This is a genomic window from Mariniflexile sp. HMF6888, from assembly GCF_044335535.1.
In the GTDB taxonomy this organism is placed as follows: Bacteria; Bacteroidota; Bacteroidia; order Flavobacteriales; family Flavobacteriaceae; genus Mariniflexile.
On record NZ_JBIQVZ010000002.1, the window covers coordinates 230,685 to 288,355 of the forward strand.

50 protein-coding genes (2 of these 50 cut by a window edge) are annotated in these 57,671 nt (G+C 33.5%); 28 read left to right on the forward strand and 22 right to left on the reverse strand.

The window, feature by feature from the left end; all coding sequences use genetic code 11:
• The 3 genes in view from ACGLWY_RS06305 to ACGLWY_RS06315 are tightly spaced (at most 42 nt apart) and all read left to right on the forward strand, a layout consistent with a single transcriptional unit that may run on beyond the window.
• Window positions 1-731, forward strand: the final stretch of a protein-coding gene (locus ACGLWY_RS06305) for a polysaccharide biosynthesis protein (RefSeq protein ID WP_396618828.1). It extends 1,210 nt beyond the left edge of the window; 731 of the gene's 1,941 nt are visible here — the last part of the coding sequence; its start codon lies beyond the left edge, outside the window; it ends in the stop codon at window positions 729-731.
• Between the two features lie 42 nt (window positions 732-773).
• Entirely contained in the window at window positions 774-1,547 is a 774-nt protein-coding gene (locus tag ACGLWY_RS06310) for a polysaccharide biosynthesis/export family protein (protein WP_396618829.1), read from the forward strand.
• 6 nt (window positions 1,548-1,553) lie between these two features.
• Complete coding sequence (locus ACGLWY_RS06315) at window positions 1,554-3,944, forward strand: GumC family protein (RefSeq protein WP_396618830.1); 2,391 nt, start codon at window positions 1,554-1,556, stop codon at window positions 3,942-3,944.
• A 691-nt stretch (window positions 3,945-4,635) separates the two neighbouring features.
• Here ACGLWY_RS06315 and ACGLWY_RS06320 read toward each other — a convergent pair.
• Both ACGLWY_RS06320 and ACGLWY_RS06325 read right to left on the reverse strand, forming a co-directional pair.
• On the reverse strand, window positions 4,636-5,394 hold the full coding sequence (locus ACGLWY_RS06320) for a tyrosine-protein phosphatase (protein ID WP_396618831.1): 759 nt from the start codon (window positions 5,392-5,394) through the stop codon (window positions 4,636-4,638).
• 4 nt (window positions 5,395-5,398) lie between these two features.
• Complete coding sequence (locus ACGLWY_RS06325; protein WP_396618832.1) at window positions 5,399-5,650, reverse strand: hypothetical protein; 252 nt, start codon at window positions 5,648-5,650, stop codon at window positions 5,399-5,401.
• 199 nt (window positions 5,651-5,849) lie between these two features.
• Here ACGLWY_RS06325 and ACGLWY_RS06330 point away from each other — a divergent pair, with 199 nt between their 5' ends.
• The 9 genes from ACGLWY_RS06330 to ACGLWY_RS06370 all read left to right on the forward strand — a co-directional run bounded on the left by ACGLWY_RS06330 (window position 5,850) and on the right by ACGLWY_RS06370 (window position 15,041).
• Window positions 5,850-6,794, forward strand: coding sequence for a DNA/RNA non-specific endonuclease (locus ACGLWY_RS06330; protein WP_396618833.1), 945 nt, complete (start codon window positions 5,850-5,852; stop codon window positions 6,792-6,794).
• A 9-nt stretch (window positions 6,795-6,803) separates the two neighbouring features.
• Entirely contained in the window at window positions 6,804-7,754 is a 951-nt protein-coding gene (locus ACGLWY_RS06335) for a CHAT domain-containing protein (protein WP_396618834.1), read from the forward strand.
• A gap of 17 nt (window positions 7,755-7,771) precedes the next feature.
• The gene (locus tag ACGLWY_RS06340; RefSeq protein ID WP_396618835.1) at window positions 7,772-8,803 is read left to right on the forward strand and encodes a hypothetical protein; all 1,032 of its coding nucleotides are present in this window, start codon (window positions 7,772-7,774) and stop codon (window positions 8,801-8,803) included.
• A gap of 70 nt (window positions 8,804-8,873) precedes the next feature.
• Window positions 8,874-10,658, forward strand: coding sequence for a patatin-like phospholipase family protein (locus ACGLWY_RS06345; protein WP_396618836.1), 1,785 nt, complete (start codon window positions 8,874-8,876; stop codon window positions 10,656-10,658).
• Between the two features lie 299 nt (window positions 10,659-10,957).
• On the forward strand, window positions 10,958-11,521 hold the full coding sequence (locus ACGLWY_RS06350; protein ID WP_396618837.1) for a hypothetical protein: 564 nt from the start codon (window positions 10,958-10,960) through the stop codon (window positions 11,519-11,521).
• A 36-nt stretch (window positions 11,522-11,557) separates the two neighbouring features.
• Window positions 11,558-11,827 (forward strand): hypothetical protein, encoded by a 270-nt coding sequence (locus ACGLWY_RS06355; protein ID WP_396618838.1) that lies wholly within the window; start codon window positions 11,558-11,560, stop codon window positions 11,825-11,827.
• Window positions 11,828-12,123: 296 nt separating this feature from the next.
• Complete coding sequence (locus tag ACGLWY_RS06360; protein WP_396618839.1) at window positions 12,124-13,332, forward strand: nucleoside deaminase; 1,209 nt, start codon at window positions 12,124-12,126, stop codon at window positions 13,330-13,332.
• Between the two features lie 532 nt (window positions 13,333-13,864).
• Window positions 13,865-14,668, forward strand: coding sequence for a type II toxin-antitoxin system antitoxin SocA domain-containing protein (locus tag ACGLWY_RS06365; RefSeq protein WP_396618840.1), 804 nt, complete (start codon window positions 13,865-13,867; stop codon window positions 14,666-14,668).
• Complete coding sequence (locus ACGLWY_RS06370; protein WP_396618841.1) at window positions 14,649-15,041, forward strand: hypothetical protein; 393 nt, start codon at window positions 14,649-14,651, stop codon at window positions 15,039-15,041. Before ACGLWY_RS06365 ends, ACGLWY_RS06370 begins: the two co-directional genes overlap by 20 nt.
• 20 nt (window positions 15,042-15,061) lie before the next feature.
• On the opposite strand, the gene ACGLWY_RS06375 is transcribed toward ACGLWY_RS06370, so the two are convergent.
• The 4 genes from ACGLWY_RS06375 to ACGLWY_RS06390 all read right to left on the reverse strand — a co-directional run bounded on the left by ACGLWY_RS06375 (window position 15,062) and on the right by ACGLWY_RS06390 (window position 17,511).
• Entirely contained in the window at window positions 15,062-15,202 is a 141-nt protein-coding gene (locus tag ACGLWY_RS06375) for an RlmF-related methyltransferase (protein WP_396618842.1), read from the reverse strand.
• 91 nt (window positions 15,203-15,293) lie between these two features.
• Window positions 15,294-15,926 carry an NAD(P)H-dependent oxidoreductase gene (locus ACGLWY_RS06380; RefSeq protein WP_396618843.1) on the reverse strand — a complete coding sequence of 211 codons (633 nt, stop codon included), beginning with the start codon at window positions 15,924-15,926 and terminating at the stop codon, window positions 15,294-15,296.
• Window positions 15,927-15,962: 36 nt separating this feature from the next.
• Window positions 15,963-16,544 carry a TetR/AcrR family transcriptional regulator gene (locus ACGLWY_RS06385; RefSeq protein ID WP_396618844.1) on the reverse strand — a complete coding sequence of 194 codons (582 nt, stop codon included), beginning with the start codon at window positions 16,542-16,544 and terminating at the stop codon, window positions 15,963-15,965.
• Window positions 16,545-16,977: 433 nt separating this feature from the next.
• Window positions 16,978-17,511 carry an RNA polymerase sigma-70 factor gene (locus ACGLWY_RS06390; RefSeq protein WP_396618845.1) on the reverse strand — a complete coding sequence of 178 codons (534 nt, stop codon included), beginning with the start codon at window positions 17,509-17,511 and terminating at the stop codon, window positions 16,978-16,980.
• 167 nt (window positions 17,512-17,678) lie between these two features.
• On the opposite strand from ACGLWY_RS06390, the gene ACGLWY_RS06395 reads away from it, so the two are divergent.
• The 13 genes from ACGLWY_RS06395 (at window position 17,679) to ACGLWY_RS06455 (ending at window position 37,919) form a co-directional block, all read left to right on the forward strand.
• Window positions 17,679-18,842 (forward strand): FecR family protein, encoded by a 1,164-nt coding sequence (locus ACGLWY_RS06395; protein ID WP_396618846.1) that lies wholly within the window; start codon window positions 17,679-17,681, stop codon window positions 18,840-18,842.
• An 83-nt stretch (window positions 18,843-18,925) separates the two neighbouring features.
• Window positions 18,926-21,946, forward strand: coding sequence for a TonB-dependent receptor domain-containing protein (locus ACGLWY_RS06400; RefSeq protein WP_396618847.1), 3,021 nt, complete (start codon window positions 18,926-18,928; stop codon window positions 21,944-21,946).
• 212 nt (window positions 21,947-22,158) lie between these two features.
• Window positions 22,159-23,373 carry a proline dehydrogenase family protein gene (locus tag ACGLWY_RS06405; protein ID WP_396618848.1) on the forward strand — a complete coding sequence of 405 codons (1,215 nt, stop codon included), beginning with the start codon at window positions 22,159-22,161 and terminating at the stop codon, window positions 23,371-23,373.
• 35 nt (window positions 23,374-23,408) lie between these two features.
• A complete protein-coding gene (gene pruA / locus ACGLWY_RS06410; RefSeq protein WP_396618849.1) occupies window positions 23,409-25,043 on the forward strand; it encodes an L-glutamate gamma-semialdehyde dehydrogenase in 1,635 nt (544 codons plus the stop codon).
• An 826-nt stretch (window positions 25,044-25,869) separates the two neighbouring features.
• Window positions 25,870-26,526, forward strand: a complete 657-nt coding sequence (locus ACGLWY_RS06415; RefSeq protein ID WP_396618850.1) for a hypothetical protein — start codon at window positions 25,870-25,872, stop codon at window positions 26,524-26,526.
• 288 nt (window positions 26,527-26,814) lie between these two features.
• Window positions 26,815-27,567: a hypothetical protein gene (locus tag ACGLWY_RS06420; RefSeq protein WP_396618851.1), complete on the forward strand. Its 753-nt coding sequence runs from the start codon at window positions 26,815-26,817 to the stop codon at window positions 27,565-27,567.
• Window positions 27,568-28,527 (forward strand): hypothetical protein, encoded by a 960-nt coding sequence (locus ACGLWY_RS06425; protein ID WP_396618852.1) that lies wholly within the window; start codon window positions 27,568-27,570, stop codon window positions 28,525-28,527.
• A 50-nt stretch (window positions 28,528-28,577) separates the two neighbouring features.
• Window positions 28,578-29,570 (forward strand): Abi family protein, encoded by a 993-nt coding sequence (locus ACGLWY_RS06430; protein WP_396618853.1) that lies wholly within the window; start codon window positions 28,578-28,580, stop codon window positions 29,568-29,570.
• Window positions 29,571-30,823: 1,253 nt separating this feature from the next.
• Window positions 30,824-31,657, forward strand: coding sequence for a flagellar motor protein MotB (locus tag ACGLWY_RS06435; RefSeq protein ID WP_396618854.1), 834 nt, complete (start codon window positions 30,824-30,826; stop codon window positions 31,655-31,657).
• 332 nt (window positions 31,658-31,989) lie between these two features.
• The gene (locus ACGLWY_RS06440) at window positions 31,990-32,607 is read left to right on the forward strand and encodes a YqaA family protein (protein WP_396619265.1); all 618 of its coding nucleotides are present in this window, start codon (window positions 31,990-31,992) and stop codon (window positions 32,605-32,607) included.
• Window positions 32,608-32,673: 66 nt separating this feature from the next.
• Window positions 32,674-32,970 carry a DUF3817 domain-containing protein gene (locus ACGLWY_RS06445; protein WP_396618855.1) on the forward strand — a complete coding sequence of 99 codons (297 nt, stop codon included), beginning with the start codon at window positions 32,674-32,676 and terminating at the stop codon, window positions 32,968-32,970.
• Complete coding sequence (locus tag ACGLWY_RS06450; protein WP_396618856.1) at window positions 32,963-34,210, forward strand: mechanosensitive ion channel family protein; 1,248 nt, start codon at window positions 32,963-32,965, stop codon at window positions 34,208-34,210. Before ACGLWY_RS06445 ends, ACGLWY_RS06450 begins: the two co-directional genes overlap by 8 nt.
• A gap of 412 nt (window positions 34,211-34,622) precedes the next feature.
• A complete protein-coding gene (locus ACGLWY_RS06455; protein ID WP_396618857.1) occupies window positions 34,623-37,919 on the forward strand; it encodes a tetratricopeptide repeat protein in 3,297 nt (1,098 codons plus the stop codon).
• Window positions 37,920-37,953: 34 nt separating this feature from the next.
• Here the strand turns inward: ACGLWY_RS06455 and ACGLWY_RS06460 are convergent, their stop codons facing one another.
• From ACGLWY_RS06460 to ACGLWY_RS06510, 11 genes are all read right to left on the reverse strand, one after another.
• Entirely contained in the window at window positions 37,954-41,382 is a 3,429-nt protein-coding gene (locus ACGLWY_RS06460) for a 2-oxoacid:acceptor oxidoreductase family protein (RefSeq protein ID WP_396618858.1), read from the reverse strand.
• Between the two features lie 89 nt (window positions 41,383-41,471).
• Entirely contained in the window at window positions 41,472-42,026 is a 555-nt protein-coding gene (locus ACGLWY_RS06465) for an OsmC family protein (RefSeq protein ID WP_396618859.1), read from the reverse strand.
• Window positions 42,027-42,225: 199 nt separating this feature from the next.
• The gene (locus tag ACGLWY_RS06470) at window positions 42,226-42,771 is read right to left on the reverse strand and encodes a hypothetical protein (RefSeq protein WP_396618860.1); all 546 of its coding nucleotides are present in this window, start codon (window positions 42,769-42,771) and stop codon (window positions 42,226-42,228) included.
• A 125-nt stretch (window positions 42,772-42,896) separates the two neighbouring features.
• Entirely contained in the window at window positions 42,897-43,766 is an 870-nt protein-coding gene (locus tag ACGLWY_RS06475) for a helix-turn-helix domain-containing protein (protein WP_396618861.1), read from the reverse strand.
• 10 nt (window positions 43,767-43,776) lie between these two features.
• A complete protein-coding gene (locus ACGLWY_RS06480) occupies window positions 43,777-45,627 on the reverse strand; it encodes a sigma 54-interacting transcriptional regulator (protein WP_396618862.1) in 1,851 nt (616 codons plus the stop codon).
• Between the two features lie 658 nt (window positions 45,628-46,285).
• On the reverse strand, window positions 46,286-47,344 hold the full coding sequence (gene leuB, locus ACGLWY_RS06485; protein ID WP_396618863.1) for a 3-isopropylmalate dehydrogenase: 1,059 nt from the start codon (window positions 47,342-47,344) through the stop codon (window positions 46,286-46,288).
• 140 nt (window positions 47,345-47,484) lie between these two features.
• Complete coding sequence (locus ACGLWY_RS06490) at window positions 47,485-49,008, reverse strand: alpha-isopropylmalate synthase regulatory domain-containing protein (RefSeq protein WP_396618864.1); 1,524 nt, start codon at window positions 49,006-49,008, stop codon at window positions 47,485-47,487.
• The gene (leuD, locus tag ACGLWY_RS06495) at window positions 49,009-49,605 is read right to left on the reverse strand and encodes a 3-isopropylmalate dehydratase small subunit (RefSeq protein ID WP_117177462.1); all 597 of its coding nucleotides are present in this window, start codon (window positions 49,603-49,605) and stop codon (window positions 49,009-49,011) included.
• Window positions 49,606-49,691: 86 nt separating this feature from the next.
• Window positions 49,692-51,086 carry a 3-isopropylmalate dehydratase large subunit gene (leuC, locus tag ACGLWY_RS06500; protein WP_396618865.1) on the reverse strand — a complete coding sequence of 465 codons (1,395 nt, stop codon included), beginning with the start codon at window positions 51,084-51,086 and terminating at the stop codon, window positions 49,692-49,694.
• 230 nt (window positions 51,087-51,316) lie between these two features.
• Window positions 51,317-51,703: an acyl-CoA thioesterase gene (locus ACGLWY_RS06505; RefSeq protein ID WP_396618866.1), complete on the reverse strand. Its 387-nt coding sequence runs from the start codon at window positions 51,701-51,703 to the stop codon at window positions 51,317-51,319.
• Between the two features lie 7 nt (window positions 51,704-51,710).
• Entirely contained in the window at window positions 51,711-52,604 is an 894-nt protein-coding gene (locus ACGLWY_RS06510) for a DUF72 domain-containing protein (RefSeq protein ID WP_396618867.1), read from the reverse strand.
• Between the two features lie 121 nt (window positions 52,605-52,725).
• On the opposite strand from ACGLWY_RS06510, the gene ACGLWY_RS06515 reads away from it, so the two are divergent.
• Together ACGLWY_RS06515 and ACGLWY_RS06520 are read left to right on the forward strand one after the other, a co-directional pair.
• Window positions 52,726-53,142, forward strand: a complete 417-nt coding sequence (locus tag ACGLWY_RS06515; RefSeq protein ID WP_396618868.1) for a glyoxalase — start codon at window positions 52,726-52,728, stop codon at window positions 53,140-53,142.
• Between the two features lie 8 nt (window positions 53,143-53,150).
• The gene (locus ACGLWY_RS06520; RefSeq protein ID WP_396618869.1) at window positions 53,151-53,597 is read left to right on the forward strand and encodes a hypothetical protein; all 447 of its coding nucleotides are present in this window, start codon (window positions 53,151-53,153) and stop codon (window positions 53,595-53,597) included.
• Here the strand turns inward: ACGLWY_RS06520 and ACGLWY_RS06525 are convergent.
• The 4 genes from ACGLWY_RS06525 to ACGLWY_RS06540 all read right to left on the reverse strand — a co-directional run bounded on the left by ACGLWY_RS06525 (window position 53,590) and on the right by ACGLWY_RS06540 (window position 56,277).
• Window positions 53,590-54,267: a DUF2461 domain-containing protein gene (locus ACGLWY_RS06525; RefSeq protein ID WP_396618870.1), complete on the reverse strand. Its 678-nt coding sequence runs from the start codon at window positions 54,265-54,267 to the stop codon at window positions 53,590-53,592. The genes ACGLWY_RS06520 and ACGLWY_RS06525 overlap by 8 nt on opposite strands.
• 90 nt (window positions 54,268-54,357) lie before the next feature.
• Window positions 54,358-54,909, reverse strand: coding sequence for a hypothetical protein (locus tag ACGLWY_RS06530; protein WP_396618871.1), 552 nt, complete (start codon window positions 54,907-54,909; stop codon window positions 54,358-54,360).
• A 59-nt stretch (window positions 54,910-54,968) separates the two neighbouring features.
• Window positions 54,969-55,133 (reverse strand): DUF1328 domain-containing protein, encoded by a 165-nt coding sequence (locus ACGLWY_RS06535; protein WP_396618872.1) that lies wholly within the window; start codon window positions 55,131-55,133, stop codon window positions 54,969-54,971.
• 367 nt (window positions 55,134-55,500) lie between these two features.
• Entirely contained in the window at window positions 55,501-56,277 is a 777-nt protein-coding gene (locus tag ACGLWY_RS06540) for a tRNA pseudouridine synthase A (RefSeq protein ID WP_396618873.1), read from the reverse strand.
• Between the two features lie 120 nt (window positions 56,278-56,397).
• Between ACGLWY_RS06540 and ACGLWY_RS06545 the strand changes: the two genes are divergently transcribed.
• Window positions 56,398-56,814: a hypothetical protein gene (locus tag ACGLWY_RS06545; protein WP_396618874.1), complete on the forward strand. Its 417-nt coding sequence runs from the start codon at window positions 56,398-56,400 to the stop codon at window positions 56,812-56,814.
• Window positions 56,815-57,160: 346 nt separating this feature from the next.
• Here the strand turns inward: ACGLWY_RS06545 and hisIE are convergent, their stop codons facing one another.
• On the reverse strand, window positions 57,161-57,671 hold the 3' portion of the coding sequence (gene hisIE, locus ACGLWY_RS06550; RefSeq protein ID WP_396618875.1) for a bifunctional phosphoribosyl-AMP cyclohydrolase/phosphoribosyl-ATP diphosphatase HisIE. The gene runs 116 nt beyond the window's last position; only the last 511 of its 627 coding nucleotides appear in the window; the start codon falls outside the window, past its right edge — the gene reads right to left on this strand; its stop codon occupies window positions 57,161-57,163.

Sequence of the window (57,671 nt, forward strand, 5' to 3'; positions counted from 1 at the left end):
ATGTTAAGAAATTTGTTTTTATTTCTACAGACAAAGCTGTAAACCCAACCAGTGTTATGGGAGCTACCAAGCGTATGGCTGAAATGTATATTAGTTGTTTACAAAAAGAAAGTAAAACGAAGTTTATAACAACACGTTTTGGTAATGTATTGGGTTCTAATGGTTCTGTAATTCCTTTGTTTAAGAAGCAAATTGAGAATGGTGGTCCTTTAACCTTAACCCATAAAGAAATCACCAGGTATTTTATGACCATTCCTGAGGCTGCGCAACTGGTTTTGGAAGCAGGTACTATGGGTAAAGGAGGTGAAATATTTATTTTCGATATGGGTGAATCTGTAAAAATATATGATTTGGCCAAAAACATGATTAAACTTTCAGGATTGAATTTTCCAGAAGATATCGATATTCAAATTACAGGTTTGCGTCCAGGTGAAAAACTATATGAAGAGTTGTTGGCAAATGGCGAAAACACCTTGTCTACCTATCATAGAAAAATAATGATAAGCAAAACCAGGGAATTGGATTATGCTTCAGTAAAACATGAGATTGAAGAATTATGTATCACCAATCGTTTCCAAAGCAATAGTATTGTTATGAAAATGAAGCGTTTGATACCTGAATATAAATCCAATAATTCTGATTACGAACGTTTTGATAAAAAAGTTCAGATTTACAAGAAGGTAAAAGAAATTTTGCATGACAAAACAGACAAAACATACAGTAAAGCCTAAGTAAGCAAAAATTTTAGTATTTTCCCCAAATATTTTATTTCTATGATTGAATCCTTTTTATACAACAGGTTGGTTGTTTTATTTTGTGGTGTTTTATTGTTATTAACATCCTGTTCAACTAAGCAAGACATTGTATATTTTCAAAATGCCAAAAATTTTGAGACTATAGTAGATACCGATACTTTTAAAGCAAAACTTAAAGTTGGAGATGTGGTTAGTATTTACATATCTACTTTAGACCCAACTGTAACACAACCCTACAATATAGTTATTGCAAGTGGCAATAATAGCCGATTAATAGATTATCTAATAGATGTAGATGGTAATATTGATTATCCTGTTTTAGGAAAAGTTAAACTTGTTGGATTAACCATTGAGGAAGCTAAGGAACTTTTAAAAAGTAAATTTTCTGAAGGCCAATTGTTAAATGATCCTGTTGTTATGATCAGAGTTTTGAATTTTAGAATAACGGTTGCTGGAGAGGTCAGATCACCTGGGGTTTATCCCGTCTCGGGTGAACGTGTTTCTATATTAGAAGCTTTGGGTATGGCAGGGGACTTAACCATTAAAGGAAGAAGAGATAACGTCTTAGTTATTAGAGACTTTAATGGCACCAAAACATATACTCGTATTGATTTAACCAATAAAGAGGTTTTTAATTCGCCTGTTTATTACTTGACACAAAATGATTATGTGTATGTAGAGCCTAATCACTCTGCTATAAGTGGTGCTTCAGGTGATTCTAGAATAGGCACCATTATTAGCATCTCCTCATTTATTTTAACAACCGCACTAATTTTTGTTACAAGAAATTAATTTATTATGTCAGATTTAAATAATATTTCTAAAATGGATTCAGCAAACCAGTTTAATTTTAAAAAAGCCGCTTCCATATATGTGAAACGTTGGTTTTGGTTTGTACTAAGTATATCCATTTTTTTGGGTGTCGCTTATTTTAATTTACGCTATACCGCCCCAGAATATTTAGCTACCGCCAAAATTATGTTAGTTGATGAAGGTGAAGCATCGGGAGCAAGTGCTATATTTAAGGATTTGCCATTTTTTGCCGAAAAGGAAGATGCGAAGATTGAAGATGAAATGAGCGTGATCATGTCTAGAGCATTTTTTAATAGTACTATCAAGGATTTGCGTCTTAACATTAAACATTACTTAAAAGGAAGGATTTATGATTCTGAAATTTATAAAAATGCACCAATAACTATTAATTTTATAGCATCAGACTCCATCATAGACCGAACAAACTTTAGTTTTCACATTAAAATTTTATCTGATAAAGAATTTGAGTACCGAATAAACGAGAATGACGATCCTAAGAAAATTTCTTTTGGCGAAAAAATCCCAACCTTCCTTGGAGGTATGATTATAACCCCGCGTTTTCCTAACTTGGAGAGAAGCATTGGCACTGAAATTAGAACAGAAATCCTGCCTGTTAAATCTATTGCTGAATCTTTAAAAAATAGAATCCAGACCTATCAAGAAAATAAATCCTCACGAATAATTAATATCTCTATCCAAGATCCTATCATCGAAAGGGCAAAAGATATTATAAATACCTTAATAGTAAAATATAATGAAGCTACCATTAACCAAAAGAATATAAAGGCGACAAATACGGCCAGGTTTATTGATGAACGTATTGAATTAATTGCAAAAGATTTACTTGGTGTAGATGATAGTATCGTTCGTTTTAAAACAGGTAATAAAGTAACGGATGTTACATCGGAAGCGGGTCAATTTTTATCTTCAAGTGTTCAAAACGAGCAAGAACTGGAGTTGTCGAGGATGCAATTACGCCAGCTAAATTATATGGATTCTGCTTTAGGAGATACAGATTCTTATACACCGATTCCTTCTAACTTAGGTCTAGGAGATCCAACCATCGTTACATTATCTTCTAAATATAACGAGTTGATTGTAGAAAGAGAGCGTTTGTTAAAAAGTGCTGGGGAACGGAATTCGGTGGTTTTACAGTTAAACCAAAATTTAAGAAGTATAAAGGAAAATCTAAGCCGCAGTATTCAAAATTCCAAGAAATCATTGGGAATTCAAATCAGTAGTTTAGAGAACCAGTCCAATATACTTAATTCCAGAATATTTTCGGTTCCGGGTCAAGAAAGCAAATTAAGAGGTATTGAAAGGAAGCAAGGTATTAAAGAGTCATTATATCTTTACTTATTACAAAAAAGGGAAGAAGCTGCTATTACACTTACAGCTACTTCACCTAGTTCGAAAGTTGTTGAATTGGCCTATAGTTCTGGAAGTCCTGTAGCTCCTAACAAAAAGATGTTTTATATAGGCGCTTTATTTTTGGGATTTTTAATTCCGTTTGGTTTTATTTATGTTGGTGATTTGTTAGATACCAAAATCCATAATAAAGAAGATTTAGAAAGAGAAATTAAGAACATTACCATATTAGGGGAAATCCCAAGAGTTAAAAAGGCTTTCAAAGAGGGTAGAGGTTTATTAGTAGAAAAAAACGACCGTTCTGTTTTATCGGAATCATTTAGGATTGTGCGCACTAACTTTGACTATGTAAGACGGGGTAGAAACGTAGAGCAGTACGACAATGTCGTATTTGTTACTTCTACCATCAATGGCGAGGGAAAATCGTTTTTTAGCTTAAATATGGCCCTTACCATGGCAAACACCAACAAACGCGTATTACTAATAGGTGCAGACATTAGAAGTCCTAAATTACACAGCAGCTTAAAAAGCCAAATGAAGGCTAATGCTTCTGATATAGGGTTGACAGAGTTTTTAGTAGATAAATCTATTTTAGCGGGTGAAACCATCAATACGTATAAGGTTAATGATATTAAATTGGATATTTTACTTTCTGGAAAAGTACCACCTAATCCCGCCGAACTATTAATGACGGGAAGGGTAAAAGAGTTGTTTGATTATGCTTCTAGCCAATATGATATTGTTATTGTAGATACTGCCCCCGCCATGTTGGTTACCGACACGCTATTGCTTAGTGAATACGCAGGACATACTATTTATTTAACGCGAGCTGGTTATACCGAAAAGCAAATTTTAAACTTTACAAAAGAACTTCATGCTACTAAAAAGCTTAATGGTATGATGTTGGTTGTGAACGATGTGAATCAATCAAATTTTGGATATGGTGCCAAATATGGTTATTATGGTACTCCAGAAAAAAAGGGGCTGTTTAAGCGTTTATTTAATTGATTATCGTTGATGCGTTGAGTTGTAAATCACAATAATTAATTGACTATGTCGGGAATAAGCTTATCAAAGTCCTATTGCCGACACTTCCTTTATATAACTTCGACAGGCTCAGCTTGACAAACTGTGCTTCACAAAACCCATTTTATTTGTTTATTCGTTGATACGTTGAATCGTTTAAATGGGTGTTCTTCACTAACTATTGGCTATTTTGTCTACTGGGTTTATTAGGTCTTCGACTGCGCTCCTGACTGACATTAAGGGGTAGGTATTGTTGATGCGTTTATTTGTTCTCTACAAACTATTGACTAGTGGCTATTTTATATTGTTTATTCATTGAATCGTTAATCACTAATCATTAATTGATTATGTCAGACTGAGCTTGTCGAAGTCCTATTACCAACAAGTTCCTTTATATAGCTTCGACAGGCTCAGCTTGACAAACTGTGAATTTTATTTGTTTAATCGTTGAATCGTTTAAATGGGTGTTCTTCACTAACTATTGGCTATTTTGTCTACTGGGTTTATTAGGTCTTCGACTTTAGTTTATCTTGAGCGCAGTCGAAAGGCTCGGACTGACATTGGAGGTTGTTATTGATTATTGTTTATTTGGTTATTAACAACTTATTGGCTACCGGCTATTTACTAATGACTATTGACTATTGACTATTGACTAATGGCTATTGACTAATGACTATTTGGGGTTTTGGATTACTGAAAATGTGGTGTTTGTGTTTTTAATGACAGGTGCTATTTTTTCAACGTTTTTTTTGCCTAATACTATGTTTGATAGTTTCTCGATATGTTGTGCATTATGTGTATCTGTTCCAACAAAGTCTATAAGTTTTTTATCTATTAAATAATTAGCGGTTGTTTCTACATTTTTGCCATAATAGTTGCTTAACGACAATAGGTTAAGTTGAAAAAAGCATCCTAATTGTTTTAGTTTATTATAATAATCAAGGTTGTTGTGATAAAATGCGTAGCGTTCTGGATGTGCCAATACCGGTGTGTAGCCTTTTGTTTTAATCTTAAAAATAAGCTGTTCTAAATTTATGGGTGGCTGGAAATAGGACATTTCAATAAGTACATGATTTCCTTTTAGGGTAAAAAGATTTCCTTCTTCTAAAAGTGTTTCAAATGTGGTGTCCAGCATGTATTCGGCCGCTGGGTTTATAGTAATCCCATTTTGTAGTTTTTGAGTTAAGCTTCCTAATAGGGATTCATAAGCACTACCAATAGTTTCATCTGTGTTAGGATAAAAATCCTGTATGATGTGCGGTGTGGGGATAAATTGCTTTACGCCCAATTCTTTAAGTTTTTTAATTAAATCGATTGATTCCTTTAAGTTTTTTGCACCGTCATCTATACCGGGTAGTATGTGGTTGTGAATATCCACAAAATCTTCTAGTAGGTCTTTTAAGAAATGTTTTTTTGAAAAGAAATGGCGCATATTATTAATTTAAAACTAAATTGGACTTTAACTCAACTGGATTAGGCATGTTAATAGAATCATCAATTCCATCAAAATAAATGGAGCTGTTTTCATTGCCATGTCTGTCGGTAGTGTACATTGCTCCAAAATTAGTGCCATCGTAACCATTTCCATTAACATTAAATGGATAATGAATAAGTAAATCAGTATTTAAATCTTGAGAGACTATATATAAAGGATTTGAGATGATAAGTAATTGCAATATTCTTTCCATATTTATTTTAAAATAATTATTGATACAAATCTACGTAAATATCTATTTGTTAGAATCGCATGGATTAATTCATTGCGTATATTTTTATCGGTTTACCTTATGGCATGGAAGCAGCTATCTATATATTAATTAGTTGATTTTTAATTTATTCTAAAATATTTTTATTATATTTAATTCTCCCTTTGAAGAATATAAATTTTTGATTAGACTATCAATGAGTTATATGCGTACATTTATGGGAGGTTCAGATGTTCCAATTCCTAAAATATCTACAAAGGAAGTTGAGAAATTTGAGATGAATGATTTAAATCGTTCTCAATATTTCTTGGAATATGTGAATTACAGTGTCCTTCACAATCCTTTTCGAAAGTTTCCTTATTTCACTGCGAGTAATATTCATGGTAACCTTTTTCAAAAAATAACCAGAAAAGAATTATTTGCAGGGAAAGGTGACAGATGGAAGAAAGATCCACGTATTCCCGAGAAAGAACAATGGGGTCACGAATTATATAGTGCCGTAAAAAGTGATTTTGATAAAGGCCATCTAACAAAACGAGAGGATGTGCAATGGGGAACAGATCGTAATAAGGCAATAGCTGCGGCAGAATCCACTTTCTTTTATACTAATGCCATGCCACAGGTGGATAAACTAAACCGAGGGATTTGGAGACTTATTGAAGATTATATCCTGCACCATCAAACCATTACACACCAAATTAAAATCAACCTATTTACTGGTCCTGTTTTTTTTGAAGACGATCCATATTTTGTCACACAGGTTAATGGCAATACCATACAAATTCCATATTTATTCTGGAAAGTGATCTACTACCAAAGCAATGGAACATTACACAGAACGGGGTTTTTAACGAGCCAAAAAAATATATTGGAGAAACGTCGTATTGTAAAGCCCACTGTTCGTGCGGATATGGAGGAAGAAGCTAATCTGTTTATGACATTCAAAGATGCAGAAACTTATCAAGTCCGAGTTGACTTTATTGAAAACATCTCTGGACTGACGTTTCATGAAGCTGTCGAAAATTTTGTAGAAAACACTCCTGAAGAACTCATTGTTTCTGGTGTTAATGTGCGTTCAGATAAGATCTTGGATATTAAAAATGCAACAATTAATATAACCCTTTAATTTAAAGCTTTGATAAAGATATTATTCATAAAGGTAAATCCCATCGGTACGACAAATCTATTTCTTGATACGGAAGAAAATAGCATTGAAGAATCGCGTAAATTATCTGCTAATCGTGACTATTTTGAGATAAAATCCAAAGGCGCTGTAACGAAGGATATGTTGCATAGCTATCTGGAAAATTATAAACCAAATATTTTGCATATCTCTGGTCATGGTAGCGATGAAGGTGTGCTTTATTTCCATGATGAAGAAAACCATAAGAAGGAATTATCTATTCATATGTTTAGTGAGTTTATACAAAATTATAAACCAAATCTCAAGTGCGTATTCATGAATGCCTGTTTCAGTTTGAATGAAACCGATAATTTTGTGGTGACAGATAATCAAGCAGTCATTGGAATGAATAGTGAGGTACCTAATGATACAGCATTATCTTTTTCGAGAGCATTTTATACGTCTTTTTTTGAGGGCAAGTCTATAAGCAATTCATTTCAAACGGCGGTGGATGTTGTTGGAATTGATGGATTCGGCGAAGAAAGTATTCCTGTTTTAATTGGTAATACCAATCTTCAATTAAATTATGAGCATCATGAAATGCAAATTGTAGAAATAGTACCTGCTGAAAACTTTACTTTAGTTAGAACGAAACATCAAAGACGGAAGCGGGATTATCACATCTTAATAGGTGTTACTATCTTTATTTCCATATCACTATCTATATGGGCATTACTTGATATTCAGGATAAGGCTTATGCGCTTATAAGTTTTGCGCCACTTGGTTTGCTCAAATGGTTTAAAGATAAGTTAGACAGGATTGAAGATTCTTTAACCTTATTGGAACTGTTGGAAACTGAAATAAAAAAATTCATGCTAAGACTTCAAACACCTCCAATCCCAGCATCAGCAAATGACACAGCTAAAAATCTAAACCAACAATTTTGGGACATTGTTAAATAATAGATAATACGAATACTATGGATGAATTCAGTAAAAAATTTAAGGAATACGAATCAAAAAGTAGAAAAACAAATAGAAATGGTATTATTATAGTCATTGTTGGATTACTTGTTTTCACAGGTTTATTCGTTTATAATGTTTATACCAAGAAGGAGACGCAGAAGGATACAGAGATCCTGCTTGACTATAATAACAAGCTAATAAAAGATTCAGAAATAAAAGATTCCATTGAGTATGTTCACAAAATAAAACGGGAGGACTCTCTAAAACAAGTGCTACAACAAGTTCAAACTAAAATAAATGAAATTAAGAGCGAAACAGGAATTAACAAAAATGTTATAAAAAAAATAGATTTACTACAAGAGAAGGTGAACACAATCAAATCCATCGCAAGGGATACCATTATAGTACGTTACTATAAACGCAAAGCAGATGGGAACTCCGTCGTAAAAGCCATTAAAAGTATAGATGAGCCTAACTTCTATTTACATTATCGTGATGTACCAAATGATGATGGCACAAGAAAAGTGAACGCCTTATACTATGGTGGGAATGTAAATAAAGATTATGTGGATTTATTACGCAAAAAACTTATTGAAAATAAAGTAGAGATCAAATACTTAAAACCATTTTTGAGTGCAAGAGGCTTTGAATGGAAGCAAGATGCTATGGAAATTGGTTTTGAAAAATCGACATCTACTACCAATGAAAACGCAAAACTTTATATAAGAATATATTGTTTTAAACCGAATGAAAAAATCAAATATGCCATTAGGAACAAATTGGAGGCTAAAGGTTTTCAGGTTAAACTATATCCCGACTGGACAGAGAAACCTTCCTTTTTCTCAAATCAGTCCACTGTTTTATACTATCAAGCATCAAATAAAAACAAAGCTATTTTCATTGCCAAAATACTCACGGATCTTGCTAAAAAAATGCCGAATTCAAAAGGAGCTGTGACCGAATTTGAGGTAAAGATGGGTGATGGTTATGGTGTGGAAGAAAATGAAAGAAAGGAACTTTTCATCATACACTATAACGGAAGCTAATCTATACACGCTTTTAAGTTGAAGCATGCTACTAAACACTCTTTTTTGGATACAATCTAAATATCGACCCATGAGCAAAAAATCAAACTCCAACACATTTCATTTAGGCCTAACGATGGCCGGTGCGGTTTCAGCCGGTGCTTATACTGCTGGTTTTATGGACTATATGTTAGAGGCACTTTCCGCATGGGAAGATGCTAAAAAGCAAAATGAAACAAATCCCAAGAGTCCTATTCCCAATCACAACGTTATTATTGATGCCATAGGAGGAGCTTCGGCAGGAGGGATGGTGAGTATGATTACAACCTTGGCGCTTTGTTCGGGTAAAATAGACCCCGTAAGAGATGTTTCAAACACAAAAACCGGTAATATTCTTTATGATAGTTGGGTGTTCCTTGATGATGATGACAGCCTATATGATGGCAGTGGGAAGGGAAAAACGACCTTTGAGAAGATGCTTTCTAATGACGATCTCCATGATAACAAATCGGCACCGTCATTATTAAATTCAAAACCAATAGATACGATTGCCGAACAGGTTTTTAAGTTGCTTCCCGAAGATGCCTCTGTTAATAATCTTCCCAATTACATATCTCAAGACCTTAGGCTGTTACTGACGGTCACCAGCTTGCGTCCTTTGGATTATAAAGTGAAGTTCAGCAAAATTATATCAAAGTTTCTTGATTCAACGCCTGGACATCGTATTAGCAATCATGATATTGTGGCGCATTTCAAATTAAAATATGATGAGATAGCAGATAGAAACAAGTTTTTACCATTTTGCCCATTTATCAAAAATCCAGTGAATGCCTCTGGTGAAGCATTAAAATCAAATCGCGATTTTTTAATCAAAGTCACAAAAGCGACTGGTGCTTTTCCTATAGGACTCGCACCACGTTATTTTGATGTGGAATTCCCTATGACATACGTTCGTAATAGTTTAAAAGAGCGGAAGGCTTTTAATGCTCAAATGGATATTGAATTGAAGCTAGATACAGAAGGGGATTTTCAATTTACTGCAGTAGATGGTGGTGTCATTAATAACGAGCCTTTTGATGAAGTTTTAAGATGTCTAGTGGCAAATCATGGCCCTGAAGATCCTGTTAATCCAAAATATGGGACACTCTTAATCGATCCTTTTCCGAACTTCGAAAATGAGATACTGTATGACACGCCTAATTATCAAAAAAACACGATTATGGATGTTATTGGTGGTTTAATCCCAACGATTCTTAACCAAGCACGTAACAAGCATCATGATACCTATGGGGTAGGATTATTTAAGCTTATGGCATTTCCTAGAAAATTAAAGTTAGGGAAACTTGAAGAGGTCGATCATCCCCCTTTGGCTACCGGTGGGATTGGCGGTTTTGGTGGTTTTATAGATATAGCGTTCAGGAAGCATGACTTTTTTCTTGGACGTAAAAACGCAAAGAATTTTTTGAGAGGGATCATGTTCATGGAATATGATGAAAAGGATCCAAATAATTTATTTTATAATGTTAGTAAAGAAGCGGTTAAAAAGTTTAGAAAAATAGTTGAACAAGATGATGGTACAAAAAAAGTATTCATGCCCATTATCCCGGATGTGACTAAATTGGATCCTAACGATGATGCCAATCCTTCAAGTTATGAGGTTCCAGATTTTCCTAAATTAGATAAGAAAGCATTCGAGACATTAGAGAAGCCAATAAGAAATCGCGTGAAAGCCATTTTAAAGGCTGAATTGAATGATAAGTTATCAGGTTGGTTGTGGGGTTTAACCAAAGGTCTTGTTATCAATAAGCTTTCAAAAAAAATAACAAAGTGGGTCATTGCAACTATTGAAAAAGACTTTACAAAACGCGGTATGTGAGGATTATTTACTATTGATTAATGACTATTGATTAATGGCTGCAGCCTATTAGGTCTTGAATCTTGGCTTTTGGATCTTTTCTCATGTACTAAAAAACTTTTGGTAAAAAGAATAGGTGAGTGGATTATACATATTTTTTGATTCTTTTTTTAGGAAAAATCATACTTTATTTTTATATTTACTAGCGTGCTTTTTTAATACAATCCGCTCTTAAATTTTTAACGGCACATATAATTGAATTAGAATTCCTGCTTAATTGAAATTTCTAGTTCTAATGTTATTAATTTAATTCAAACTTCATGAAAAAAATAATTTTTAGTCTTTTTATTCTTTCAGCAACATCTAGTTGTGTTTCAATACCACCAGAAATTACAAAGGTTCATTTAAAGGAATTAGAAATAATAGAATCACTTAAAATTTCACATTTAGCTATGGTAGATGCTTATGTAGATCAGAAAATTTTAGTGTTTGAAGCTTTCTTTTTTAATGAGTATGGCCTTGTGTATCGTACTAATTGGATGGCGTCTTTTAAAGAATTAAATGGTAGGGATTATAATCAGGAAAATGATTTCCCCAAGCTGTACAATGATTTAGTAGCTGAATACCAAGAGCAGATTTTGCCTATTGAAAAAATCAGATTTGATTTAAAAACATCAATCATCTTAGAATACAAGAATGCCATTGACTTACATAGAACCACAGGGAATTGGATTGATAACCTCAAGAAATTAAATGATTCCCAACGTAAAACAATAGATACCATGCTAAGCTCAATAAAGCCCGGTTTGTCATTGGATGCCATTGATGATGCCCTTGAAAATATTAAGAACACATTGAAAACCAAATTAGAAAACTTTAATTGATATTCTTAACAAATACAAATACATAACTTTTATAAAATGGCTAAAAAATCGAATGTAGGTAAACTTGCAAGTGACAAAACCAAAAAGGCATTTGCAGATGAGATATCAAGTTTAACCATATTGACATCTGAAGAAGTACAAGCTTTATTTCCTAAAAAAGCTGACAGAGTGGAACTTGAAGAATTATTAAAAATAATCAACCTTGATATTGATGATAAAGAAAAAAAGATCAAGCTTATTGAAAATATTGAAAAAGTGGGTGGCGCTATCATCAAGATAGGCAAAAAAATTATATCGGCTGTATAATCATTTTAATAAAAAGGATTTATCATCAGGTTAAGTGTGGAATAATCCACTGATTTTTAATAATCTAACCAACAAAAATATCTTAACCATTAGTACCAGCAAATTATTTTTTAATTATTAAGATTTAATGTAATCTACTTCTCATATTTTTTTGTATATTTAAACTCTCCCTATTTATAAGTTAAGTTAGCACAAGTAGTAGTATTAATTGTATCCATCAAAATGTACCCCTTATTTTATATCAAAAATAAGATGCATAAACTGATGGCAAAAACTAACCTAATCAACACTAAATTATGAAAAAAATCATTTGTCTAATGGTCGTATTAAGCGTCATTATGTCTTGTAAAAAGGCGGTCGAAAAAAAAGCTGATATTTATTTGGCTGAGGGACCTTCATCAACTACAACCTGTTATAACACGTATTCCGTGACGGATAGTGTCCAGGTTGAAAGGGATAAAATTTTTAGTCTGTTATCTTTGGCTGTTGTGTATAAAAATTGGCAAACACCAAATGCAAATCCGGTAAGAGGCTATAATATCGGATCGGTTTTGGTGGCGCCTTCCGGTCAGGTTGTAAAATGGGCCCGAAACTGTGTGGATACCACAGGAAATGGCACCCAACATGGGGAAGTCCGCTTAATGACCAGTTATTTAAATACCACGGAATATTTCTCATTGGCAGATGAAAGCGACAATCCGTATGTGCTATATACCTCTTTGGAACCCTGTGCCATGTGCAGTGGTATGATGACCCTACAAAGCCTAAGTCGTACCGTTTACACTCAAACAGACCCCGATTTCGGGAAAGCCATCCAGCGATTGGAATTTGATGCTTCATCCTGTGGGGGCTGTCCACCATATCCCCGTGCTGTTATTAGTGACGCTTCTCCATCACCATATCGAAAAACCTTGGATTCGGCCTATGTCGCCTATTTAAACCAAGGAGGCACACGCAGTATCACTAAATTTTTAACCACGCCACAGGCACAGACTATTTATTCTAATGCCGTCAATGCCATGTTAAATTACCAAGTTGTCTATCCCCAAAATCAAATCGCCCTAACAAATGCCATTGATTATTACAACAACGTTGTGTCAGACACGTATGTTCCTTTAAGTGATAATGATGATGTATTGACTACCGTTTTTAGAATAAATGGAAGTGGTATCAACCTAGGACTTACTAACGCCTATCAAACTTATGGTGCCAATTTATATATTGTGAGCAACTCTAAAGCTTTAACGACCTTGTCGGATATTGATGGGGATGCATTTTTCACCATTGTTAATACAGCAAATCCCTCTGAATATGCCATCATCGATTCGGGTGGTAACATCACCCAAGGAGGTGCTTTGGTGAATGTTATGTACCAAAATGGGGTGTCTTGTACACTCACTCAGACAAAAATTGAAAATGACGTCTATTACTATACTATAGATGTCATACTCACACATGCTAACGATTGCCAATGGAATGGTACGGCATGTGTTCCTACTAAATAAAAGTATTTTTTAGGATTCTGTTTAATAGCTTTTTTTCCTTTCCAACAGGCCTCTGTTCCCCAGAGGCCATAGGAGAGGTGTATGGTGGTTGGAAATTGTGTTTAAAACACGGTGTTTGCGAATCTCCTTTTAGTCGATTTGGGTAAAAGCAGGACGGAGCGTTTAGAAATAGTCCTGTGGACTATTTTAGCGAATGAGCCAGCTGGCGCTTTGGCAAACTACAGTTTCTTGAAAAAAATTATTCCTAAAGTTTCCTTTACGATGTTAATGACATCGAGATACGAGATGCATGAACTCCTTTAAAAACAATAGAAATCTTGTGAATAAACACTCGTTTTACGAAATCGAGGTACGAGATTCATGAATTCCAATTTATTAAAATAGAAAATAATGAATAAATGACGATAGGAGTGTAGTGAAATGAGTTTGAATGATTATTGTATATTAAGATAAAATGTTAGAAAATCAATCATTTCTTTGTTTTCTTTTAAAACATTTTATATGTTTACATAACTAAAACCATTTAAAATCAATGAAAACGGGACTGTCTAATAAAGAATTAGGTAATAGAATAATGATGATAAGGAAGGAAAAAGATCTTTCACAAGAAGAATTGGCTTCAGTAATTGGTATCTCAAGATCTTCTTTGGCTCAAATTGAATTGGGAAACAGAAAAATTTCAATTATAGAACTAATGAATTTCTCTCTCAACTTAGGACTTTCGATTGATAAAATATTGGCTAAAGATTTTGAACTCAAGAAAGAGGATGTTAATTTGAGTAAAGAAGTTAAAGTGAATGTTGAAGAGAGAATATCTATTCCAGATTTAATGGTAGATAAATTTAGGAATATCTTATTGTATATTCTTGAAAGGTGTGCAGGTAAGGCTAACGTTGGAGAAACAGTTCTTTATAAGCTTTTATACTTTTCAGATTTCAATTATTATGAAGTGTATGAGAGTCATTTAACAGGTGCTGTATATCGAAAATTACCGTATGGTCCTGTTCCGAATAATATAGATTCTGTTATTGATGAAATGATAAAAATTGGAGAAATAAAAAGAATTAAAACAGAATTTCATGGCTATCATCAGACTCGCTATTTACCATTAACAAAGCCTGATTTAACTGAATTAAAAGCAAGTGAAATTGATGTTATAGACAGAGTGATTAACCAGCTTTCTGATTATTATGCTAGTGCGATTAGTGATTATTCACACAAGGATATTCCATGGTTAGCAACAGAAGAAGGAGATGTGATTGACTATGAATTAGCCTTTTACAGAGAAAAGCCTTATTCGGTCAGAAATTATGATAATGAGGGAGATGGAGTTTGATGAATTAAAAGAATTTAAAAAAGATTTAAAAAAACTCTCTAAACGATATAAATCATTAAGTGATGATTTAAAAATTATAAGAAAGGTATTAAAAGTAAACCCTGAGGCAAGACCTCCTTTTAGTTTTAATATTGATGGATTGGGAATTACAGATTGCATAATTAAAGTAAAAAAAATGGCATGCAAAAGCTTAAAAGGTAAAGGAGTTAATACTGGATTAAGACTTGTATATGCCCATTTTGAGAAAAGAATAGAGAATATAGATGGTGTTGAAACTGAGTTAGATGAAAAAATAATTTTTGTTGAGTTATATCATAAAAATGATAAAGCCAATGAAGATAAAGAACGAATTTTAAAATATTTTAATAAATAGATTAAAATTTAAAAATATGGTTATTGATAAATTACCTGCAAAAAAAACTTGTTGAGTTTAGCATCTGCACCGCTATGTAATTGTTCTGAAAGCACATCCCACACATGCCACAGATAATCCAAGCGTCCGGGAATAGGAGGGATGAGATAGCCAGTTGGCAACTGATGTCCACAAGTTTAAAATCGGCCAACAAGATGGCTTTATTTAAGGCATACACCGCACTGGAATCACTAAAATCAATGATTGCTTTTTTTAGTCTATTACAGTTACTAAATCTTCCATAGGTTTTCTAACCTTTACAAGATTTACTAACCAATCTTTATCTTCTTTTCTGTAACCTAATGGCAATAGAACAGCACTACGCAATCCTTTTTCGCGTAAACCTAAAATGGCATCGACAGCAGCAGGGTCAAAACCTTCCAAAGGCGTAGCATCTACACCTTCAAAAGCCGCAGCACTTATGGCTTGCGAGAAAGCGATATAAGCCTGTTTTGTCGCATGGTTAAAGTTTTCCTCGGCATCTTTCTGCGGATAGGAATTTAATAGCATTTGACGGTAATTTTCCCAACCTTCGTTTTTAAATCCGCGAATGTCATTTGTTAAATCGAAAATGTAATTAATTCTATCTGCTGTATAGGTATCCCAAGCCGCAAAAACGAGTAGGTGTGAACAGTCTGTTATAACGGATTGGTTCCAAGCTACAGGTTTGATTTTTTCTTTAATAGCTTGGTTTTTAATGACTATAATCTCAAAAGGTTGTAAGCCACTTGATGTTGGTGCTAAGCGTGCAGCCTCTAAAATGCGACCTATTTTATCTTCTGGGACAGTTTCACCATTCATTGCTTTTGCAGCATATCTCCAATTTAATTTATCTAATAATTCCATGTTTTTAATTTTTGTTTTTATTGTTTATTTATTTATTTAAAAAACTTTAATACTGCTCCAAGCAGATTGATAAGCTTCTTCTATTTGGGTTTTGTCTAACTTGAATGCCCCCCGTTTTTGCATAATCATTAAAAATGATAACGGATTTATAGCATAGGCATATAATAAGTAATCTGAAATCGGTCTTATAATGCCTTCTTTTTTACCACGAGCCCAAAGGTCGAGTAGGGGCTGTAAATGCTTTATGCCTTCTTGTCTGCTCGGTTCATCAATCATAGGCGTATTATCACATTGGGCTAAAAACATGGCATTCTCGCAATCTTTAAGTTTAAAATCTGCGATACGTTTCCAAATGATTTCAAAGCCTTCTTTAACCGGCATCGTTTCGTTATAAGTAGCAAAGGCGTATGTAGTGTATTTAGCTTTAACTTCTATATAGGTTTTGTTTACCAAATCTTGTTTGTTTTCAAAATATAGGTAAATAGTAGCTGGAGAAACGTTAGCCATTTTTGCAATTTGACTCATGGGAGTTGCGTGGAAACCATTGTTGTTTACCAACTCAATTGTAGCCTTTATAAGTGCGTTACGTTTGTCTATGCTTTTTTGAAGTTTAGCCATATCGTTTTAAATTATGGCACAAAGATAATAAAAAAATGAATGTTCATTCTTTTTTAACATAATTTTAGAAAGACAGTATGAATGTCCTTGAATTTTAGTTGGTGGTAACTAATGATGGAACACTTTGTTGTGCAACAATGCTAGGGGAGTTGAGAGAGCAAAGTGTCACGTTTTATATTTGATAAAGTGGAGTTTGAAAATCTCCTTCGTCGATTTGGTTAAAAGCAAGGCGGAGCGTTTAGAAATAGTCCTGTGGACTATTTTAGCGAATGAGCCAGCTGGCGCTTTGGCAAACTACAATTTCTTGAAAAAATTTATTATAAAAGTTTCTTTATAATGTTAATGAAACCTCTTGTGGTTCTCGAACTCCTATGGTTGGTAAATATCAGATGCAAACATGGTGAAAGTAAGAATAATTTCCGTCAACATTAAATTATAAAAGAAATACAGATACATTTTCCCTTAAAAAAAACAGGGCTTTAGACATCTGATTTTCAACGGTTTTTATGGAAATCCCCAATTCCAAGGCTATTTCCTTATACTTTTTTTTCTCCAACTTGTTTTTAATGAATATTTCCTTGCAACGTGGGGGGAGTTGGTCAATCAATTTATTCAGTTTTTCCAACTTGTAATCATAGGGGTCATTTTCCAAGGTGGCTTCCGAAATAGTGTCCCATCTTATTTTATCCAAGGTGTCATATTGAATTTTTTCCTTTCTAATATGTTGAAGAAATTGATTATGGCAGGTTTTAAAAAGGTAATTTTTAAGGGATGTGCTGATAAGTATTGTTTTTCTTTTTTCCCATAAACTTACCATGGCATCCTGAACAATGTCCTCAGCTAGCAATCGATCGCCAGATAAATTAAAAACATAGTTACACAGCCAATCATAGTATTCAGAAAACAAATAACTATAAGCTTCTGCCTTACCTTTTTGTAGTTTTATTATAAGTTTTTGTTCATTCATTATGGCTTGGATGTGACCCAAAACTATAAAAAAAAACCAGACCTAGCATTATTTATAAAGAATAAAGAATAAAATAATCAACTTTTTTGGAAATTTTCAAAGAAAAACAAAAAGAACATAGGGGTTTTTTGAAATAAACGCATCTTTAAGTTAAAAAGTATATATAAATGCAAAAGTATATTTTATTGATTGATAAATTTTTGAACAGAACCATTTCATCTAAAGAAAGAAAGGTTTTGAAAAAATGGATTTTGGAAAATGACGACAACATGAAGTTCTTCAAGAACCGTATCAAGGAATTTAGTCAGAATACAAAACAGGATTTTGATGCAGACATGGCTTATCAAAGATTTTTGAATATCCTTAAATCCAAAGAGAAAACCCCAAAATTATTTCATACAGTGTTAAGATATGCTGCTGTATTTGTTGTGCTCTTGGCAATTGGTTTTTTAACTAAAAACCTACTTAGTATGTCCAATATCAAACCTTCAGAGAAATTGATTGGGAATGACATAATCAAAGGAAGCAACATTGTTGTAAAATTGGCCGATGGAAGTACTAAAGTCTTAAAATCTGAAGGCGATGAAAAAATAGCGGATGCCAAAGGAAATATTATAGCAAACAAAGGAGATAATTTGCTCAGTTTTGATAATAAAACAGATTTGGTTGGTTCCAAGACTATGTTTAATGAAATTTATATACCCTATGGACAAACATTTAAGTTGAAATTGTCTGATGGAACGATGGTTTGGCTTAATGCAGGCTCTAAATTACGTTTCCCACAAAAATTCACCGATTCCGATAAAAACAGAATGGTTTATTTAGAAGGAGAAGCATTTTTTGAAGTTACTAAAAATAAGGACAAACCTTTTATTGTAAATACCAATGAGGTGAATGTTGAAGTACTGGGTACAAAATTCAATATTTCTTCCTATGAAACAGATAGCTTTATAGCCACTACTTTAGTTGAAGGCTCTGTTTCTGTTTATGAAACCGGCACCCCAGAAAATGCCTTGTTGCTGAAACCAAGTTTTCAGGCCAGTTATGATAAATTTGGGAATCATTTTAGCAAAAAAAAGGTCAATACTGATATTTATACCGCTTGGATGCAGAATAGATTGGTTATTGACAATTTAAAGTTTTCAGAAATATTGGTTTGGCTTGAAAGAAAATATCATGTGGAATTTGTGAACAAAACAACGCATTTGAACAATAAAATCTATAAAGGGGAATTTGACAATGAGGATATAGAAACAATACTTAAAACAATTGCTTTGAGTACGCCTTTTAAATATGAGATAAACCAAGATGTAATAACCATTACAGAATAAAAAGATAAGGGGAGTGTTCCAGCACTCCCCTTAGTTATAGACCATTAATAAATAAATATTAACAATCAAACACACGCAAAATTATGAAAAAAAGAGATGGATGCAATGTCTTTGTTCAAAGACGTAGTAGAAAATTGAATTTAAAAATGAAATTAAGCCTTGTTTTAACTTTTTTTATCTTGCTCCAGTTGTCGGCAAGTCCTGTCATGTCACAAAAGAAGATCCAGCTAGATTACATAGGGGTCCCTTTAAAACAGATTCTTAATGAAATAAAATTTCAGACAGGATATAGTTTTTTTTATAATGTCAATGAAATAGATGATACCCAAAAAATTTCGTTTAGTGCAAAAGAAGAAAGCATAAACCAAGTGCTAGTAAGATTGGGGATGAAAGCAAATTTTGATTTTAAAATAGCTAATAAACAGATTGTTTTAACAAAAAAAATAATTGCTTCAGCATTTAAGATTCAAGAAAAAGAAATAAAAGGGACGGTAAAGGACAAAAATGGAGAGCCACTTCCAGGTGCTAACATTGTGGTAAAAGGAACCAGTACTGGTGCTCAGACCGATTTTGATGGAGTCTTTTCTATTGTGATGCCAAATAATCTAACCATACTTGAGGTCTCTTATATAGGTTTTAAATCCGTTGAGGTTGATATTACTGGAAAAAGTATTGTTGACATAGTCCTTGAAGAAGCCGCATCACAGTTAGATGATGTGGTTCTTGTAGGAAGCAGGGGAAAACCAAGAACCTCTTTTGATTCGCCAGTGCCTGTAGATAACATAAAAACCACAGAACTTACACAAACGGGAAAAGGTGTTTTGGACCAACAATTAATGTTCAAGGTGCCTTCATACAATTCTACCCAACAACCCATATCTGATGCGGCTGCACATTTTAGTCCAGCTGACCTTAGAGGTTTGTTTCCAAGTAGGACCCTTGTTTTGGTAAATGGTAAAAGAAAGAACGCCAGTGCCTTGGTATACAGCTACGTAACACCAGGCCGGGGAGAGGTTGGTGTTGATATGAAGTCTATTCCCACTGCTGCTCTCGAACGCGTTGAAATACTTAGAGATGGAGCCGCCGCTCAGTATGGTTCAGACGCCGTAGCTGGAGTCATAAATTTAGTACTTAAAAAATCTTTGGATCCTTTTGTTAATACCAGTTATAGTATAACCAGTGAAGGAGATGGCGAACAATATCAAATTGAATCTGGTTTTGGTGTCAATATTGCTGATAGAGGATATGCCAATTTTACATTAAATTATTTTGATCAAAAACGTACACAACGTGCGGGAACAATAACCAGTGTTGATGATGAAGCCAATTACTGGGGAATTACTGAGACGTCCGATTTTAACACAAGCGATTTGACCTCTTTTTTAGATAGAAACCCAAGTGCAGGGTTTCAGGTAGGCCTACCTAATATGACTATTACCAATTTCTCATATAACATGGGCTATACACTGGATGAAGAAACGCAGACTGAAGTGTATTCGTTTGGTACATTGGCTAACAGAAGTGGTTCCGCGCCACAGTTTGCAAGGGTACCATACTGGGTGCCAGGTTTCGAGCTAATTTATCCAGGACAGGACTTTTTCTTAGCAGAAATGTCTCCGCAAATTAAGGACAATACCTTGGCATTAGGAATAAAAACGGTTTTTAATGAATGGAATTTTGATCTTAGCTCAACTATGGGGAAAAACAGAATTGATTATTATATAACAAACTCTTTTAATCAATCTTATGGAGCTAGCAGCCCATCAGATTTTTATAATGGAGCACATCAATTTAGCCATGTTGTAAATAATTTGGATATTGAAAGAACATTTAAAGGAGGAGGAGAAAGTTCAATATCTGTTGCTTTTGGAGCAGAACATAGAACAGAACGCTTTGTTACCGAAGCAGGTGAATTGGCTTCTTATGATGATGGAACTCCTGATGTTGCCGACAGAACAGGGTCTGAATCTTTTGGAGGTTTTAGACCAGAAAGTGCATCAGACGATTACCGAAGCAATTTAGGTATATATACAGATATAACAGCAGATCTTTCAGAATCTTTCTTGATTGGTGGAGCATTACGTTATGAAAATTATAGTGATTTTGGATCTAACGTCAGTTGGAAGTTAAATACAAGATGGAAGACTAATGATGATAAACTTTCCATAAGAGCATCTTTAAGTAGTGGTTTTAGAGCACCATCATTACATCAATTGTTCTATACTGCCATTACAACAACATTGACTCAAAACGGAATTCAACAAAACGGAACCCTCAATAATTCAGATCCAGCGCTTAGAGCCTTAGGCATTCCAAGATTAAACCCAGAAACATCTTTTAATATTGGAGCGGGGATTTCATATAGAATAAGTAAAAATATTGGAATAACAGCAGATGTCTATCAAATTGATGTAGATGATAGAATTGTGCTTTCTGGTCAAGTTACACCAACAGGAGATCCTTCAAGTCCAATAGACCAAACATTGGCATCTGTAAATGTAGGGTCGGCAGGGTTTTTCTTAAATGCAATAAACACCCGAACCAAGGGTATCGATATTGTATTTAGCTATGATAATATTACACTTGGAAAGGGACTATTAACGGGAAGCATTGCTGCTAACTTCAATAAGACAGAAGTTGTAGACACCAATTTCCCTAATTTCATCAAGAACAATAATTTAGAGGATGCTATTTTTTCAAGAGAAGATGTATCAAGAGTTGAAACATGGAGACCAAGACAAAAAATAGTGGCTTCTGTAAACTACAAAATCAATAGGTTTTCTACTAACTTATCGTTTATGAATTATGGAGAGGTAACCTACAGACACTCAAGCAATCCAGCAGACGACGCTACTTATAGCGGTAAAACTTTAACCGATTTGAGCTTTACCTACGGAATTACAGATAAGATAGACTTCACTCTAGGAGCCAATAACTTATTCAATGTATATCCAGACACCTTCGCCGATGCTTACAAGACAAATGGAGGCGTACCAAACGATAGAAATTTGGACTTTGTGGGACGTTTCAAATACCCATGGCAAACCACTCAATTTGGTTTGGATGGTACTAGATTATTTACAAAACTTGCGTTTAAATTCTAAAGTATTATGTGTTAATTTCAGTGAACCCAATTCCAGTCAGTATGTTGCTGGATTGGGTTTATCTTTAATAAGCTAGCATTTTCAAAATCAATCCTGTGTAGTTTAAGTAGCCGAAACTCTATGTCAGAAACATATTCTAGCCATGGATGGTTTCGTTATTCTGGCTCACATAAAACAGAGATGAATAATCAAATTTTAAATTTATATCGGGCATGAGGCACAAACTAAACTTTGAGGATACAAAAATTGCATTTTCCTTAAAATCAAACAAAGAGGTGAAATGGGCTAATGTATTATTTACTATAATAGGCAATAGACAGTTAACGGCTGTAGCAAGGCCCATTACAATGTTTTTATTGTTTATAAGGTTCCCAATAATTCCAATTCTTAAAAGAACCGTATTTAAGCAATTCTGTGGAGGCGAATCCATATTGGAATGCAAGCCAGTGATAACAAATATGTTCAATAAAAAAAAGGTGTGTTCAATTCTTGACTATTCAATAGAAGGTAAGGAAAGTGAAGAACAGTTTAATTTCACTTTGAATATAATCCTAAAGACGTTTGATTTTGCGAAAAGTCTTGAAGCAACTCCCTTTTTGGTATTTAAAGGCACTGGCTTGGGACGGTTTGGAATTTTTGAAAAAGTTTCCAAAAAAGAAGCGCTAAATGCAAGGGAAAGAGAAGAATGGGAAAACATTGAGGCCCGTTTTGACAAGATCTGCAAACAATGCTCACAGACCCCTAATATTAAGGTAATGATAGATGCAGAGGAATCATGGATACAGCCTGCCATAGATGGGCTTGCTGAGAAAATGATGTCCAAATACAACAAAAATAGGGTTGTGGTTTTCAATACGGTACAATTATATAGATGGGATAGATTGGAGTATTTGAAAATGCTTAACCAAAAGGCAAATAAGGAAAACCATCTTGTTGGTATAAAATTAGTTCGTGGTGCTTATATGGAAAAGGAAAGAGAGCGAGCGGCAAAAAAACATTACCAAAGTCCTATTTGCAATAACAAGCAGGCAACAGATGAAAATTTTAATAAAGGCGTGTATTATTGCTTGCAAAATCTAAACGTGTTCGAACTGTTTTTAGGAACTCATAATGAATTGAGTTCTCAACTATTAGTAGATTTGATGAACAAAGCAGAGATACGCCATAATGATAATAGAATTTGGTTTGGCCAACTTTACGGTATGGGCGACCACTTAAGTTTTAATTTGGCAGATATGGGTTATAATACAGCTAAGTACCTTCCCTTTGGTCCAGTTAAAGAAGTTATTCCTTACTTGCTTAGAAGAGCAGAAGAAAACACTTCGGTAGGCGCTCAAACCTCAAGAGAACTTTATTTGATAAAAAAGGAAATAGCAAGAAGAAATAAATCAACAAATAATTATATGGCCGATAGAATCCTAAGTTAAACCTTGGATATGCCAATTACAAAAAAATAAGAATAATGGGAAACGGATTTTTTAAAGTTCCAAAAGCACATAATGAACCTGTTAAAGCATACAAAACAGGGTCTATAGAAAGAGAACTGGTTCTAAAACAGTATAAGGATTATAATACCTCCTATGTAGATATACCAATGTACATAGGAGGTAAAGAAATAAGAACAGGAAACACAGTGGATATTTCTCCACCACATGACCACCAACATATAATTGGGAAGTACCATATTTCTGAAAAAGAACATGTTGCTAAAGCCATTGAAAGTGCACTGGAAGCCAGAAAGGAATGGGCAAATTTAGAGTGGGAACAACGGGCAGCAATCTTTCTAAAAGCAGCAGATTTGATTGCTGGTCCATATAGATATAAAATTAATGCGGCCACAATGCTTGCGCAATCTAAGAATATACACCAAGCAGAAATAGATGCCGCTTGCGAACTTATAGATTTTCTTCGGTTTAATGTTGCTTTTATGGCTCAGATATATAAGGACCAACCTAAATCCACAGAGGGCGTTTGGAATCGTGTAGAGTACCGTCCATTGGAAGGGTTCATTTATGCCATAACACCTTTCAATTTTACCGCTATTGCAGGAAACTTACCGGCAAGTGCTGCTATGATGGGCAATGTTGTGGTTTGGAAACCTAGTGATAGTCAAGTATTCTCAGCTAAAGTCATTGTAGATATATTTAAGGAAGCAGGGTTGCCCGACGGTGTAATAAATGTAGTGTATGGCGATCCGGTAATGATTTCAAATACAGTACTAAGTAGTCCTGATTTTTCAGGGATTCATTTTACAGGATCAACACGTGTTTTTAAAGCATTATGGAAACAAATAGGGAATAACATCAATATATACAAAACGTATCCAAAAATTGTTGGAGAAACGGGTGGTAAAGACTTTATTTTGGCGCATGCTTCGGCAGAACCGAAACAAGTGGCGACAGCTATTGTTAGAGGAGCGTTTGAATTTCAAGGGCAGAAATGCAGTGCCGCATCCAGGGTTTATTTGCCTAAATCTAAATCGGGCCAAATATTGGAATATGTCAAATCCGATCTGGTCACCTTTAAAAAACCAGGATCTCCGTATGATATGGATAATTTTATCACGGCGGTGATTCATGAAGGATCTTTCGATAAGCTGGTTACCTATATTGAACAAGCCAAGAAAGACGAAAAGGCTGAAATTATTGCAGGAGGAGGTTATGACAAATCCACGGGATATTTTATTGAGCCCACCGTAATCCTAACTACAGACCCAAAATATACAACTATGGAAACTGAATTGTTCGGTCCTATAGTAACAATTTATGTTTATGAAGACAAAGATTGGAAAGAAACCTTAAAATTAATTGACACAACTTCAGAATATGCATTAACGGGAGCCGTGCTTTCAACGGACAGATATGCCATTAATGAGGCAACAAGAGCCTTACAAAACTGTGCAGGAAACTTTTATATTAATGATAAACCTACGGGTGCAGTAGTTGGTCAGCAGCCTTTTGGAGGCGCAAGAGCGTCTGGTACCAATGATAAGGCTGGATCTGCTCAAAATTTATTAAGATGGGTTTCTCCAAGGTTAATAAAAGAGACATTTGTGACGCCAGAAGATTATCGATATCCTTTTTTGGCAAGTGATTGAAGTAAGGCTTGTAGGTAATCTGCTAAATAACCCGCTACCATAAGTTTGCGGGTTTGTTGGTTAATCTTAACACCAAATAGTCTAAAATTTAGCGGAACGAACCGCAATTGTTTCCAAAAGTTTATATAGATTATGAAGCTTCTTGAGAAATGCTTTTTTGCATTCATGAGCTCATCTAAAAAAATATAAACCTTGCGAATACTCGCGTATTTAAAAATTGATGAAGGATTGTACAGAATATTAAAATTATACGATAAGCAAAACGATAAAGTGTAATGACCCAAGTACTAAAGTTTATTTAGTGTACAGAGCTTACTGGGATATTTTACATAGTATAGAATTATAGCTTACGAATGTTTAACAAACTGCTAGCTGTTACATAATTATTCATGCATGTTATTTTGATAAATTTGAATTCATGAATCTTATAAATTCGATTTGTCTATCAATATAAGTCTAAAGACGTTATATCTGCAATTATGTCAAATATCGCCCAAAAGCGCTATTTCGCTAATTGTTATTAAATGTACTATAATGTTCTGCGTTATGTAACTTGAGCTTTGGTTAAAAGCGAAAGTTGTTACTACAGTTTCTTGAAAAAATTTATTCCCAAAAGTTTCTTTACGATGTTAATGGAACACTTTTTATGCGACGACGTAGGAGGGAAGCATAATGTGTGTGAAATGGATAAGAAATTGATATTTTAATGACATAGCGACACCTTTTTCTTGTATTATTTGAATTTCTGTCAGTGATTTTATTAAAATTTTAAAAAATCATCAGTTGGTCTAACTTTTGACCCCAAAGAAATCAAATAAATAGATTTATGTGTACTGTGATTGTTGTTGGAACTGCTCATTACGTAGATGGAGCATGTACATCTGAAAAATTACATGAAATTATCATGGAAATCAATCCTGAGGTAGTTTTTTGTGAGGCTTCACCTGAAAAATTACCTAAATATTTAAAGAGGACTGATGTTAACACACCAGAAATGAACGTCATTAATAGATTAACCCAAGAAAAAAAATCTATTGAAATAGTTCCAGTTGATGTTAATGAAGACCCTTTCGACCAACGTCTTGAGGAAATGTTTGAATTAATTAAACGAGAAATGGAAGAATATTTAGGTGCAACTCGAATGCTTCACAATGAGACATATTTAAAAGGGTTCCCATTTTTAAACAGTATGGACTGCGACAAAATATGTAAAGACAAAAATTCGATGGAGAAGTATTTCATAAATATAAATAAGATGAAATATAAAGGGTTGTCAAATTTTTACTCACAGTGGTTAAAATGGAATGACCTACGCGAGAACCAATGGATTAATGTTATATATAACTACTTTAAAATAAATAAACCTAAAAAGGCAGTGTTTCTTGTAGGCGCAGGTCACAGATATCGATTAATAGATAAGATTAAGAATACTCATAACAATAACGAGGATAGTTTGGATTGGGATTTTTATCATTTCAAGTGAAACTAACGTCATGTAGGAGGGAAGTGTAATTTGTATGAAATAGAAATAAACCCTCATTTTTTTTTCCTTAAAAAATGTTATTTCCATAAAATTAAAACAATATAAATATCAAAAAATTATATTAAAAGAAATAAATAATATCTTTAATCAATTGTTAATCAATATTTTTTTTTAAAAATACTTTTATTTTAAAGTTAATAAGTATTAAAAAATAGTTAATAACTTTTAAAAGTGTTAAATTAAAACCTTATTACTTTTTTATTATTTTTGCTATATAAAATATTTATTATGCCAAAAATAATTGAATACCCAAAAGGAAATTTTAAGAACTCATTAGATTTAGCGGAAGCTGTATCTTCACTAGGAGGTAGTTGTGATAGGGAATCATGTGCACATAAAATGGGATTGAAAATGTCAGGTGCATTTGGAACTAAAATTGGAACAACTGCAAAGTACGAACTAATTACAACGGAAAAGGGAAAGCTTCAAATAACAGAACTTTATAAACTCATTAAGAATGCGTATAATGATGTTGAGCGTAAGAAATTTGAAACTGAAGCTTTCTTAAAACCAGAAGTCTTTAATAAATTATATGATAGATTTAAGGGCTCTGAACTACCTGTTGGAATGCTTTCAAAATTACTAATTAGGGAGTATGACGTAGAAGAAAAACAGGCTGTACCTGTATCTAAATATTTTATAGATGGTTTACAATATTTAAATTTATTAGATGGTAATAATAATTTATTAGATTATAACAAAAGCCTAGAGGTAGAAGATGATTACGCTGAAATAGAAGATGAAAACGATTTACCAATTAAATCAAATTATTCAAGTCCTTATTTACCTGAAAAACCAACTGCTCAGATATTGCATATTGAAAATAAAAATAATACAACAAATAGGGTTGAAGCAGAAACTACGGACTTTATAGTTCATATTATGGGTCCAGGAATTGATTCCCAAATAGTTATTAAAGAAGAAGAAGATTTATTAATAGTAGATGCTATGCTAAAAAAGGTAAAAAAGAAATTACAGTAAATGCAACTAGTATCGCCATCATTCAAAGTTTGTGAAGAGATTTTAGATTATCTCAATTTATTTGCAAAAACAAATGATATAACAGAGAATAAGATTATTGACGCAATAGATAAAACGCCTTTCTATGTGAAGAAAGCATTGTATTTTCTAATTTATGTCGAAGTAATTGAAGTTAATGGTAAATATTTAAGTTTAAGAAATATTTACAAAGACCATTTAATTAAAGGAGGAATGATTGAGGGGGTAATAAAAATTTCCATAACTAATAATACAGTTTTTAGAGACTACAATAGAATTTTAAATAATGGTAAAAATCAAAAGCAAAGTGCAACATATGTTATAAGTACTTTGAAGTTAGATATTGATACTTCTAAATTTATTTCTGTTATGAACTCTTGGACTAAATATTTAGAAAAAGAGGAAAGAGGCTCGACTAAAATAAAAACTGAATCAGAGAAAACGAGTTTTATGTGGGTTGATGATAAAGGAAATTTGATGTACGATGAAAAGAAACACACGGATTTTATCATAGACCAAGTAAAAAAAGATAACAAAAGTTTAGGAGAAGGCCTTGTTTTTGTTGACCCAGAAAGGATTGAACAACTTCAGAAGATTGGAAAAGAAAAGTTTGATTTATCAAAGTTAATCCGAAAATGTGAGGAATTAAATATATCATATTCTACAAAATCTTATTTTTCTGTTGGAATGCTCACAAGAGCTATTACTGACCATATTCCGCCTATATTTAATAAAAATTCTTTTTCTGAAGTAGCTGGTGGATATGGAACAAAGAGTTTTAAAGATTCTATGATTCATTTAGATAAATCTTCAAGAAAAATTGCTGATTCTTTTTTGCATACGCATATTAGACGTAAGGAAACTTTACCAACAAAAACACAAGTTAACTTTAGTAGTGATTTAGATGTTTTGTTAGGAGAAATAATTAGGATATTGAATTAGAGAAATAATATTGGCTTTGTTAGCCTTTTAAAACTTTAAAATATTAATAAATGGCTAAACAAGAAGTCTTTAGTAAACCTGCTAGAAATGCAGATTATTTGTTAAACCAATTAAAAGAAAGAGGTTTAGTTGTAAATGAAGAAGATGAATTAATATCAAAACAATTAATAAGGTCTATTGGTTATTATAGGCTATCAGGATATTTTGGTCCATTGCAAAATGAGAAAGATGTGTTTAAAGAAGGGACTACCTTTAACGATATTTTACGATTGTATAAATTCGACACAAAACTGAAAGCAATCATATTTCAATTATTGGAAAAATTTGAAATTGAATTAAGAACATCGATTACCGATACATTATCTTTATCATTAAATTCAGACTGGTATGTAAATCCTGTTTTATTTAAAGATGACACCATTGAAATTGAAGTTTTGGATTGCATAATTGATGAGCAAAATACAGCTCAAAAATCTTATTTAAGGGTAGATAAAAAATTATACGATATTTTATTAAATGAGATAAATAATTCTGTTGTTAAGCAAAAAGATTCTGCATTTATCAAAGCCTTTTATGAAAAACATCATGAAAGTTGTCCGGTTCCATCTTGGATGATGATGGAAAGTATTTCTTTCGGAAAACTTTCTAGATTATTTTGGTTATTAAATCATTCTGATGAAAAAAGAGCCATTGCAAAAAGGTTAGGAGCACTAACTCCAGACCATTTAAGCTCATGGCTACATAGCTTTGTTATTTTACGAAATGCTTGTGCACATCATGGTCGTGTCTGGAATAGGAAGGTTAAGGATGTTAAGATACCTACTAGACCCTCAAAAAAATTTATTACTAATACAGATATTGCTAATTTAAGAATGCTATATGGAGTATTGAGTTGTTTGATGCAAATATTTGAAAAAACTGATAAAGAAGAACAAATTCGATTTAAAACTATTTTATTTAAGCTGGTAGAAGAACATGATATAGATTTTGGAGCTATGGGATTCCCTGAAGGTTGGGAGAACGATAATATATGGAAAATATAAAGTCTATAAAACAAGAAGTCCACCAGATGCGCGATTTCGATTAAGAAAAATAAGCGTGGTGGACATTGTTACTGCAAATATACAAATATTGTTCTAAATAATAAAATATTTTTTGACAAAGCTTAGTTGTCATGAAAATATTATGTAAAATAGAATCTCGATGTTTAACTCGGCCTCATAAAATTTTGGTCAAAACAATAGGAGAAATAAGCGTCCATATTTTAGGGGTTTAGTAATACAGTTTCTTAAGAGTTTCAAATATAAATGGGATTTCAAAGCAATGTAAACCAGTTTCAATGTTTCCTAAAATATAGTGAATGAGCCGTTAATTGTTTCCAAAATTATATGCAGCCTTGAATTTTTGTTTCTTTTGTTTCAAGACAAAAGAAAATGAAAGAAGAAAAAAAAAGATTAATAGAGGTTCAAAATATAACAAGTGTATAGAAATTTATTTTTACTCACATATTTAATTATTTGCTAAAACTTCAAATGTGTTCGTGAATCTCGTAAAAACTCGATTTCTTAAATTTTATACTCTTGTGGCAAGCTTACGAGAATCGTCTAAAATTTTTTATTGCGTACATTTTATCGAATACGCGATTTTTAATAAGTGTAAAAAGGTTAGCTTTTATTTTGGCGTTGGCAAGCGTTGGAAGTTATTCGCGCATTTTATTGGAAGTTATTCGCGCATTTTAATTGTTTTAATAAGGAGCTCATGAATACTACGCATTACGCATTTGTGTGTAAATATAAATTATGAAGCTCCTTGAGAAATGCTTTTTTGCATTCATGAGCTCATCTAAAAAAATATTAACCTTGCGAATACTCGCGTATTTAAAAAATTATTGATGATTGTACAGAATATTAAAATTATACGAAAAGCAAAACGATAAAGTGTAATGACCCAAGTATTGAAGCTTTCTTTTAAAACTAAAAACTTTCTGGGATATTTTATATAATAGAGAATTTATAACTACACAATAAAAAAAACAACTACGAAGCCACAATTAGCTTGACATAACTACTATCGATATAAGTCTAAAGACGTTATATCTGTAATTATGTCAAATATCGCCCAAAAGCGCTATTTCGCTAATTGTTATAATGTGTACTATAATTGATATTATGTAAAATAGAATATTTTAGAAACCACTCTATTTCAGTTAATTAAAAAACAATTTTGTTTTTTTTGCTATCAAATAATCTATATCCTCTTTTTGTTCGTAACTATAACTAAACAATAAAATTATATTATGAGAAAAATTTCGTTTGTATTGCTAGCAGTTATTTTAATGACTGCCTGTGTGTCTAAAAAAAAGTATGTGGCTTTAGAGCACGAAAATGGTCAAATTAAAAGTGAACTAACCAAAACACAGTTTGAAAAAGAAGAATTAGAAACAAAGTTCGCTAAAATTGAAGAACGTGTTGAGGCATATAATGCCAAAATAAACACCCTAACAGAAGAAAACGACGTAAAAATGGAAGCTGTTGGTGATGTTGCCGTTATATCGAACGATACCAAAAAGCAAATGCGTAACACCTTAAAAAATGTGGATCAAAATAAATTAAGACAAGCCACTACCCTTAAAGATTCTATGAATTTGGCTGTGTCGTATAACCTGCAAAAATCATTGGATAACAGTACGTTAAACGAAGACGAGGATATCGCTATTGATATTGACGAAACCGTGGTTATGATTTCTATTTCAGATAAAATGTTATTTGATACTGCAAGCTACCGCATAAGCAGCAAAGCGAACAACATTTTACAGAAATTAGCAAACGTTATTAACTCAGAACCTAGTATTGAAGTAATGGTTGAAGGTCATACGGACGCCAGATCAATTCACACGCCAAAAATTGCAGATAACTGGGATCTAAGCGTACTACGTGCTACATCGGTAGTTAGAGCACTTCAAAACAAATACAATGTGGCTCCAGAGAAACTAATAGCTTCTGGTAGAAGTAGCTACTTACCTGTTGCTGGTAACGATACCAAAGAAGACAGATCAAAAAATAGAAGAACACGAATTGTTATTTTACCAAACATCAATAAATTCTTTGCCCTTATGGCATCTAATGAATAATAAATCCCTCTCAATTAATTAATATTAATCCATTGAAAAGGCTGCTTATAATTTATAAGCGGTCTTTTTTTATTGCCTATTGCTTAATGCCTAATGGCTAGTGACTACATTGTTTAAAAGCCTATAGAGAACCTTTGTGTCAAGCTGAGCTTGTCGAAGCTATTTTCAAACAGTCTATTTTCTTTACTCTGTATTCTGTTTTCTATTAACGAAGCAGTCTTGAATCTAGAATCGCACACTAATGTTATAAAAATATTAAAATTGGGTAATTAACAGACAAAACATATTATTTGAAGTATATTTGTACTCCTAAAAAAGGAAGCTTATTACTTATGAAACCCAAGTCTAAATCCAAAACAGAAAAAACGCGTTGGCAGCTATTACATCAGTATTATAGCTACACGGGGTTTTATGATTTTGTTTGGCAAGCTGTAAAAAAGTCATTACCGTTTATTTTACTTATTGTTGCTGCCATATATGTAGTGAACCATTATTATGATATCAATGCCGCCTTGGTACATCTTACCGAAACACTACCGGCTTATGGTGTGATGGCGTTCTTTTTTATATCGGAAACCTTATTGGGTTTGGTGCCCCCGGAAATATTCATTGCTTGGGCCGGCAAAATGGATGCGCCATGGCTATACCTAACTGGTTTGGCGTTTCTATCATATTTTGGAGGGTTGCTATCCTATTACATCGGGCACATCATTACCAGAATACCTAGTGTGCATACCTATTTGGAGGTTAAAATGGCAAAGCAGTTAAAGAATTCCAGAAAATGGGGTGGTTTTTTAATTATTGTAGGTGCCCTATTGCCTCTACCCTTTTCTATTTCCTGTATGGCAGCAGGTATCATCGAGTTTCCGTTCAAAAATGTGGTGGCTTACGGATCGTTGCGTTTACTCCGCTTTTTAATTTATGGACTTGTTATTTTTAGTGCCTTTTAAAAAAGTCTTAAAGACACATACTTTTTAAGTATTGTACCGTATTTTTGCATACAAATTAAGTTTCCTATGTTTTCATTCTTAAATATTTTCAGAATTACCGCACTATTAGAAGGTATTTCCTATATTTTATTATTGTTTATAGCAACGCCTATAAAATACATTTTGGAAGATCCTCAATATGTAAAACTGTTGGGCATGCCACATGGTCTCTTATTTATTGGATACGTTATTATGGCTTTTATGCTTAAAAAAGAGCTTAACTGGGACCGTAAACCGTTTGGTGAAATATTATTGGCGGCAATCATTCCCTTTGGTACTTTTTATATCGATAAAAAGTATTTAAAGCCTCTAAAGGATGGATAAAATAAAACATTTTATATACGATTATCTGCTAAGCATTGGCTCCACGGAGGCTGCAGCAAAATACCTAAACATGCTTGGGTTGGCCTTGGCATTGTTAATCATTATCTTCATTATTGATTTTATTATTAGAAAGCTTATAATTGGTGTTTTTTCTCAATTTGCCTCAAAATCCAAAACAAACTTTGACGATTTATTGGTGAAAAACAAAGTGCCGAGAAACATTGCCCACATTATACCGTTATTGGTTGCTTTGGAGTTTATTTCAGATGTATTTTATGATTTTGCTGATTTTGAAATAGTTGTTGAACGGGGTTTAAAAGTATTTGCCATTGTTTTGTCTTTATGGATTGTACGCAGCATACTAAATACGTTTAAGGACTTTTTTAAAACCTTACCAAATTTAAAAGACAAACCCATAGATAGTTACATACAGGTATTCATGATTTTTGCCTGGATTATTGGTATCTGTTCAGCGATTGCCATTTTAACCCGTACGCCTTTTATAAACTTTATAACAGGATTGGGCGCTGCATCGGCAATTATCATCTTAATTTTTAAAGATACTATCTTAGGCTTTGTAGCCAGCATCCAAGTGTCTATAAACGATATGGTGCGTATTGGTGATTGGATTACCTTTGAAAAATATGGTGCCGATGGTGATGTGATTGAAATAAATTTAGCGACCGTAAAGGTTCAGAATTTCGATAAAACCATTACCACCATTCCAACCTACGCCCTAATCTCCGATTCATTTAAGAATTGGCGTGGTATGACCAATTCTGAAGGCAGGCGTATTAAACGTGCTATATTCATTAAACAAAGTGGCGTCAAGTATTTAACGGATGAAGACGTACAGGGTCTTATGAGCATCCAACTTATCAGCACCTATTTAGAAACTAGACAGTCTGATATTAAATCGTACAATGTGTCCAACCAAATAAATAAAGACCTTTTAGTAAACGGTAGAAACCTGACTAATTTGGGGGTCTTTAGAAAATATGTCGATTCATATTTAAAGCACCATTCGGCCATTAATAAAGACATGATGATTATGGCACGCCAGTTAGCCCCTACTTCACAAGGTATTCCTTTAGAGGTTTATGCCTTTAGTAGTGATAAACGTTGGGAAAACTACGAGTATATCATGTCCGATATTTTTGATCACCTGATCGCTGCACTTCCCTATTTTGATTTAGAAGTCTTTGAATTGCCTAGTAGTGGTGGTTTTGGATCTGTTTAAAAACGATACAGGTATTCCTTGGTCTTTAGCTTGCTCTTAAGGAAAGCTACCCTGGCAATAACCAGCTCCGAACAAGCGGCCTTCTGTCTGGTTAAAGCCTATCTCATCAAATATGCTTCCCAACAAAAGGTCATGCCCCACTCTCTTTAGTTATAACCCAACATCAAATAGTGAGTAATCAATGGATTGAACTTGAAATCTTGTGTTTTTACCATACCGATATTGAGTATTATGTCAGATTTTGTTATTCTTTTTTATATAGCAATTATTAATTCTCATTTTCTCAAATTTAAGTTTTAAATTTATGGTATCGAAACCAAACCAAAGAAAAATGAGATACAGGTTATGTATATTGTTTTTAATAAATTTCTATTCTATTTTTTTATTTAGTCAATCCTCTAGACTAGATAGTTTGTCGCATACATTTTTAAATACTAAGGCTCCTGATTCCATTCGTTTTGAATCTGGTCTGGATGCCTTTATGGTTCTATTTAGGCAAAATTTAGATTCTGCTAGGATTTTTGGAAATCAGGTGCTTAAGTTTTCGCAAGAAAGAAAAAATAAGAGCTGGGAAGCAACAGTACTTCGGTTTATTGGAAATTCCCATGCAGCTCAAGGCAACTTTCAAGAAGCGTTAAAATTATTTTATAAAAGCCATGATATTTTAAAGGAGTTATCCAATAAAAAAGAAATGGCCATAACTTATAATAATATAGGAACGACGTATAATGAATTGGGTGATTTTATTAAAGCCTTAGACAACCTATTAAAAGGCCTAAAACTATCTGAAGAATTAAATGACACTGTAAACTTAGCAAGGGTTACAAATAATTTAGGAAACGTTTTCACTCGCCAAAAAAACCATGATAAAGCTTTAGAATATTACACATATAGTTTGGAGTTAAAAAAGAAAATTGGAGATAAACGCGCTTTGGCAAATGCATATAACAATGTTGGGTTGGCCTATAGCAGTATGGGAAAGTATGATGCTGCTGTTGAAAATTATTCTAAAAGTGAAAATATTGGTTTGGAGTTAAATGACATGCGGTTGGTTACCAGGGTATATACGAATATGGGGGAACTTTATTCTAAACAAGCCAATTACCAAGAAGCTCTTAATTATTTAAATAAAAGCATAAAAATAAAAAATGATATTGGGGATAGAGAAGGCTTATTAACGGCTTATTTACAAAGAGGTACTGGGGTATATTTAAATACAAATAACTGTTTTTTGGCTAAAAATGATTGTGAGAAAACATTAAATCTCGCTAGGGAAATGAATGTTTTGATAGCTGAAAAAGAATCATGTGAATGTCTAAGTATCGTTTGGGAAAAACTAGGTGATTATAATAAATCATTAAGTTATTTTAAACAATCCATTATAGCAAAAGATTCTTTATTTAATAATGAAAAAACAAAAGAGATTACGCGCCAGGAAATGGAATACCAATTTGAACGGCAACAATTAGCAGATAGTATCGCGTTTAACAATGAAAAGACCGAACAAGAATTACAATATGCAGAAAATTTGAGTAAGCAGCGAAATAAAGTCAATCTTGTTATTTTTAGCACAATTGGTTTGTTGATTATTGGAACTGTTTATTGGCGCTCAAGGCAAAAGAGCATTAAGTTGAAACAAGAACGCGAGATCATAAATAAACTGAAACAGGTTGATCAACTTAAAGATCAATTTCTAGCCAATACATCACATGAATTGCGTACACCTCTTAATGGTATTATTGGTTTGTCTGAATCCCTCAAAGATGGTGTGGTTGGAAAATTACCACCAAAAGCTATTGATAATTTGGACATGATAGTAAATAGTGGCAAGCGTTTATATAATTTGATTAACGACATTCTTGATTTTTCGAAATTAAAAAATAAAGATTTAGTATTGTCTTTTCAACCCGTTGATATTTATTCTGTTACAAATTTGGTTCTAAGAATTTCAGAATCATTGTCTAAAGGAAAACCACTTAAATTAATCAATGCTATTCCTAAAGATATACCCTTAGTTCATGCAGACGAAAACAGACTTCAACAAATACTTTATAATCTTATTGGTAATGCCATTAAGTTTACCGAGCAAGGCGAAGTGGTAGTTAATGCAGAAGCGTTAAACAATATGCTCTCAATTTCGGTGTCAGATACAGGCATAGGGATTCCTAAAGAAAAATTCGCTGATATATTTAAATCTTTTGAACAAGTGGATGGCACTACAGAAAGAGTATATGGAGGGACTGGATTAGGCCTTTCTGTGACTAAGCAATTGGTTGAACTTCATGGAGGAACCATTCACGTAGATTCTGAAGTGGGTAAAGGTTCGGTATTCACATTTATGTTGCCTATAAGCGATATAAAACGAAAGGATATGTCTAATTTGAGTGATGCTAATTCAGAAGAATTTATTCAAAATATTAAAACCGAAGTTAATGATAATGAAGCTACTATCCCTCAATCCCAGAATTCAAATATAACAGTTTTGGTAGTAGATGATGAACCTATTAATAGGCGTGTGCTTGAAAATCATTTAAAAGTAGCTGGTTATAAAGTAGTTGAAGCAAATAATGGAAACGAGGCACTTAAACTTGTTAAACAAAGAGCGTTTGATTTAATACTACTAGATATTATGATGCCCAACATGTCTGGTTATGAAGTATGTGAAGTTATTAGAAAGACATACTCCCCTAGCGAGCTTCCTATTGTATTATTAACAGCAAAAAATAGGGTTAGCGATTTGGTTGCTGGTTTTAATGTAGGTGCCAATGACTATTTAACCAAGCCTTTCTCTAAAAATGAATTGTTAAGTAGAATTAAAACCCATCTTAACCTTAAAGGCATACATAAAGCAACAAGCCGATTTGTGCCTTCAGAATTTTTAAAATCAGTTGGAAGGGAGACCATCACCGATGTTGTTTTAGGTGATTATATCGAAAAAGAAGTAACCGTTTTGTTTTCTGATGTTAGGGATTATACAAACTTATCTGAATCAATGACGCCCGAGCAGAATTTTAAATTTGTAAATGCCTATGTAGGTAGAATGGGGCCAATAATACAAAAAAACAAAGGCTTTGTTAATCAATATTTGGGAGATGGTATTATGGCACTATTCCCTGTAAACGCGAGTTTTGCGCTTCAAGCCTGTATTGACATGCAAAAAGAAATTATGGCTTACAATTCAAGACGGATTTTAGAAGGTCACATTCCCATATCGGTTGGTATGGGATTGCATACGGGTGGATTGGTTATGGGAATTATTGGAGACGTGCATAGAAACGATACGGCTATAATTGCTGATACAGTAAATACAGCATCCCGTATGGAAGGGGTTACAAAATATTATGGTGCAAAAATTATTATAAGTGAAGATAGTTTAAACAATATAAAAAATAAGGAAAACTTTAATTTTAGATATTTAGGAAAAGTTAAAGTGAAGGGTAAAAACAATGTCATCGGTATTTACGAATGCTTTGATGGCGATGAAGAAGAAATCATTGTATTGAAGCAGAAAACAATGAAAAAATTTGACAAAGGACTAAAACTTTTTTCTAATAAAGAATTTCCAAAGGCATTGGCCGCTTTTGATAGTGTTTTATCTATAAATCCACAAGATAAAGTAGCCGGTTTTTTTCTTACCAAATCGGCTGAATATACTATTTCTGGAGCGCCTTATGATTGGGATATGGTAAACATTATGGAAGAAAAATAGTGTTTATTTGAATCCATAAAGTGTTGTTTTATTATTAATAATCGATATTCAACAATGAATATTTTTTAAAGCGTCTATTAACTTGAGCTTGTAAATCACTAAAAAAGTCAATAGGCTCACTTTTATTACTATCAATAATTTTATTAAATCGATTTTGCATTTGCATATACGCTCTAATCTCAATACTTGGTGCTTTAGAGTCTAATTGAAATGTATTTTGTTTATTTTTTTCTTTTCTGGGGTCATTTCTATACAGTAACCATTGTCCAGAATTAACAGCTGCTTTATGGTATTGTTTTGGATTTTCCATATCAATGCCATGAGATTCACTATGGCAGTATGCTATAATTATGGATGGACCATCAAAACTTTCAGCTTCATTAAAGGCTTTTAAGGTTTGTGCTTGGTTAGCACCAATGGCAACTGAGGCAACATAAACATTGTCATAAGTCATTGCTAATAATCCTAAATCCTTTTTTTGTTTTTGTTTGCCAGTAAATTCAAATTTTGCTTGTGCTCCAAAAGGTGTTGCTTTAGAGGCTTGTGCACCGGTATTTTCATAAACCTCGTTGTCTAAAACCAGAATATTTACATTCTTTCCTGAGGCTAAAACATGGTCAATGCCACCGTAACCAATATCGTAAGCCCAACCATCACCACCAACGATCCATATACTTTTTTTAATCAACGCATCACAGACTGTCAATAGCTGATTTGCTTCAAAAGAATTGATTGTTTTTAATTCTTGTTTCAATGTTTCAATTCTAACTCGCTGTTGGTTAATTTCTTTTTCGGTTGATTGGTTTGCGTTAAGAATATCGTAAACCAAATCAAAATTCAATTTTGGCAATAGTTTTTGTAATAAATTTTTAGCTTGATTTTCTTGTTGCTCCAAAGATAATTTGAAGCCTAAACCAAATTCAGCATTGTCTTCAAATAAGGAATTAGACCATGCAGGACCTTGCCCATTTTTATTTTTGCCCCAAGGGGTTGTTGGTAAAGCGCCACCAATAATAGAACTGGTTCCAGTGGCATTTGCTATTAATAATCGATCCCCAAATAATTGTGACAATAGTTTCAAGTAAGGTGCTTCACCACAGCCTTTAACGCCCATAGGGTATTTGAATAAAGGCTCTTGTAGTTGTTGCTGACTGACTTTATCCACATCAATTTTGTTTCTATCAAATTCTGGAATGGTTTCGAAATACTTCCAGTTTATTTTTTGTTCATCCATGCCTACTTTTTTCTTAACCATTTTCAAAGCTTTAATAGAACAAGCATCAACACAGTTATTGCAACCATTGCATTGTTCTGGGTTTATTTGAATGGTGTAATTAAGCAAATCAACCTCCCAATCCTCCTCATTAGATTTTAATGATTTAAATTGTTTTGGAGCATCATTTAAATAATGATCATCATAAACTTTTATCCTTAAAGCTCCTTGTGGACAGGCCATACTACAGGCGCCACATTGTGAACAGATATTTGTATCCCAATCTGGTAAATAATCAGTTTGTTCAATGGTATTAAATAATGACGTATTTGTTGGGTATGTCCCATCGGCGGGTAACAAGCTTACAGGAATATGAGTGTCTTTATTATTTAATAGCCTACCCAAAAGTGTTTTTGAAAAATCGTCGTCCTCAGTAAATGGAGTTACACGATCCATGAGTATTGAAGTATCAACTTTATATATGTAATCTTTGATAGGTGCCGTAAAATCCAAATGAATGTCTTGATTTTGTATGGCTAAAAAGCATGCTTGTTGTATTGAAATATGATCATCCTGCAGTAATTTTAAAGTATCTATTTCACGGGAATTGATGATGAATAGGTCTATATTTTTTTCAATAATCTCATTTTGTTTTTTTTGGGATATTGATTCCCAGAATTTTTTAGTTGAATTAGCTGTATTCACTAAAATGGTACCTCCTTTTTTTATGGTATGCAATACATTGTCTTTTTCTAGAAAGTTTAGATTTTCACAAGCAATAAAATCAGCATTTTCAATAAGGTATGGTGCTTTAATTGGTTTTGAAGCTATGCGAATATGGGACACGCTTCTGGAATTTGATTTTTTATAATCACACTCCGTATAACCTTGGACGAGTATATTTTCTTGATTTCCAATTATTTGAAGAGTATTATTAAGATTCTGTGTAATGCTTTTATGCTTGTTTTCATAGAAAATTGCTTGCTGCATATCACAAATCGGAATTAATTTTTCTACCTCTAAACTTAAATTTGTAACATCGTCTTTTATACCAATAGTGAAATTATTTTTTGGGTATTCTTGTTTTAAATTTTCAAAAATGGCATGCACCATGTGGGGTGTAAATTCTTTGGATGATAAACCATAACGGCCACCGATTATTCTTGGAAGCGAATGAATGCCTCTGTTTTGAAAAGCTTCTGAAATTGATTTGACGACATCTAAATAGAGCGGTTCGCCTGTAGAGCCGGGTTCTTTTGTGCGATCTAAAACGGCAATGCTTTTACAAGCAGTGGGTATGGCTTTTAATAGGTGTTTGGAGCTGAAAGGTCTAAATAAGCGTACTTTGACAAGTCCGTATCTTTCGCCTTTTTTGTTTAAATAGGTTATCGTTTCTTCAATGGTTTCGGTTGAAGAAGCCATGGAAATAATAATATGTTCTGCGTCTTGATGTCCAAAATAATCAAACAAGTGATACGGCCTTCCGGTGAATGATGCAAACGTATTCATGGTTTGTTGAACAGAATCTGGACAATTATTATAATAAGGATTTATTTTTTCTCTACTCTGAAAAAATACATCAGGACCTTGAGAAGTTCCTCGTATAACAGGGTTGTTGGGGTTTAAAGCTCGTTCTTTATGTGTTTTTATGTCCGTCGTATTCATCATAAATTTGATAATATCATCTTCAATGGTTTCGATTTTTGAGATTTCATGTGAAGTTCTAAAACCATCAAAAAAATGAATAAAAGGCAGTTTGGATCGTAAGGAGGCTACTTGGGAAATTAGGGCAAAGTCTTGTGCCTCTTGTACAGATGCGCTTGCTAGCATAGCGTAACCAGATTGACGAACCGCCATAACATCACTATGGTCACCAAAAACAGATAGAGCATGTGTTGCAATGCTTCTAGTGGCGACATGAATCACATTCGGAGTGAGCTCTCCAGCGATTTTATACATATTTGGTAACATTAATAATAAACCTTGAGAAGCTGTAAATGTTGTTGCTAATGATCCCGTTTGTAATGCTCCATGCATGGCACCTGCTACACCTGCTTCACTTTGCATTTGAAAAACAGTTGGCACATTTCCAAAGCAATTTTCTTTCTTTTCAGCACGCCATTGTTCAACCAATTCACTCATTTCTGAAGCAGGCGTAATAGGATAAATAGGCATCACCTCATTGGTTTTATAAGCTATTTGAGCTACTGCTTGATTGGCATTAACAATTTTGAATTCTGAAGTTTTCATTTGTAGTAATATGGAATGAAAATTGGTTTAATAGGAAAAAATGGCTGCTTGAAAATTCTGAAAGCAGCCATTTTTCTGCACTTTTGATGTTATTGTTTGATAATCTCTAACTTAACAGGTGTTGGGTTGGTTATGATATCGAATACTGGAGAGAATTTTGCTAGGTTTGCTAATTGCTCTGCGGTAGCATCCGATTTAACTTTCAATTGAACAGTTATGCCATCAAAACCTGTTCTTACTTCTGGATCCAATCCTAAAAATCCGTGTAAATCTGCAGTCCCTTTAATAGTAGATTCAGCACCTTCAATATCAATACCGTTTGCTGCAGCATGATAAACCATGGCTCCTGTTAAACAAGAACTTAATGCGTGTAATACAACTTCTGGTGGTGTTGCAGCCTCATCTTGTCCAAGTAATACTTGTGGGTGGCTACATTCCATGGTGAAAGTTTTTTCACGTGTAGTGTCTTCTTGACCAGCTCCATAAAAGCTTTTTATGCTAGACACACAATGTCCACCATCAATCCAGTTGTTTTTTGCTCTGAATTCGAATTTTGCCAATTCAGGTTGTTGTTGAATGTGACCTATAGTTTCTACTAATTGGTCTACGTTTACTCCGTTTTTTACATTTCCTGTTGTAATCATTTTTTCTAATTTTTAAATTGTTAAACATTATTGTTCGGTTGGGTTAATGCCAATGGCGTGCCATAATTATTAATGAATTGAAAATCAGTTAATTAAATATATTTTAATCACAATAGATTGTCACGATAATTCATTTATTAACGAAATATCGTTATGTTATTAATGAGATTTCGTTAATTTTTGATCAGTGATTGAAGTTTTATATTGATTTAAAGTTTTTGTTAAACCTTAAAATCTTTTTTTCCTTTCCATTACTGATTTGTACTCTATAAAATTGATTGTCAATACCATTCTTATGGTTATAGCTTAGATGGTAAGTGGTTTTAGAAAATGACCAACCATAATAAGTTTTGGATATTTTCATTCTCAACTCAAAAGGGATTTTAATGTTTTTATAAGTTTCTTGAGTAGATAACAAGCTTCCATCACTTTCATAGTTAGCAGTAATGTTGACTTGTTTGTTTTTAAAAGTCACGGAATACGTCGCTTTTTCAGAATCGTCAAAAATTGAATTACTTTTCGGATTATAATTTGCTAATTGTTCTCTCCATTGCTTAACTATAGCGGAAGATTGATTGGATGGTAGTTCATTTAAATAAAATGAGTTGGATCTAACAGAAGTTGTGTTGCCTTTACTAGTGTCTTTAGCTTCTATTGTGCTACGCTCCAAAAGAGCAAGGTCATTTTGTTGGGCAGTTCCTATTAAAGAAAAAATGCCTACCATTGATAAAATTAAAATTCTCATAATTCTTGTGTTTTTAATTATTATGAGTCAAAAGTAGCTCACCATTAGAATTTCAAATTGTCTATAAAGTCCAATTTTGTTTCTAAAAAGTTCAAAAGGGAAAAAGAAATAAAAAGTTTAAACACTTATAGATTATAGTGCAGTTTTCTATATTGATTTGGCGGAAGCTTATACATGCTTTTAAACCTTTTATTAAAATGGGAAGCGTTTTTAAAACCGCTTTCAAAACAAATGTCGTTGATGTTTAATTCAGGGTTTTCTAGTAAGGTTTTTGCGTATTCCAACCTTTTATTGTTTAACCATTTTCTTGGAGTGTCTTTATAGAAGTTTTGAAAATCTCTTTTAAAGGAAGACAGACTCTTTCCATATAAACGTGCATATTCATCTAATTTTAAATCTGAATGGAAGTTTTTCATCATTATGTCATTAAGGGATGTTCCCTCGGTACTGAGTAATGAATTGAAAAACTGAACTAAGTCGTTATTGATAGGATTCAAAGTAATATTGAACAAAAGTTCGTTAAACTTCATTTCAACCAATTCTTTAGGAATGTTATTACCTTGATTCAGATAGTTAAATACAGATAAAAACAATGTATTTAAAGTATCACCAACATCTATCTTGAAAATTTGACTATTAGACATTCCAGAACCTTTAGAGCGTAAAAGATCTTTATGTTTTTTAACAAAACGCCTAATGAAATTGTCAGTGATAAAAAACAGCATAACACAATAATCTACCTCAAAGTATTGCTTGGTATTGTAAACACCTTTATTGATAAAAAGCGCTTCACCTTTTTTAATAGTGTAGGTTTTATCCAAAGAAGTCCAATCCTTTTGACCACTAATTACATAGGTAATAAATGGAGTTTCTGTCCATAGTTTAAATTTCTCAACTTCTATCGGGCATTTATATTCCACTAACAAATAATCATTGCCAACTAGTTTGTTATATCGAGGATGTTTTCTAAAATGTTTGTAAACGTCAATAGCCATTTTGATAATTTTATATAGGCCTTTCTATATCCAATGCTTTTATTCTTGAGGCCAGAGTTGTAGGAGGTAGTTGTAATAAATTGGCGGCTCCATTAGCACCAGAAATTTTCCACTTGGTTTGCTTTAAAGCTTTAAGAATATTTTCTTTTTCTAAATTTAATAATTCTTTTGAAGTAAGAATTTTTTCTGCTACGGTTTTTTCAGTAATGAATTCGGACAATGAATTGTTAGGTATGATGGCTTGCCAATTAATGTTTCCGTTTTTGGATACAATAACGGCGCGTTCTATTAAATTTTGAAGCTCACGAACGTTTCCAGGCCAACCATAAGAAGAAAGCAGTTTTTTATCATCATCTGATAAATCTACAACTGGCTTATTTAGTTTTTTTGAAAACCGTTTAAGCATGTCTTGAGCAATTATGCAAATGTCATTGCCTCTTTCCCTAAGTGCAGGAACTTCAATAGGAAATACGTTTAAGCGATAATATAAGTCTTCCCTAAATTTCCCTTCTTTTGAACATTCCAAGAGATTTCTATGGGTTGCAGCAATGATACGGACATCTACTTTAATGGTTTCCGAACTGCCCACTGGATCAAATTCGCCTTCTTGAATAACTCGTAATAGTTTCGGTTGAAGTTCTAAAGGCATTTCTCCAATTTCATCTAAAAAAATGGTGCCTTTATCAGCCAATAAAAATCGTCCTTTTCTACTGACGGTAGCACCCGTAAAAGCTCCTTTTTCATGACCAAATAATTCACTTTCAATTAAATTGGCAGGGATGGCACCACAATTTATACGGATTAGGGGTTTATCACTTCTTTTGCTTTCCTGGTGAATGGCCCTAGCTACCAATTCTTTTCCGGTTCCAGTTTCACCATGTATTAAAACAGTGGCATCTGTTTTCGCAACTTGCTGAATTAAATCTAAAGCTTTTTTCATGGTTTTATGTTCTGCAATAATGCCATAATTGCTTGTAAGTTCTTTAATTTCCTCTTCCAGATATTCAGTTTGTTTGGTCAATAAATTTATGGTGTCTTCAGCAATTAACCGGTCTTCAATATTTCTTAATATAAGGGTGTAAAATGTTTCTTCATGGCTACCATATTTATTTATGGTTCCTTCATTTAAGGTTTTGGCATCATTCGATCCAATGACTTTAACAATATTTGGTAAATATTGGTTGACCGATTTTTTGTCATCTCCCAATTCCGATTTCACTAATGACTCTATTAAATTACCACTATCTTCATCAAAAAAGAATAGTATATTACGCTGTAAAACGTCATCATTTTCAAATAATTTATTAGCAGAAGGATTTGTAAGAATGATTTTGAAATTACTATCGAACATGATAATGGCATCCATGGCACCATTAATAAGTCCGCTCATTTTACTATTTACTATTTCTATTTCCTTTTTGGAAGAAGCCAATGCCTCTTGAATCATATCTAACTCGCGGTGCCGCTTAATCATAACCGTAAGGATGCTATTAGCAAAACCTCTGTCATGAGTCATCAATTCTAAAAAATGTGTTCTATCCAATTTTAAAACGGTCGTTTTTTCTATAGCCGTTATGGAAGCAGAGCGTGTTTCATTGTCAATCAGGGCATATTCACCAAAACAGTCACCGGATTTTAATGTGTCATAGATATGATTGTTTTCATGGACTTTAACTGAACCATTGATTATGGCATACATGGAATCGCCCACATCACCTTTCTTAAATAGGGTTTCATTCTTAATAAAAGTTTCTTCTTCCGCGTTATCATACAACCGTTTAAGTGATTGTTGGGATAATTCTGAAAAAAACGGGATTTCAGATAAAAAATTAATTAGGTTTTCTGATACTGTTTTAGACATAGGATTACGTAATGCAATGCAAAAGCCTTGGTTTTATAAATTCATTAATTATTGGTCTCAAAAACAGTCAAAACAATGCATTATAGTGCATCTCCTTTCAAGTTTTTAAAACTTATTATACGCCACGAACACACGAATAAATATGGTTGTATTCGTGTGGAAACGGACTTTCAGTCTGTAATCAAACCTATGGATTTCAAATCCATAGAGTGGTTTAGTGCAAAAAATTATTATTATAATAGGTTCCTAACTATAAATTTAAATAAGATTATTTATATAACTAAGGTTAAGTAACATTAATTACAAAATAAATTAAAAACAGCATTATTTTTGACTATAAAAATTCTAAATCGGTTCAAACGATCATTCACAATGAGGACTTTTAAATTAAAACCAAAAGGGATAGCCTTTAAATGGTTCTGCTGTATTTTCGGGAACCTAAAAATTCTTATATTATTTCTTGCTTTTATTAAATTATAGCTTGAGCAACAGTTACCGGCTTGTATAATGGAGCTTGTCCTAATAACGATATCTGGTCTTCGTCATACTGGATCTGTTTAAAAGGATATAGGTATTTTGTAAGATTGGAGTGCGGAAGTCAAGAAAAAAGCGTGAATTCTTAGAATTCACGCTTTTTAATTGGTTATAAGTATAAATATTAAATGTTAGCAGCGATCCAGTCGCCTACTTCTTTAGTTCCAAATGATTTACCGCCCTCAGCTAAATCTTCAGTCACCATACCTTCAGCTAATGCTTTATTTACGGCATCTCTAATTGCTTTACCTTCTTCTGGTAAATTAAAAGCTGTTTCAAACATCATAGCAGCCGATAAAATAGTTGCCATAGGGTTGGCTATATTTTTTCCTGTAGCTTGTGGGTATGATCCGTGAATGGGTTCAAATAAAGATACTTCTGCCCCCATAGATGCCGATGGCATTAATCCCATAGAACCTGAAATCACCGAAGCTTCATCAGTTAGGATGTCTCCAAATAAGTTTTCGGTAATCAATACATCATAGCTATTTGGCCATTGTACCAAACGCATGGCTACGGCATCAACAAACTCATAAGAAACCGTTACTTCTGGATAGTCTTTTTCCATAGCTTGTACTGTTTCTCTCCATAAGCGTGATGTTTCCAAAACATTGGCTTTATCTACACAACATAGTTTTTTAGAACGTGTCATGGCCAATTCAAAACCTTTTTTAGCCAAGCGTTGTACTTCTGCTCTAGTGTACACACAGTTATCAAAAGCGGTTTCGCCACCATCTCTTCTACCCTTTTCACCAAAGTAGATCCCACCAGTTAACTCACGTAAAAATACCAAGTCGGTACCCTCAATACGTTCTCTTTTTAAAGGTGATTTATCAATTAAAGAAGGAAAGGTGAATGTGGGGCGCACATTGGCGAACAAGCCTAATTTTTTACGCATTTTAAGCAAACCTTGTTCTGGACGAACAGGTGCCGATGGATCGTTATCATATTTTGGATGCCCAATAGCCCCAAATAAAACCGCATCAGCGTTAGCACATACTTCGTGTGTTGAGTCTGGATAAGGTTCTCCAACCGCATCAATAGCCGCAGCCCCCGTTAAGGCAGGTTTCCATATTATTTCGTGTCCAAATTTCTTAGCAACAGCATCGCTTACTTTTACTGCTTGATCAATCACTTCAGGCCCTATACCATCACCTGCTAAAAGTGCTATATTAAATTTCATTTTTTATTTGTTTTAATCTTTTAATTTAATTTTTTTTGTGCGTTTCCCTAGGGTCGGGCTTTTCTCTTCAAATGTGAAGCATTCCCGATTTCAAATCCCTAACCCTAAACCGAACTATCATTTAATTCCGGTCTGCCGTCTTAATTAATAATAATATTCAACATTTTTTCGGTGGCTTTAATAGCAGAAACCGTTTGATCGGAGTCTAAGCCACGTGTTTTAAATTCTTTTTCCGGACTTTTCCAGGTGATAATAGTTTCACATAGCGCATCTGAATGGCTTCCCGGAGGTATTCTAACAGCATAATCTATCAAATCCGGTAACACCATTCTTTTGCTGATATAAATGCTCCTTAGGGCATTCATAAAGGCATCAAATTGTCCGTCACCTTGTGCATTTTCCTCAAAAGTCTCTCCATTTATAGTTAAGGAGACCGTTGTTGACGGTTTTAATCCTTTGGCATGCGTAAGTACATAGGAGTTGACTTTTACTTTTTCTTCATAGGAATAACTATCCAACACATCAGAAATAATATAAGGTAAGTCTTCTTTGGTTACGACTTCTTTTTTATCGCCCAGTTCAATAATACGTTGGGTTACTTTCTTTAAGTCTTCATCGTTAAGTTGAAGTCCTAATTCCTGTAAGTTCTTTTGGATATTGGCTTTACCAGACGCTTTTCCTAAAGCGTATTTTCTGGTTCTACCAAAGCGCTCCGGCATTAAATCGCTAAAGTATAGGTTCTTTTTATTGTCACCATCGGCATGTATACCAGCTGTTTGGGTAAAGACGTTGGCTCCAATAATGGGTTTGTTTGTAGGAATCATAATCCCCGAAAAGTTTTCAACCAATTTACTTATAGTATATAGGAATTTTTCGTTTATATCAATTTTGATATGGGGCATAAAATCGTTAATAACCGCTACGGTACTTGCCATAGGTGCGTTTCCTGCACGTTCGCCCATGCCATTTACGGTTAAATGCAGTCCATCGGCACCAGCTTTTAAAGCTGCCATAACATTGGCAACACCTAAATCGTAATCGTTATGTGCATGGAAATCGAAATGTGAATTAGGGTACGTATCCTTGATTTCTTTAATAAATTCAAAAGACTCTGCTGGAGTTAAAACCCCTAAAGTGTCCGGAAGCATGATGCGCTCAATAGGTTGTGTTGCTAAAAATGCTAAAAACTCAAAAACATAGTCTTTGGAATTGCGCATCCCGTTGCTCCAATCTTCTAAATATATATTGGTTTTTATGCCTTTTTCTTTTGCTAAAGAAATGGTTTCCGATATTTCTTCAAAGTGCTGATTAGGAGTCTTTTTTAACTGGTAAGTTAAATGGTTCAATGAACCTTTAGTAAGTAAGTTTTGAACCTTCGCTCCTGCATCAATCATCCAGTTGATAGAGATGCCTTTATCAACAAAAGTCAAGACTTCAACCTTATCTAAATAATTGTTTTCCTTGGCCCAATTGGTAACACTTTTTACTGCCTGAAACTCACCTTCTGAGACTCTTGCAGAAGCAATTTCAATGCGGTCTACCTTTAATTCTTCCAGTAAGAGCTTGGCAATGGTTAATTTTTCTGAAGCAGAAAACGACACACCCGAGGTTTGTTCACCGTCGCGTAGTGTCGTATCCATTATTTCAATTCGTTTTGGAATCATTTACAGTAGTAAGCCGTTTGCAAACGTTTCTATGTCTCCTTTGATGTTTTGTAAGTAATCGATATCATCAAAACCATTCAACATGTTTTCTTTTTTATAGCTATTGATATCAAAAGATTCTTGTGCTCCTGTTGAAAGAATGGTAATGGTTTGATTGGGTAGATTTACTTCAATCTCTGTATTTGGATCGTCGTAAATAGCGTTGAAAATTTGCTCTGAAAATTCAGGGCTCACTTGAACAGGTAACACACCTACGTTTAAACAGTTATTTCTGAAGATATCTGCAAAGAAACTTGATACAACACAACGGAAACCGTAATCGTAAACCGCCCAAGCAGCATGCTCTCTAGAAGAACCTGAACCAAAGTTTTTACCTCCTACTAATATTTTACCTGAATAAATAGGGTTGTTTAAAACGAAACTTTCTTTTGGTGAATTGTCGTTATTATATCTCCAATCACGGAATAAGTTATCGCCAAAACCTTCACGTTTTGTTGCTTTTAAGAAACGAGCAGGTATGATTTGATCGGTGTCCACATTTTCCAATGGTAATGGAACCGCTGTACTTGTTAATATATTGAATTTATCGTATGCCATCTTTTTTAATTGCTTTAGGCTTTAAGCTTTAGGCTTTAAGCCGATAATAATTATAGTTTTTTGCTTACAGCTTATTGCTTTTTTTATTAAAGTAAATCTCTTGGGTCTGTAACAACGCCTGTAACCGCTGCTGCTGCTGCTACTAAAGGACTCGCTAACAAAGTTCTTGAACCTGGTCCTTGACGCCCCTCAAAGTTTCTGTTTGAGGTACTTACGGCGTATTTCCCAGCAGGTACTTTATCGTCGTTCATGGCTAAACATGCAGAACAACCAGGTTGTCTTAATACAAATCCAGCTTCCGTAAGGGTGTCTAAAATACCTTCTTCTTTAATTAAAGCTTCCACTTCGTGCGATCCAGGTACCAACCAAGCGGTAACATGGTCTGCTTTTTTCTTTCCTTTTACAATAGATGCAAAGGCTCTAAAGTCTTCAATCCTACCATTGGTACAACTTCCTAAAAACACATAGTCGATTTTTTTACCAATCATAGCATCGTTTTCGTGGTAGCCCATATATTCCAAAGACTTTTTATAAGTTGCAACACCACCTTCTACAGCTTCTGCATTTGGAATGTTTTTAGAGATACCCATACCCATACCCGGATTGGTTCCGTAGGTAATCATTGGCTCAATATCACTTGCTAAAAACGTTAATTCTTTATCAAACGTTGCATCAGCATCAGTTTTTAAGGTTTTCCAATGTGCTACGGCAGTATCCCAAGCATCACCTTTAAGTGATAATGGCTTATCTTTTAAGTAATTGAATGTTGTTTCATCTGGTGCAATCATACCACCACGTGCACCCATCTCGATAGATAAGTTACAAACCGTCATACGGCCTTCCATAGTCATGTTTTCAAACACATCACCTGCATATTCTACAAAATAGCCCGTAGCTCCAGAAGTGGTTAATCTGGATATGATATACAAAGCAACATCTTTAGGCGTCACCCCTTTTCCTAATTGCCCATTAACATTAATACGCATTTTTTTAGGTTTTGGCTGCATGATACATTGTGTAGAAAGCACCATTTCAACTTCCGAAGTACCAATACCAAAGGCAATAGCACCAAAAGCACCGTGAGTAGATGTATGCGAATCACCACAAACAATAGTGGCTCCTGGGAATGTAATACCATTTTCCGGTCCTACTACATGCACAATACCATTTTTTTGATGACCAAGACCCCAATGGCTAATGCCATATTCATTTGAGTTATCTTCTAAAGCTTTTAACTGGTTAGCAGATAATGGATCTTCAACAGGTAAATGTTGGTTTATTGTCGGTGTGTTATGGTCGGCAGTTGCAAAGGTACGCTCTGGATACAATACTTTTAAACCGCGACTCTTTAATCCAAGAAATGCTACAGGACTTGTAACTTCGTGAATAAAATGACGGTCTATAAAGAATACATCAGGGCCGCCTTCAATTTTCCTTACAACATGTGAATCCCATACTTTATCAAACAATGTTTTGCTCATATTATATTTAATTAAATTTAAATCTTCGTGAATTTCCACCAATAACTATCATTGGCAAAAAGGCTTGCAAAGTTAGAAAAAACTACCATTTTTATTGGACTTATCACAAAATTTAAGACGTTCAACTATTTATTTTTATAGTATTATTAATGGAACTTAAAAAAATCGATGATATTTTAATGGAATAGTATTATTGGTTGCAAATTTTAAAGCATGTTTTTAAATAAAAATCACTTCAATCTGTTTTCCACATATTCTATTTGTGTTTTTCCATGAGGTTTCGCTTTACCATCGGAACCCACATTAACCATTACAATATTAGAAATGGTTATAATGGTCTCTCTAGTCATTTTATTTCTAACTTCACAACTCAAGGTTAGCGATGCTTTTCCGAATTTCACGACATCAATGCCTATTTCTATAATATCGCCTTGCTTAGCCGATGCTTTAAAATCTATTTCACTAATGTACTTGGTTACCACTTTGGGGTTTTCAAGTTGTATAATGGTATATAAAGCGGCTTCTTCGTCTATCCATTCTAATAATCTGCCTCCAAATAAGGTTCCATTGGCATTTAAATCTTCTGGTTTTACCCATTTTCTAGTGTGAAATCTCATGTTTTTTTTAAAGTAATGTTTGTTGTGTATTAGTGTTTTCATTAGGAACAACTAAATGATATCCTAATGCCTTATTCAGTTTTTTTATAAAATAGGCTGAAAGTAATGGCGATTCCTTTTCTATGTTTTGATGAATGAAAAAGTCTATTTCTTTGACGCCTTGTTGTTTCCAATCTTTCAATCGTGCAATCCAATCATCTAAACGGTTATAATCGCTTGCATGGTTTGCCCCAACATAGCGTACAAAAGCTGTTGCATTGGTTAAACGCATGTGCATAATATCGCGTCTTCCAGCGGAATCAACAATAATGTTTGAAATGTTGTTAGTTTCTAAAAGCTGATATAACTCGCTTGCTATCGAAGCATCGTTGTACCAATTGGTATGTCTAAATTCCATAGCTAATGGTATTTCTTTAGGCCATTCTTCAACAAAATTAATAACGCGATCAAAGTCTTTTGGTGAAAAATTATCATTCATCTGTAAAAAGACGGTTCTTAATTTTTCTTTTAAATTGGAAGCGTTGTACAAATAATGCTCAACCACTTCTTTGGTTTCCTGTAAGCGTTTCCAATGGCTTATTTCTTGGTTTAGCTTCGGAAAAAACTTAAATCCATCGGGCGTTTTAGTATGCCAAGAAGCAAATTGTTCCGCAGGGAAAATTCTATAAAATGTCGCATTTAACTCTATGGCGTTAAACTGACTGGAATAATACACCAATTCGTCTTTGGTGCCTCTTGGGTAAAATCCTTTTAAGTCGGCCTTATTCCATTTGGCACAGCCCACATAAATTTCGGGGATGTTATCGTCCTTAAACTTATTTAAAACACGTTGGGTATCTGGATGATCTGGCGGTAATGAAAAATCTATGTTTTGGGGGTTATCTACGCTTCCAAACTTCATGTCATTTTTTTGGTTTAAAGATAAAAATTTCTTTGTTGTTAATAACCCCGTTAACAACTATAAATACTCCAAAACATTTCAAGTTTTAATATTCGATATTTTTAATGAAAACTCTTCAACCATGAACACACGACAATTCAACTTAAAAAGCATTCGCCCTGAAATTCTTAGTTCAACAATTAATGATAACATGAGTAATGACGAGCGTTTTCAAAATTTAGTACTGCGCCCAATAATAAAGTTGCAAAATGATTTGTTAAATGAAGTTTTTAAAAACTATATTGCTAAGCATAAAATGGTGTTTTACAGTTACCCTTTAGAGAAGCGTTTATTATACATTGAAAACGCTGTAAATAAAGATATAAAATTCCGTAACTCACTAAAAGGCATTGTAATAGGTTTGTTTACTGTAGAAGAATATTTAATATACATCCAAAATTCTTCGGCTTTAAATAAGCGTATGATGCAAATTGTAAAAGAACGATTAATTAGTAATGTGCAACTTTTTGAGCAGTCAGAAGTGCTAAAAGCAGTGTAAGATATTTAATGACAACAAAACAGAAACTATTGCAAATTTGTAATGAACGTGTAGATAAACGTATTAATGATTACAAGGAGGAAGTTAATTTAATAAAAGAATCTATAGCTAGTAACGACAAAGGAAGTTCTGAAGACGACGATTCTGGTCATGGTAAATTATTGAATGATTTAGAAAAAAACATGGCTTATCTTAATGACGCCAAAAAAACCAAGGAGTATTTAAGTACTATAAAAACGAATGTAGAGAGCAAAGACGCTATGTTGGGCAGTATTGTAAAAACAAATGTGATGGATTTTTACATTTCTACCAGCATCGGCAAAATTGAACTTGACGATGCTGTTTTTTATGCTATTTCGGTAAACTCGCCTATTGGGCAGCTGTTAATAAACAAACCTGTAAACACGAGCTTTGAGTTTAACCAAAATAAATATGTTATTACGGAAATTATATAAGAGACACACCGTTTAAATCGGTCGTTAACACATCACTCATATAATTAAAATAGGGACGAATGGCTTTAAAGGATTGGTTTACATCATCAATGAAACCATCACTTAGCACTTGGGAATCGGTATATTTTTTAATAAAGATATACTGTTTCTTTTTTATTAAGTCGATGGCTTTGTGGTCTTTACTAAACCCTTTTGGTGCCGATTTCACCTCGTCGCCCACAAAAGTTCCCCAAATATTACTAAATGATTTATTGTTTAAAATGGATCGCATTTCGGTATCGTCCATTTCGAACTCTTTACGAATACGCAATAAATCGGCCGGAGCAGGTTCCCAAAAGCCTGTAGCAATAAAGCTTTCATTATTCGGTTGAATATGTAAATAATAGCCGCCTCTTAATTTGGGCTTTGTTCTATGGAATGACCCACCAAAATGTGTTTTGTAAGGTGATTTGTCTTTTGAAAAACGCACATCGCGATAAATACGAAACATTTTAAGTTTATCAACGTCATCATGTTCATTTAAACTTTTTAAAACCGCATTATAAAAAGTTTTAACATCCTTTTCTATTTTTTTGAATTCAGGCTTATGTTCGTTAAACCAATCTCTATCATTGTTTTTCTCTAATGCTTTAAAGAAGTCTAAGGTTTCTTTTGAAATTTTCGGATTCATAATATTTCATTAATTCTATAAAATCCCAAAATACAAAAAAGTCCTGTTATAGCAGGACTTTTAAGATATCTTTAATGAATATTTTTTTGATTATTTCTCTACCAAAATAAATTCTTGACTTGTTACGGTTTTGGTCTTTTTATCATAATATTCAATGGTAAAACTTCCATCGTCATTAAAATATCCAATACCCATATCGTTTCCGTTTTGAAATAAATAGTGATTTTCTCTGTTGAATTTAATAAGTTGACCATAGTTATTTGGTGTTTCATGGTCTTTTTCCAATACAGAAAAACCAGTGTCTACTTTCTTGAAACCATATCGTTTCCCATTAAATTCGTAATACCTAATTTCAGTTTTAGCGTCATAGGAATTGCCCCTATCGTTATCAATTTCAATAGTTTTCTTAACTTTTACAGGACTTTTTACAACATCCTTATCTCGTTTGTTTTTATCCTTTTCGGCGAATTCAATATCTTGCTCTTCCCTAGTTGTTACTTTAATTTTTTTCTCAACTACTTCTGTTCCATTATCCGTTTTTACAGTTTTTGTTGTAGATTCCTCAGAAACATTTTTAGGCGCTTCTTGGGCCCAAATATTACCGACAAACAAGAACAGACAAGCATATATTATGTTTTTCATTTTTTTAAGTTTTTAATTGTTAATGAATTTTTAGTATTGAAAAGTATGTATCAAGGTTTCTAACTCTTTTTAAAACCACCTTTTATTAATGATAATACGACAAGTACAATAAATAGAAAGAATAATATTCTAGCGATACCAGCGGATGCTCCTGCTATACCAGAAAAACCTAACACACCAGCAATTAAAGCTATAATAATAAAGGTGATTGTCCAACGTAACATAATTTCAAGTTTTAATGATTCATATTAATTTTTGAAGATTTAACTTCTATTAATACAAAGGTGCTATTTAACAGCGCTTTATGTGTTACATGTTTTTTATTATAATTTGTATAATTCACATGAATACCACATTAAGTATTTGATAATCAACAACACAAACCATGGACTTCAAGTCCATAGTTTTGTTTGCAGACTAATCTGCAAGGTTCGTTTGCGAAATTAATTAGTGAGATTTTACCGCAAATTCGCAGATTGCCTAAAATGTTAAAAATTTGCGAATCTGCGGTAAAAATTTTTAGAACCTAAAAGGGAAGTGCGCTTAAGTGCATAGCATAGTTTTAACTGTTTCTGTTACCAATAATGCTAATTAAGAGAATTCTATCTTATTAAGAATTAAGCCAGAAGCTGGGGCAATATATTCCATTTTAATAAAGCAGTCTTGCTCTAAACTTTTTGAAATGGTTTCCAAACTTAGTTTGCCTTTGCCCAAATCTATAAGTGCTCCCATCATGAGTCTTATTTGATTACGCATAAAGCCTTTTCCTCGAACGCGTAGTATATATGTTTTTTCGGGGAAGTAATTAGCTGTATAAATGGTATTTTCAACCAGTTCACATGTTATGATTTCTCGATTATAAACACCATGATCTGTAGGTTTGAAGCAATACGACTTAAAATAATGGTCGCCTTCAAAAAGTTTAGCACCTTGCTTCATTAAATCTATATCTAGATCATCAAGAATGGTTGTCATAATGGGTGCACAAAACGGATGGCATTTTTCACCATAAGTAAATAAGTATAGATACTCCTTAATTTTTGAATGGTTGATGATATTGAATTTAGCATCAACTTCCCGAATACTTATGGCCCGAATATCTTGTGGTAAATTATAGTTAAAAAGATCTAAAAACGCATCTTGGTCTTCTAGAGGTGTTTCTAAAAACAATTCAAAAGCCGCACATTCTGCCGAAACCATAGCATCTGTTCTTCCTGAACTCAAACTTTTAAAAGGTTTTCCTTCCAATACAAAATTTAGCGTTCTATCTACCATTAAATGCAAGGTTTTTACATGGGGTTGTTTTTGCCAACCATGAAAACGGTATCCTAAATATTGAATGGTAATGACGTAAAAATACTTCTTCATTGTTTTTTCTAAAGATGAGTTCGATTGGGGAAAGTAAGTTTTTTATTAATTCTGACAAAAATTTAATAACTTGTATAACTTTTTTTATTAAATAAATTTATTAACTAAAAACCAATCAATATGACAAATTTAAAAGAAAAACCACCTGTTTGGTTTTGGATTGTGAGTGTTATTGCACTGTTATGGAACGCTATGGGCGTAAAAGAGTATTTGGGTCAAGCTTATCAAACTGAAAGTTGGCGCGCTGCACTTACCGATGAACAATTTGAAATGATTTCCAGTTTTCCTTCTTGGTTAACCGCTGCATTTGCTATTGCAGTTTTTGCAGGGGCCTTAGGTTCTTTAGGACTTTTGCTAAGAAAAAAATGGGCTTACATGCTATTGGTAGTATCGTTAATTGCGGTAATTGCACAAATGGGATATATTTTAATTCAAGGCCATTTTGATGGTATTGGTATGACCATTAGCATTATTGCATTCGCTATTTTCTTGGTTTGGTTTTCAAAAAAATCGATTTCAAAAGTGTGGATTTCTTAGAGACTGTTTAAATTTTGTTTTTGGAATGTTTTATAGGGTATTTTTTCGTCAGATGAAGGTATTTTGAGGTTCATAGCCATAGCCTACGAACCAAAAAATAGCTGAAATATGGTGGAAAAAGGCACATAAAAGAACCAAAGGATAAAACTTAAACAGTCTCTTAAATGAAATTTTATAAATAAAAAACGGCTGTCTAAAAAGTCCTTTAAATTTAATTTGTCAGGTTGAGCACTTCGACAAGCTCAGCACAGGCTTTGTCGAAACCGATATTGATTACCAGTAATTAAACTATTTCGACAAGCTCAATATGACATAGAACTAGACTTTTTATACAGCCTCTTTTTGTTTATTTATGCCTACCTTTTAATTCAGCTTCAATATCTTTTAAAGTAAAGCCTTTGGCTTGTAACAACATTAAATAATGAAACAGTAAATCTGCCGATTCGTAAAGGAATAATTCATCATTGTTGTCCATGGCTTCAATAACAGTTTCAACAGCTTCCTCACCTACTTTCTGAGCTACTTTGTTGATCCCTTTAGAAAACAAACTCGCCACATACGATTTGCTAGTATCTTTATTAGCAACACGCTCAGTAATAATATCTTCTAAAGTTGAAAAGAAACCATAATTGGATTTATTTTCTTCACCCCAACAATTGCCTGTACCCTTATGGCAAGTGGGTCCAACAGGGTGAACCTGAATTAAAAGAGTGTCGTTATCACAATCGTTTTTAATATCAACCAAGTTTAAAAAATGACCACTTTCTTCTCCTTTTGTCCAAAGACGTTGCTTGCTTCTGCTAAAAAAAGTGACTTGTTTTGTTTCTAAGGTTTTTTGATAAGCTTCCTCATTCATA

What these genes read in the sequence shown, in the direction of transcription:
- ACGLWY_RS06355 (WP_396618838.1), top strand. Translation starts at nt 11,558, where the DNA reads ATGGCTAAAAAATCGAATGTAGGTAAACTTGCAAGTGACAAAACCAAA.
- ACGLWY_RS06490 (WP_396618864.1), bottom strand. Translation starts at nt 49,008, where the DNA reads ATGATTCCAAAACGAATTGAAATAATGGATACGACACTACGCGACGGT.
- ACGLWY_RS06430 (WP_396618853.1), top strand. Translation starts at nt 28,578, where the DNA reads ATGGCTAAACAAGAAGTCTTTAGTAAACCTGCTAGAAATGCAGATTAT.
- ACGLWY_RS06420 (WP_396618851.1), top strand. Translation starts at nt 26,815, where the DNA reads ATGCCAAAAATAATTGAATACCCAAAAGGAAATTTTAAGAACTCATTA.
- ACGLWY_RS06415 (WP_396618850.1), top strand. Translation starts at nt 25,870, where the DNA reads ATGTGTACTGTGATTGTTGTTGGAACTGCTCATTACGTAGATGGAGCA.
- ACGLWY_RS06310 (WP_396618829.1), top strand. Translation starts at nt 774, where the DNA reads ATGATTGAATCCTTTTTATACAACAGGTTGGTTGTTTTATTTTGTGGT.
- ACGLWY_RS06530 (WP_396618871.1), bottom strand. Translation starts at nt 54,909, where the DNA reads ATGAAAAACATAATATATGCTTGTCTGTTCTTGTTTGTCGGTAATATT.
- ACGLWY_RS06465 (WP_396618859.1), bottom strand. Translation starts at nt 42,026, where the DNA reads ATGATTACAACAGGAAATGTAAAAAACGGAGTAAACGTAGACCAATTA.
- leuD (WP_117177462.1), bottom strand. Translation starts at nt 49,605, where the DNA reads ATGGCATACGATAAATTCAATATATTAACAAGTACAGCGGTTCCATTA.
- ACGLWY_RS06315 (WP_396618830.1), top strand. Translation starts at nt 1,554, where the DNA reads ATGTCAGATTTAAATAATATTTCTAAAATGGATTCAGCAAACCAGTTT.
- ACGLWY_RS06340 (WP_396618835.1), top strand. Translation starts at nt 7,772, where the DNA reads ATGGATGAATTCAGTAAAAAATTTAAGGAATACGAATCAAAAAGTAGA.
- ACGLWY_RS06545 (WP_396618874.1), top strand. Translation starts at nt 56,398, where the DNA reads ATGACAAATTTAAAAGAAAAACCACCTGTTTGGTTTTGGATTGTGAGT.
- ACGLWY_RS06445 (WP_396618855.1), top strand. Translation starts at nt 32,674, where the DNA reads ATGTTTTCATTCTTAAATATTTTCAGAATTACCGCACTATTAGAAGGT.
- ACGLWY_RS06510 (WP_396618867.1), bottom strand. Translation starts at nt 52,604, where the DNA reads ATGAAGTTTGGAAGCGTAGATAACCCCCAAAACATAGATTTTTCATTA.
- ACGLWY_RS06480 (WP_396618862.1), bottom strand. Translation starts at nt 45,627, where the DNA reads ATGTCTAAAACAGTATCAGAAAACCTAATTAATTTTTTATCTGAAATC.
- ACGLWY_RS06525 (WP_396618870.1), bottom strand. Translation starts at nt 54,267, where the DNA reads ATGAATCCGAAAATTTCAAAAGAAACCTTAGACTTCTTTAAAGCATTA.
- ACGLWY_RS06320 (WP_396618831.1), bottom strand. Translation starts at nt 5,394, where the DNA reads ATGCGCCATTTCTTTTCAAAAAAACATTTCTTAAAAGACCTACTAGAA.
- ACGLWY_RS06380 (WP_396618843.1), bottom strand. Translation starts at nt 15,926, where the DNA reads ATGGAATTATTAGATAAATTAAATTGGAGATATGCTGCAAAAGCAATG.
- ACGLWY_RS06435 (WP_396618854.1), top strand. Translation starts at nt 30,824, where the DNA reads ATGAGAAAAATTTCGTTTGTATTGCTAGCAGTTATTTTAATGACTGCC.
- ACGLWY_RS06505 (WP_396618866.1), bottom strand. Translation starts at nt 51,703, where the DNA reads ATGAGATTTCACACTAGAAAATGGGTAAAACCAGAAGATTTAAATGCC.
- leuC (WP_396618865.1), bottom strand. Translation starts at nt 51,086, where the DNA reads ATGAGCAAAACATTGTTTGATAAAGTATGGGATTCACATGTTGTAAGG.
- ACGLWY_RS06450 (WP_396618856.1), top strand. Translation starts at nt 32,963, where the DNA reads ATGGATAAAATAAAACATTTTATATACGATTATCTGCTAAGCATTGGC.
- ACGLWY_RS06325 (WP_396618832.1), bottom strand. Translation starts at nt 5,650, where the DNA reads ATGGAAAGAATATTGCAATTACTTATCATCTCAAATCCTTTATATATA.
- ACGLWY_RS06440 (WP_396619265.1), top strand. Translation starts at nt 31,990, where the DNA reads ATGAAACCCAAGTCTAAATCCAAAACAGAAAAAACGCGTTGGCAGCTA.
- ACGLWY_RS06475 (WP_396618861.1), bottom strand. Translation starts at nt 43,766, where the DNA reads ATGGCTATTGACGTTTACAAACATTTTAGAAAACATCCTCGATATAAC.
- leuB (WP_396618863.1), bottom strand. Translation starts at nt 47,344, where the DNA reads ATGAAATTTAATATAGCACTTTTAGCAGGTGATGGTATAGGGCCTGAA.
- ACGLWY_RS06400 (WP_396618847.1), top strand. Translation starts at nt 18,926, where the DNA reads ATGAAAAAAAGAGATGGATGCAATGTCTTTGTTCAAAGACGTAGTAGA.
- ACGLWY_RS06540 (WP_396618873.1), bottom strand. Translation starts at nt 56,277, where the DNA reads ATGAAGAAGTATTTTTACGTCATTACCATTCAATATTTAGGATACCGT.
- ACGLWY_RS06535 (WP_396618872.1), bottom strand. Translation starts at nt 55,133, where the DNA reads ATGTTACGTTGGACAATCACCTTTATTATTATAGCTTTAATTGCTGGT.
- ACGLWY_RS06425 (WP_396618852.1), top strand. Translation starts at nt 27,568, where the DNA reads ATGCAACTAGTATCGCCATCATTCAAAGTTTGTGAAGAGATTTTAGAT.
- pruA (WP_396618849.1), top strand. Translation starts at nt 23,409, where the DNA reads ATGGGAAACGGATTTTTTAAAGTTCCAAAAGCACATAATGAACCTGTT.
- ACGLWY_RS06365 (WP_396618840.1), top strand. Translation starts at nt 13,865, where the DNA reads ATGAAAACGGGACTGTCTAATAAAGAATTAGGTAATAGAATAATGATG.
- ACGLWY_RS06520 (WP_396618869.1), top strand. Translation starts at nt 53,151, where the DNA reads ATGACAACAAAACAGAAACTATTGCAAATTTGTAATGAACGTGTAGAT.
- ACGLWY_RS06360 (WP_396618839.1), top strand. Translation starts at nt 12,124, where the DNA reads ATGAAAAAAATCATTTGTCTAATGGTCGTATTAAGCGTCATTATGTCT.
- ACGLWY_RS06385 (WP_396618844.1), bottom strand. Translation starts at nt 16,544, where the DNA reads ATGGCTAAACTTCAAAAAAGCATAGACAAACGTAACGCACTTATAAAG.
- ACGLWY_RS06470 (WP_396618860.1), bottom strand. Translation starts at nt 42,771, where the DNA reads ATGAGAATTTTAATTTTATCAATGGTAGGCATTTTTTCTTTAATAGGA.
- ACGLWY_RS06370 (WP_396618841.1), top strand. Translation starts at nt 14,649, where the DNA reads ATGAGGGAGATGGAGTTTGATGAATTAAAAGAATTTAAAAAAGATTTA.
- ACGLWY_RS06395 (WP_396618846.1), top strand. Translation starts at nt 17,679, where the DNA reads ATGCAAAAGTATATTTTATTGATTGATAAATTTTTGAACAGAACCATT.
- ACGLWY_RS06345 (WP_396618836.1), top strand. Translation starts at nt 8,874, where the DNA reads ATGAGCAAAAAATCAAACTCCAACACATTTCATTTAGGCCTAACGATG.
- ACGLWY_RS06350 (WP_396618837.1), top strand. Translation starts at nt 10,958, where the DNA reads ATGAAAAAAATAATTTTTAGTCTTTTTATTCTTTCAGCAACATCTAGT.
- ACGLWY_RS06460 (WP_396618858.1), bottom strand. Translation starts at nt 41,382, where the DNA reads ATGAAAACTTCAGAATTCAAAATTGTTAATGCCAATCAAGCAGTAGCT.
- ACGLWY_RS06405 (WP_396618848.1), top strand. Translation starts at nt 22,159, where the DNA reads ATGAGGCACAAACTAAACTTTGAGGATACAAAAATTGCATTTTCCTTA.
- ACGLWY_RS06515 (WP_396618868.1), top strand. Translation starts at nt 52,726, where the DNA reads ATGAACACACGACAATTCAACTTAAAAAGCATTCGCCCTGAAATTCTT.
- ACGLWY_RS06390 (WP_396618845.1), bottom strand. Translation starts at nt 17,511, where the DNA reads ATGAATGAACAAAAACTTATAATAAAACTACAAAAAGGTAAGGCAGAA.